The sequence below is a fragment of the Micromonospora sp. NPDC050187 genome (assembly GCF_044459745.1).
Lineage (GTDB): Bacteria > Actinomycetota > Actinomycetes > Mycobacteriales > Micromonosporaceae > Micromonospora.
In genome coordinates this window covers 335,640-393,310 of record NZ_JBITJH010000003.1, presented here as the reverse complement: position 1 = coordinate 393,310, position 57,671 = coordinate 335,640, and the positions used below count along the sequence as shown (strand labels likewise).

General features: G+C 73.0%; 48 protein-coding genes and 2 pseudogenes (1 of these 50 only partly in view). 32 read left to right on the top strand and 18 right to left on the bottom strand.

Annotated elements, in window-relative coordinates:
• Positions 1-34, top strand: partial view of a cysteine desulfurase family protein gene (locus ACIBJE_RS07575; RefSeq protein WP_396744397.1) — the final stretch only. Its footprint begins 1,118 nt before the window's first position; only the last 34 of its 1,152 coding nucleotides appear in the window; the start codon falls outside the window, past its left edge; it ends in the stop codon at positions 32-34.
• A gap of 257 nt (positions 35-291) precedes the next feature.
• Entirely contained in the window at positions 292-498 is a 207-nt protein-coding gene (locus ACIBJE_RS07570; protein ID WP_396744394.1) for a sulfurtransferase TusA family protein, read from the top strand.
• Positions 499-992: 494 nt separating this feature from the next.
• On the opposite strand, the gene ACIBJE_RS07565 is transcribed toward ACIBJE_RS07570, so the two are convergent.
• From ACIBJE_RS07565 to ACIBJE_RS07555, 3 genes are all read right to left on the bottom strand, one after another.
• Positions 993-1,970 carry a carbohydrate kinase family protein gene (locus tag ACIBJE_RS07565; protein ID WP_396744391.1) on the bottom strand — a complete coding sequence of 326 codons (978 nt, stop codon included), beginning with the start codon at positions 1,968-1,970 and terminating at the stop codon, positions 993-995.
• 279 nt (positions 1,971-2,249) lie between these two features.
• Complete coding sequence (erpA, locus tag ACIBJE_RS07560; RefSeq protein ID WP_396744388.1) at positions 2,250-2,618, bottom strand: iron-sulfur cluster insertion protein ErpA; 369 nt, start codon at positions 2,616-2,618, stop codon at positions 2,250-2,252.
• Positions 2,619-2,881: 263 nt separating this feature from the next.
• Positions 2,882-4,042, bottom strand: coding sequence for a glycerate kinase (locus ACIBJE_RS07555; protein ID WP_396744386.1), 1,161 nt, complete (start codon positions 4,040-4,042; stop codon positions 2,882-2,884).
• Positions 4,043-4,085: 43 nt separating this feature from the next.
• On the opposite strand from ACIBJE_RS07555, the gene nadA reads away from it, so the two are divergent.
• The 3 genes from nadA (at position 4,086) to ACIBJE_RS07540 (ending at position 7,542) form a co-directional block, all read left to right on the top strand.
• The gene (nadA, locus tag ACIBJE_RS07550) at positions 4,086-5,261 is read left to right on the top strand and encodes a quinolinate synthase NadA (RefSeq protein WP_396744383.1); all 1,176 of its coding nucleotides are present in this window, start codon (positions 4,086-4,088) and stop codon (positions 5,259-5,261) included.
• A 213-nt stretch (positions 5,262-5,474) separates the two neighbouring features.
• The gene (murA, locus tag ACIBJE_RS07545) at positions 5,475-6,830 is read left to right on the top strand and encodes a UDP-N-acetylglucosamine 1-carboxyvinyltransferase (protein ID WP_088982810.1); all 1,356 of its coding nucleotides are present in this window, start codon (positions 5,475-5,477) and stop codon (positions 6,828-6,830) included.
• 73 nt (positions 6,831-6,903) lie between these two features.
• Positions 6,904-7,542 (top strand): DUF3043 domain-containing protein, encoded by a 639-nt coding sequence (locus ACIBJE_RS07540; protein WP_396744593.1) that lies wholly within the window; start codon positions 6,904-6,906, stop codon positions 7,540-7,542.
• Between the two features lie 22 nt (positions 7,543-7,564).
• Here ACIBJE_RS07540 and ACIBJE_RS07535 read toward each other — a convergent pair whose 3' ends face one another.
• From ACIBJE_RS07535 to ACIBJE_RS07525, 3 genes are read right to left on the bottom strand one after another with little or no spacing between them, the layout of a single operon-like run.
• The gene (locus tag ACIBJE_RS07535) at positions 7,565-8,536 is read right to left on the bottom strand and encodes an ATP-binding cassette domain-containing protein (RefSeq protein ID WP_396744380.1); all 972 of its coding nucleotides are present in this window, start codon (positions 8,534-8,536) and stop codon (positions 7,565-7,567) included.
• The gene (locus ACIBJE_RS07530) at positions 8,533-9,381 is read right to left on the bottom strand and encodes an ABC transporter permease (RefSeq protein ID WP_396744377.1); all 849 of its coding nucleotides are present in this window, start codon (positions 9,379-9,381) and stop codon (positions 8,533-8,535) included. The genes ACIBJE_RS07535 and ACIBJE_RS07530 overlap by 4 nt, the downstream gene beginning before the upstream one ends.
• Positions 9,374-10,225, bottom strand: coding sequence for an ABC transporter permease (locus ACIBJE_RS07525; protein WP_396744374.1), 852 nt, complete (start codon positions 10,223-10,225; stop codon positions 9,374-9,376). Before ACIBJE_RS07525 ends, ACIBJE_RS07530 begins: the two co-directional genes overlap by 8 nt.
• Before the next feature lie 163 nt (positions 10,226-10,388).
• Between ACIBJE_RS07525 and ACIBJE_RS07520 the strand changes: the two genes are divergently transcribed.
• Positions 10,389-15,380 (top strand): WG repeat-containing protein, encoded by a 4,992-nt coding sequence (locus ACIBJE_RS07520; protein WP_396744371.1) that lies wholly within the window; start codon positions 10,389-10,391, stop codon positions 15,378-15,380.
• Positions 15,381-15,441: 61 nt separating this feature from the next.
• Positions 15,442-16,440 (top strand): aldo/keto reductase family protein, encoded by a 999-nt coding sequence (locus ACIBJE_RS07515; RefSeq protein ID WP_396744368.1) that lies wholly within the window; start codon positions 15,442-15,444, stop codon positions 16,438-16,440.
• 109 nt (positions 16,441-16,549) lie between these two features.
• Here the strand turns inward: ACIBJE_RS07515 and ACIBJE_RS07510 are convergent, their stop codons facing one another.
• The 3 genes from ACIBJE_RS07510 to ACIBJE_RS07500 all read right to left on the bottom strand — a co-directional run bounded on the left by ACIBJE_RS07510 (position 16,550) and on the right by ACIBJE_RS07500 (position 18,613).
• Positions 16,550-17,347 carry a site-2 protease family protein gene (locus ACIBJE_RS07510; protein ID WP_396744365.1) on the bottom strand — a complete coding sequence of 266 codons (798 nt, stop codon included), beginning with the start codon at positions 17,345-17,347 and terminating at the stop codon, positions 16,550-16,552.
• The gene (locus tag ACIBJE_RS07505) at positions 17,344-17,544 is read right to left on the bottom strand and encodes a hypothetical protein (protein WP_396744362.1); all 201 of its coding nucleotides are present in this window, start codon (positions 17,542-17,544) and stop codon (positions 17,344-17,346) included. Before ACIBJE_RS07505 ends, ACIBJE_RS07510 begins: the two co-directional genes overlap by 4 nt.
• A gap of 106 nt (positions 17,545-17,650) precedes the next feature.
• Entirely contained in the window at positions 17,651-18,613 is a 963-nt protein-coding gene (locus tag ACIBJE_RS07500) for an NAD(P)-dependent alcohol dehydrogenase (protein WP_396744360.1), read from the bottom strand.
• A 107-nt stretch (positions 18,614-18,720) separates the two neighbouring features.
• Here ACIBJE_RS07500 and ACIBJE_RS07495 point away from each other — a divergent pair, with 107 nt between their 5' ends.
• From ACIBJE_RS07495 to ACIBJE_RS07475, 5 genes are all read left to right on the top strand, one after another.
• Positions 18,721-19,401, top strand: a complete 681-nt coding sequence (locus tag ACIBJE_RS07495) for a TetR/AcrR family transcriptional regulator (protein ID WP_396744358.1) — start codon at positions 18,721-18,723, stop codon at positions 19,399-19,401.
• Positions 19,402-19,555: 154 nt separating this feature from the next.
• Entirely contained in the window at positions 19,556-21,406 is a 1,851-nt protein-coding gene (locus tag ACIBJE_RS07490) for an AMP-dependent synthetase/ligase (protein WP_396744590.1), read from the top strand.
• A 52-nt stretch (positions 21,407-21,458) separates the two neighbouring features.
• Positions 21,459-23,426: a bifunctional adenosylcobinamide kinase/adenosylcobinamide-phosphate guanylyltransferase gene (locus tag ACIBJE_RS07485; protein WP_396744356.1), complete on the top strand. Its 1,968-nt coding sequence runs from the start codon at positions 21,459-21,461 to the stop codon at positions 23,424-23,426.
• A 248-nt stretch (positions 23,427-23,674) separates the two neighbouring features.
• Positions 23,675-24,448, top strand: a complete 774-nt coding sequence (gene cobS / locus ACIBJE_RS07480; protein ID WP_396744354.1) for an adenosylcobinamide-GDP ribazoletransferase — start codon at positions 23,675-23,677, stop codon at positions 24,446-24,448.
• Between the two features lie 64 nt (positions 24,449-24,512).
• A complete protein-coding gene (locus tag ACIBJE_RS07475) occupies positions 24,513-25,790 on the top strand; it encodes a DUF2314 domain-containing protein (protein ID WP_396744587.1) in 1,278 nt (425 codons plus the stop codon).
• A gap of 80 nt (positions 25,791-25,870) precedes the next feature.
• Here ACIBJE_RS07475 and gcvT read toward each other — a convergent pair whose 3' ends face one another.
• A complete protein-coding gene (gcvT, locus tag ACIBJE_RS07470; RefSeq protein WP_396744351.1) occupies positions 25,871-27,001 on the bottom strand; it encodes a glycine cleavage system aminomethyltransferase GcvT in 1,131 nt (376 codons plus the stop codon).
• Positions 27,002-27,160: 159 nt separating this feature from the next.
• On the opposite strand from gcvT, the gene ACIBJE_RS07465 reads away from it, so the two are divergent.
• Positions 27,161-28,732 carry a leucyl aminopeptidase gene (locus ACIBJE_RS07465; RefSeq protein ID WP_396744348.1) on the top strand — a complete coding sequence of 524 codons (1,572 nt, stop codon included), beginning with the start codon at positions 27,161-27,163 and terminating at the stop codon, positions 28,730-28,732.
• Between the two features lie 98 nt (positions 28,733-28,830).
• Here the strand turns inward: ACIBJE_RS07465 and ACIBJE_RS07460 are convergent, their stop codons facing one another.
• Positions 28,831-29,163, bottom strand: coding sequence for a hypothetical protein (locus ACIBJE_RS07460; protein ID WP_396744345.1), 333 nt, complete (start codon positions 29,161-29,163; stop codon positions 28,831-28,833).
• A 121-nt stretch (positions 29,164-29,284) separates the two neighbouring features.
• Here ACIBJE_RS07460 and lpdA point away from each other — a divergent pair, with 121 nt between their 5' ends.
• The 5 genes and pseudogenes from lpdA (at position 29,285) to ACIBJE_RS07435 (ending at position 34,616) form a co-directional block, all read left to right on the top strand.
• On the top strand, positions 29,285-30,730 hold the full coding sequence (lpdA, locus tag ACIBJE_RS07455; protein WP_396744584.1) for a dihydrolipoyl dehydrogenase: 1,446 nt from the start codon (positions 29,285-29,287) through the stop codon (positions 30,728-30,730).
• Between the two features lie 74 nt (positions 30,731-30,804).
• A complete protein-coding gene (gene sucB / locus ACIBJE_RS07450; RefSeq protein ID WP_396744342.1) occupies positions 30,805-32,655 on the top strand; it encodes a 2-oxoglutarate dehydrogenase, E2 component, dihydrolipoamide succinyltransferase in 1,851 nt (616 codons plus the stop codon).
• A gap of 227 nt (positions 32,656-32,882) precedes the next feature.
• Positions 32,883-33,182, top strand: a pseudogene (locus ACIBJE_RS07445) (hemerythrin domain-containing protein); the annotation flags it as partial.
• 12 nt (positions 33,183-33,194) lie between these two features.
• Positions 33,195-33,539: an antibiotic biosynthesis monooxygenase family protein gene (locus tag ACIBJE_RS07440; protein ID WP_396744339.1), complete on the top strand. Its 345-nt coding sequence runs from the start codon at positions 33,195-33,197 to the stop codon at positions 33,537-33,539.
• A gap of 159 nt (positions 33,540-33,698) precedes the next feature.
• Complete coding sequence (locus ACIBJE_RS07435; protein WP_396744336.1) at positions 33,699-34,616, top strand: TIGR01777 family oxidoreductase; 918 nt, start codon at positions 33,699-33,701, stop codon at positions 34,614-34,616.
• A 139-nt stretch (positions 34,617-34,755) separates the two neighbouring features.
• Here ACIBJE_RS07435 and ACIBJE_RS07430 read toward each other — a convergent pair whose 3' ends face one another.
• On the bottom strand, positions 34,756-35,976 hold the full coding sequence (locus ACIBJE_RS07430; protein WP_396744333.1) for a PHB depolymerase family esterase: 1,221 nt from the start codon (positions 35,974-35,976) through the stop codon (positions 34,756-34,758).
• A 168-nt stretch (positions 35,977-36,144) separates the two neighbouring features.
• Between ACIBJE_RS07430 and ACIBJE_RS07425 the strand changes: the two genes are divergently transcribed.
• On the top strand, positions 36,145-37,971 hold the full coding sequence (locus ACIBJE_RS07425) for a DUF2079 domain-containing protein (RefSeq protein ID WP_396744330.1): 1,827 nt from the start codon (positions 36,145-36,147) through the stop codon (positions 37,969-37,971).
• 140 nt (positions 37,972-38,111) lie between these two features.
• Positions 38,112-38,750, top strand: coding sequence for a lipoyl(octanoyl) transferase LipB (gene lipB / locus ACIBJE_RS07420; protein ID WP_396744327.1), 639 nt, complete (start codon positions 38,112-38,114; stop codon positions 38,748-38,750).
• Between the two features lie 175 nt (positions 38,751-38,925).
• Here the strand turns inward: lipB and aspS are convergent, their stop codons facing one another.
• A complete protein-coding gene (gene aspS / locus ACIBJE_RS07415) occupies positions 38,926-40,212 on the bottom strand; it encodes an aspartate--tRNA(Asn) ligase (RefSeq protein WP_396744324.1) in 1,287 nt (428 codons plus the stop codon).
• A 369-nt stretch (positions 40,213-40,581) separates the two neighbouring features.
• Here aspS and lipA point away from each other — a divergent pair, with 369 nt between their 5' ends.
• The 5 genes from lipA (at position 40,582) to ACIBJE_RS07390 (ending at position 45,973) form a co-directional block, all read left to right on the top strand.
• Entirely contained in the window at positions 40,582-41,625 is a 1,044-nt protein-coding gene (gene lipA, locus ACIBJE_RS07410) for a lipoyl synthase (protein ID WP_396744581.1), read from the top strand.
• Between the two features lie 148 nt (positions 41,626-41,773).
• The gene (locus tag ACIBJE_RS07405) at positions 41,774-43,264 is read left to right on the top strand and encodes an NAD(P)/FAD-dependent oxidoreductase (protein WP_396744321.1); all 1,491 of its coding nucleotides are present in this window, start codon (positions 41,774-41,776) and stop codon (positions 43,262-43,264) included.
• A 64-nt stretch (positions 43,265-43,328) separates the two neighbouring features.
• A complete protein-coding gene (locus ACIBJE_RS07400) occupies positions 43,329-44,018 on the top strand; it encodes a DUF4191 domain-containing protein (protein WP_396744318.1) in 690 nt (229 codons plus the stop codon).
• 78 nt (positions 44,019-44,096) lie between these two features.
• A complete protein-coding gene (locus ACIBJE_RS07395) occupies positions 44,097-44,639 on the top strand; it encodes a SigE family RNA polymerase sigma factor (RefSeq protein ID WP_396744315.1) in 543 nt (180 codons plus the stop codon).
• Positions 44,636-45,973: a hypothetical protein gene (locus ACIBJE_RS07390; RefSeq protein WP_396744313.1), complete on the top strand. Its 1,338-nt coding sequence runs from the start codon at positions 44,636-44,638 to the stop codon at positions 45,971-45,973. Before ACIBJE_RS07395 ends, ACIBJE_RS07390 begins: the two co-directional genes overlap by 4 nt.
• Here ACIBJE_RS07390 and ACIBJE_RS07385 read toward each other — a convergent pair.
• Positions 45,970-46,365, bottom strand: a complete 396-nt coding sequence (locus ACIBJE_RS07385) for an RDD family protein (RefSeq protein ID WP_396744578.1) — start codon at positions 46,363-46,365, stop codon at positions 45,970-45,972. The genes ACIBJE_RS07390 and ACIBJE_RS07385 overlap by 4 nt on opposite strands.
• A 259-nt stretch (positions 46,366-46,624) precedes the next feature.
• On the opposite strand from ACIBJE_RS07385, the gene glnA reads away from it, so the two are divergent.
• The gene (gene glnA / locus ACIBJE_RS07380; protein WP_396744311.1) at positions 46,625-48,049 is read left to right on the top strand and encodes a type I glutamate--ammonia ligase; all 1,425 of its coding nucleotides are present in this window, start codon (positions 46,625-46,627) and stop codon (positions 48,047-48,049) included.
• 69 nt (positions 48,050-48,118) lie between these two features.
• On the opposite strand, the gene ACIBJE_RS07375 is transcribed toward glnA, so the two are convergent.
• Positions 48,119-48,802, bottom strand: a complete 684-nt coding sequence (locus tag ACIBJE_RS07375; RefSeq protein WP_396744308.1) for a hypothetical protein — start codon at positions 48,800-48,802, stop codon at positions 48,119-48,121.
• Positions 48,803-48,930: 128 nt separating this feature from the next.
• The gene (locus ACIBJE_RS07370) at positions 48,931-49,404 is read right to left on the bottom strand and encodes a sigma factor (protein ID WP_396744305.1); all 474 of its coding nucleotides are present in this window, start codon (positions 49,402-49,404) and stop codon (positions 48,931-48,933) included.
• A gap of 164 nt (positions 49,405-49,568) precedes the next feature.
• On the opposite strand from ACIBJE_RS07370, the gene ACIBJE_RS07365 reads away from it, so the two are divergent.
• On the top strand, positions 49,569-49,931 hold the full coding sequence (locus tag ACIBJE_RS07365; RefSeq protein WP_145836355.1) for a PadR family transcriptional regulator: 363 nt from the start codon (positions 49,569-49,571) through the stop codon (positions 49,929-49,931).
• On the top strand, positions 49,928-50,866 hold the full coding sequence (locus tag ACIBJE_RS07360) for a hypothetical protein (protein ID WP_396744302.1): 939 nt from the start codon (positions 49,928-49,930) through the stop codon (positions 50,864-50,866). The genes ACIBJE_RS07365 and ACIBJE_RS07360 overlap by 4 nt, the downstream gene beginning before the upstream one ends.
• A 44-nt stretch (positions 50,867-50,910) precedes the next feature.
• Here ACIBJE_RS07360 and mptB (ACIBJE_RS07355) read toward each other — a convergent pair whose 3' ends face one another.
• Both mptB (ACIBJE_RS07355) and mptB (ACIBJE_RS07350) read right to left on the bottom strand, forming a co-directional pair.
• On the bottom strand, positions 50,911-52,410 hold the full coding sequence (gene mptB, locus ACIBJE_RS07355) for a polyprenol phosphomannose-dependent alpha 1,6 mannosyltransferase MptB (RefSeq protein WP_396744299.1): 1,500 nt from the start codon (positions 52,408-52,410) through the stop codon (positions 50,911-50,913).
• A gap of 11 nt (positions 52,411-52,421) precedes the next feature.
• On the bottom strand, positions 52,422-53,822 hold the full coding sequence (mptB, locus tag ACIBJE_RS07350) for a polyprenol phosphomannose-dependent alpha 1,6 mannosyltransferase MptB (RefSeq protein WP_396744296.1): 1,401 nt from the start codon (positions 53,820-53,822) through the stop codon (positions 52,422-52,424).
• A 45-nt stretch (positions 53,823-53,867) separates the two neighbouring features.
• Here mptB (ACIBJE_RS07350) and ACIBJE_RS07345 point away from each other — a divergent pair, with 45 nt between their 5' ends.
• The 4 genes and pseudogenes from ACIBJE_RS07345 to ACIBJE_RS07330 all read left to right on the top strand — a co-directional run.
• On the top strand, positions 53,868-55,496 hold the full coding sequence (locus ACIBJE_RS07345) for a hypothetical protein (protein ID WP_396744575.1): 1,629 nt from the start codon (positions 53,868-53,870) through the stop codon (positions 55,494-55,496).
• A 123-nt stretch (positions 55,497-55,619) separates the two neighbouring features.
• Positions 55,620-56,012 carry a hypothetical protein gene (locus ACIBJE_RS07340; protein WP_396744293.1) on the top strand — a complete coding sequence of 131 codons (393 nt, stop codon included), beginning with the start codon at positions 55,620-55,622 and terminating at the stop codon, positions 56,010-56,012.
• A 68-nt stretch (positions 56,013-56,080) separates the two neighbouring features.
• Positions 56,081-56,554: a hypothetical protein gene (locus tag ACIBJE_RS07335; RefSeq protein ID WP_396744290.1), complete on the top strand. Its 474-nt coding sequence runs from the start codon at positions 56,081-56,083 to the stop codon at positions 56,552-56,554.
• A 457-nt stretch (positions 56,555-57,011) separates the two neighbouring features.
• A pseudogene (locus tag ACIBJE_RS07330) lies at positions 57,012-57,320 on the top strand (transposase family protein); the annotation flags it as partial.
• Positions 57,321-57,671 lie beyond the last annotated feature (351 nt).

Sequence of the window (57,671 nt, the reverse complement as noted above, 5' to 3'; positions counted from 1 at the left end):
CCTGCGCACCGAGGCCGGGGTGGTGGGGCTGTGACCGCCGCACAGCCCGCCGGGGCCGGCCCACGACGAGCCAGGACCACCGGACCCGAACAGGCCCCCGCCGGTGAGCGGGAGTTGAGGGCGACGGTTGGGCCGGAGCCGGACACGACTCCCGAGCCGAACACGGCCCCCGGGCCAGACGCGACCCCCGGACCGGACACGACCGCCGAGCCTGACCCGGCCTCCGGACCGGACACGACCGCCGAGCCTGACGCGCCCCCCGGGCCAGAGACGACGGCCGGGCCGGGCGAGGTGCTGGACTGTCTCGGGCAGCGTTGCCCGCTGCCGGTCATCGCGCTCGCCCGCCGCCTGCCGGACCTGCCGGTCGGCGCGGTGCTGCGGGTGCTCGCCGACGACCCGGCGGCGGCGGTGGACATTCCGGCCTGGTGCCGGATGCGCGGGCAGGAGTTCCTGGCCGCCGTCGAGGGCCCGGGCTACGACGTACGCCGCGCCCACTAATCTCTCCGGCCCCGCGCCAGCGTCTCGCCACACCTCCCGCCGCCCGCTCCTCCCGCCGCCCATGTGGGGACCCACACCTTCCGCCGTCCACATCTCCCGCCGCCCACGCGGCGACCTCGCCGCGCTGCGCACTCGGCGCAATCTTGGACAGTTACCGATCCATGTGGTCGCTAACTGTCCAAGATCTGTTCCGTTACGCCTGTTCCGTCGATCCAGATCAGCCGTAACCGCCGTCCGCCCCGACTGAAGATCCGTATGGCAGATCCGTATGGCGCTGTCGGCGCTCGGAAAGCGCCCGGCGTGCGTCCGCTGGTCGCCACAGAGCAGGACCCCGTCCGGGAATGCCATGCCCCAGGCAAACACGGCCCCGTCGATCCGGTCGCCGGCCCTGAGCCGACCGCCGACGCTGAGCCCGCCCCGCCGGCAACAGCGATCGACACTGCTCCGCTCCGGGCGGCCGCCGGCACGCGACGGCTGCCCGGAGGGGTGCGCAGTCAGCCGAGCAGGTGAGGGCGAACCTCGTTGGCGACGGCGTCGCCGTACGCCTCGGCGAGGCGCTTGACGAAGGCGTCCCGGTGGATCTGGTACTCCTGCGCGCCGTGGTTCTCCAGCACCATCGCGGCGGAGAGGCAGCCGACCTGGGCCGCCTGCTCCAGGTTCAGCCCCCAGGAGAGGCCGGCGAAGAAGCCGCCGCGGAAGCCGTCGCCGACCCCGGTCGGGTCGACTTCGCGGACGTCCCGGACGGCCGGCACGTGCATGCGCGGGACGTCCCGCCCCTCGATCTCCACGCCGTCCTTGCCGAGCGTGGTGACCCGGATGGTCACCCGGTCGAGCAGCTGGGCGTCGGTGAGGCCGGCCTTGCTCTGCAGCAGCGACTTCTCGTACTCGTTGGTGAGCAGGTAGGTGGCGCCGTCGATCAGACCGGCGACGTCACTGCCCTCCATCCGGGCGAGCTGCTGGGACGGGTCGGCGGCGAAGTGGTAGCCGCGCTCCCGGCACTCGGCGGAGTGACGCAGCATCGCCTCGGGGTCGTTGGCACCTACCAGCACCAGGTCGAGGCGGCCGACCCGCTGCGCGACCGGGGCCAGCTCGATGTTGCGGGCCTCACTCATCGCCCCGGCGTAGAAGGAGGCGATCTGGCACATGTCGGTGTCGGTGGTGCAGACGAAACGGGCGGTGTGCGCGACCTCACTGATGTGCACCGAGTCGCAGTCGACCCCGTGCCGCTCCAGCCAGGAGCGGTAGTCGGCGAAGTCGGCGCCGACCGCGCCGACCAGCACCGGGGTCAACCCGAGCTGGGCCATCCCGAAGGCGATGTTCGCGGCCACGCCGCCGCGCCGGACGATGAGATCGTCGATGAGGAAGGACAGCGAGACCTTGTCCAGCTGGTCGGCGATGAGCTGGTCGGCGAACCGGCCGGGGAAGCTCATCAGGTGGTCGGTCGCGATCGAGCCGGTCACGGCGATCTTCATGTCAACCCTCGCGGTCGGGAGCAGAGCGCCGGTCAGCCTACCGGCCCGCTCATCTTTCCACCGGCCTGCCGATTGGGACATGGCCCTTCGAGTGGCGCTTGAGGTGCCGGGTGGTAGCAAGGGTCCCCTACAGGTGATTTTCGCCCTGCAAGGGGCCCCTGCTACCACCCAACGCACCCGGCTGCCAGCAAGGGCGGGAGAGCAGTGGCGGGCGGCACGAAAACGGCGGGGCCGCCCCGTTGAATAGGGGCGGCCCCGCCGTCGGGCCCGGGGGGCGACTCAGCTGAACGAGTCGCCGCAGGCGCAGGAGCTGCCCGCGTTCGGGTTGTCGATGGTGAAGCCCTGAGCGTCGATCCGGTCGGCGAAGTCGATCGTGGCGCCGGTCAGGTAGGGAGCGCTCATCCGGTCGACGACGACCTCGACACCACCGAAGTCAGTGACGACGTCCCCGTCGAGGGAACGCTCGTCGAAGAAGAGCTGGTACCGCAGGCCGGAGCAGCCACCCGGCTGCACCGCGACCCGGAGCCGCAGGTCGTTGCGGCCCTCCTGCTCGATCAGGGCCTTGACCTTCTGCGCCGCGACGTCGGTGAGGACGACGGTCGTGGGGGCCTTGGCCTCGGTCGAGTCGGTCTGCGCTGGCGTGGTCACGTGGAATTCTCCCTGCGCGCGTCGGTGTGGTCTCTCCTGGCCAACGTCCTCGCCGGTCCAGTGATTCCCACTGTGGTCCAGGTCTGATTGTAGGCCGCCCCGGGTCGGGGCGGCCCGGTCGGCGGCGACTCGACGGCTCGCACCGTCGGGCGGACCCGTCGGTCGACGGCCGCAGCGCCGGGCGGGGACCCAACGGTCGACGGCCCACCGCCGGGTGGGGAGCCGAGGATCACCAGCCCCACCGCCGGGCGGGAACGCGACGGTCAGCGGCTCCACTGCCCGGCCAGTCGGGCCCCCAACGCCCGGAGTCCCTCCGCCGGACGACTCATCGCCGCCTCGACCCCGCCGTGTTCCTCACCCCCGAAGTGTTCCACCAGGCTGTAGGTGTCGGTCACCCCGGCCGAGGCGGCCTCCCGCCGGCCGGTGCTGACCCGGCCGGCCACCACCACACAGGGCACGCCCCGGTCCCGGGCCGCGCCGGCCACCCCGGCGACCACCTTGCCGCGCAGCGACTGGTGGTCGAAGGAGCCCTCCCCGGTGATCACCAGGTCCACCGCGTCCAGCGCCGCCTCCAGGCCGATCGCCCGGGTGACCAGCCCGATGCCGGACTCGCACCGGCCGCCGAGGGCGAGCACCGCCGCGCCGAGCCCACCGGCCGCGCCGCCGCCGGGCAGCGCACCGAGCCCGGCCGGGCAGCCCGGCAGATCCTTCTCAAGTACGCCCGCGAAGCGCTCCAGCGCCGCGTCGAGCAGCAGCACGTCCTCGCGGCTCGCTCCCTTCTGCGGACCGTAGACGTTGCTCGCCCCGTGCAGCCCGAGCAGCGGGTTGTCCACGTCGCTGGCGGCGACCAGGGTGGCGTCACGCAGCCGCGGCACGCCGTCCAGGCCGGCCACGGCGACCAGTGCCGCCCCGCCGTACGGCAGCGCCCGGCCGACGTCGTCCAACGGGGTCGCGCCGAGCGCGGCGAACATCCCGGCGCCGGCGTCGTTGGTGCCGGAACCGCCCAGCCCGATGACCACGGTCCGCGCACCGTGCTCCACCGCCGCGGTGATCAGCAGCCCTAGCCCGTACGAGGTGGTGGTCTTCGGGTCGCGCTCGTCCGGGGCGAGCAGGTGCAGCCCGCACGCCTGGGCGCTCTCCAGGTACGCGGTCCCGTCGTCGGTGAGCAGGATCTCCCCGGCGGCCGGGCGGCCCAGCGGGTCGACCGTCGGCACCGGCACCCGTCGACCGCCGAGCGCGTCGGCGAGGACCGCGACGAACCCGGGCCCGCCGTCGGCGAGGGGCCGGATGAGGAGTTCGTCACCATGGGCGACCTCGCGCCAGCCGGTGGCCACCGCGTGGGCCACCTCCTGGGCCGGCAGGGTGCCGGCGAACTTGTCCGGACAGAGCAGCACACGCATGCCCAGCAGTGTGGCAGCCCACATCCGGGAAGGCTGCGCCACGGCCACGCTGTGGGACCATGGGGTCGTGACTTCGACCTGGGTGGAACCCTCCAACACCGCGACGGCGCTGCTCCTTCTCGGCCGGGGCAGTGATCCCGCCACCGAGCGTGGCGTGGAGTGTCCGGGCGAGCTGCCGGCGCCGAGCGACCCCGGCCTGGTGGCCCGCGCGGCGGCGGCCAAGGCGGAGCTGGGCGAGCGGGTCTTCGTGCTGGGCCACCACTACCAGCGCGACGAGGTGATCCAGTTCGCCGATGTGACGGGCGACTCGTTCAAGCTGGCCCGGGAGGCGGCGGCCCGCCCGGACGCCGAGTACATCGTCTTCTGCGGTGTGCACTTCATGGCCGAGAGCGCCGACATCCTCACCTCGGACGCGCAGAAGGTGATCCTGCCCGACCTGGCCGCCGGCTGCTCGATGGCCGACATGGCGGTGCTCTCCCAGGTGGAGACCGCCTGGGAGGTGCTGACCGAGCTGGGTGTCGCCGCCGACACCGTCCCGGTGACGTACATGAACTCCTCGGCCGACATCAAGGGTTTCGTTGGCCGCAACGGCGGGGTGGTCTGCACCTCGTCGAACGCCAAGCGGGCCCTGGACTGGGCGTACGAGCAGGGCTCGAAGGTGTTCTTCCTGCCCGACCAGCACCTCGGCCGGAACACCGCCGTGTTGGAGATGGGCTTCTCGCTGGACGACTGCGTGCTCTACGACCCGCACAAGCCGAACGGCGGGCTCACCCCGGAGCAGCTGCGCGACGCGCGGATGATCCTGTGGCGGGGGCACTGCTCGGTACACGGCCGGTTCACCCTGGACAGCGTCAACGACGTCCGGCAGCGGGTGCCGGGGGTCAACGTGCTGGTGCACCCGGAGTGCCGGCACGAGGTGGTCAACGCCGCCGACCTGGTCGGCTCGACCGAGTACATCATCCGGACCATCGAGGCGGCCCCGGCCGGCTCGGCCTGGGCGGTGGGCACCGAACTGAACCTGGTCCGCCGGCTCGCGCTGGCTCACCCGGACAAGCAGATCATGTTCCTCGACAAGGCGGTCTGCTACTGCTCGACGATGAACCGTATCGACCTTCCGCACCTGGTGTGGGCGCTGGAGGAGCTGGTCGCGGGCCGGGTGGTCAACCAGATCACCGTCGATGCGGACACCGCCCACCACGCCCGGGTGGCCCTGGACCAGATGCTGGCTCTCCCCGGGGCCTGACGACCGTCGGTGACGTGTGGGGTGCGGTTACGTACCCCCGTCACCCTTTCATGGCATCCGATGCGGTCTGCCCGAGTCATTCTCGTCACCGAGGGCTATGCTGCCCCTGCGACGACTGAGCGAGCCGTTTACCACCGGCCGCAGTCCGGGTAGCGACGAGTCGCCGGCCCCTCAATCACCCCACACGGCAGCACCGACGCGCTGGAGGTTGCGTTGACCAACGACGTCCTGGTCGTACACGGAGGAACTCCGCTGGAAGGGCGGATCCGCGTGCGCGGCGCGAAGAACCTGGTCTCCAAGGCGATGGTCGCCGCCCTGCTCGGCGACAGCCCGAGCCGGCTCTTCGACGTCCCGAAGATCCGGGACGTCGAGGTGGTCCGGGGTCTGCTCGGCCTGCACGGCGTGAAGGTCAGCGACGGCCAGGAGGATGGCGAGCTGGTCTTCGACCCCGCGAACGTGGAGAGCGCGAGCACCGACCAGATCAACGTGCACGCCGGGTCGAGCCGGATTCCGATCCTGTTCTGCGGCCCGCTGCTGCACCGCCTCGGTCACGCCTTCATCCCGGACCTGGGTGGCTGCCACATCGGTCCCCGTCCGATCGACTTCCACCTCCAGGCGCTGCGCGAGTTCGGCGCGACGGTCGAGAAGACCCCGGAGGGGCTGCACCTGTCCGCCCCGAACGGCCTGCACGGCACCAAGTTCGCGCTGCCGTACCCGAGCGTGGGCGCGACCGAGCAGGTGCTGCTGACCGCGGTGATGGCCGAAGGGGTCACCGAGCTGCGGAACGCGGCGGTGGAGCCGGAGATCATCGACCTGATCTGCGTGCTCCAGAAGATGGGCGCGATCATCAAGGTGCACACCGACCGGGTGATCGAGATCCAGGGCGTGCCGAAGCTGCACGGCTACACCCACCGACCGATCCCGGACCGGATCGAGGCGGCGAGCTGGGCGGCGGCGGCGCTGGCCACCCGGGGGCACGTCGAGGTGCTCGGCGCGCAGCAGGCCGACATGATGACCTTCCTGAACGTCTTCCGCTCGGTCGGCGGCGAGTACGAGGTCACCGACACCCGTCCGCCCCGGTTGGGCGACCTCGGCCAGGAGGGCGGCATCCGGTTCTGGCACCCGGGCGGCGAGCTGCACGCCACCGCGCTGGAGACCGACGTGCACCCCGGCTTCATGACCGACTGGCAGCAGCCGCTGGTCGTCGCGCTGACCCAGGCCCGGGGCCTGTCGATCGTCCACGAGACGGTCTACGAGCAGCGGCTCGGCTACACCGAGGCGCTCAACTCGATGGGCGCGAACATCCAGGTCTACCGGGACTGCCTGGGCGGCACGCCGTGTCGCTTCGGCCGGCGCAACTTCAAGCACTCCGCGGTGATCGCCGGGCCGAGCAAGCTGCACGCCGCCGACCTGGTCATCCCGGACCTGCGCGCCGGGTTCAGCCACCTGATCGCCGCGCTCGCCGCCGAGGGCACCTCCCGGGTGTACGGCGTCGACCTGATCAACCGCGGCTACGAGGACTTCGAGGCGAAGCTCGCCGACCTCGGCGCGCACGTCGAGCGCCCGTGACGGCGCACGGAACGGCGCACCGCTCCACGTCGGCGTAACCTGCCTCACCCGACCGGCGGCCGGTGCACCCGTGATGTGCACCGGCCGCCGACGGTTGGCTACCCTTCACCACGTGCCCTCGCTGTTTCGCCGCAAGCCCACCGCCGTCGTCGACGAGGCCGTCACCGAGGTGACGGCGGACGAGACGTCCGATTCCGCCCGCCCGCGCGGCTACACGCCCGCCAAGGGTCGGGAGACGCCGAAGCGACCCACGGCCAACCGCCGGGTCGCCGCCGCCACCAAGCCGTTGAGCAAGGAGGAGGCCAAGGAGCGGCGTCGCCGTCTGCGGGCCGAGGCGGCAGAGGAGTTCCGCCGCGAGGGCGGCCCACGGGACCGGGGGCCGGAGCGGCTGCTGGCCCGCAACGTCGTCGACTCCCGGCGTACCATCGGCACCTGGTTCTTCGGTGGCGCGCTGGTCGTGCTGATCGGCTCGTCGGCGGCGATGCCGCCGACCGTGCGCCTGGTCTCGAACCTGCTCTGGGCAGCGCTGGCGATCGGTGTGGTGATCGACTCGATCCTGATCAGCCGCAAGATCAAGAAGCTGGTCCGCGAGCGCTACCCCGCCACCGGCCAGCGGATGGGCTCGCTCTACCTCTACGCGATCATGCGTTCGATCACGTTCCGCAAGATGCGCGCCCCAGCACCCCGGGTCAACCTCGGCGACCCGGTCTGACGTTCTCCCACGCATCCCCCGCTCAGACCTGGTTCGGGGTGCGGTAGAGGCGGGCCACGACGTCCTCGATGTCCGGTTCGACGATCGAGATGTCGCGGAGGGTGGCGAGACCGGCCAGGCCGGCGACCACCTCGGCCGCGCCCGCCGACTCCAGCGCGAAGACCAGCCGGTGCCCGTCCGCCTCCACCCGCTGCAACGGCGCGCCGGGCAGCGTCGGCGGCTCGGGCAGGGCGACGTCCAGTTCCGCGACCACCAGCCGACGGGAACCGTACCGGCTGTGCAGGGCGGCGATCGAGCCGTCGTGCACCACCCGGCCGTGGTCGATCACCACGAGACGGTGGCAGAGGCGCTCGATGTCGGCCAGGTCGTGGGTGGTCAGCACCAGGGTGGTGTCCCCGGCCCGGCCCAGCTCGGCGAGGAAACCGCGGACCGCCTGCCGGCTTACCACGTCCAGCCCGATGGTCGGCTCGTCGAGGAAGAGCACCTGCGGACCGTGCAGCAGGGCGGCGGTCAGCTCGCCGCGCATCCGCTGGCCGAGGGAGAGCTGGCGGACCGGGGTGTCGAGGAAGGCGTCCAGGTCGAGCAGGTCCCGGCAGCGGCGCAGCCGGGCCGCGTGCTCGGCGGCCGGCACCCGGTAGACGTGCCGCAGCAGGTCGAACGAGTCGCGCAGGGGAAGGTCCCACCAGAGCTGGGAGCGCTGCCCGAACACCACGCCGATGCGCAGGGCCAGCCGGGTCCGCCGGGCGACCGGCTCCAGGCCGCACACGCGCACCTTGCCGGCGGTGGGGGTGAGCACGCCGGTGAGCATCTTCAGGGTGGTGGACTTGCCGGCCCCGTTCGGTCCGATGTAGCCGACCATCTCGCCCCGTTCCACCCGCAGGTCGACCCCGTCGACAGCGGTGACGGTCCGTTTGTGCCGGCGAAGTCGCCCGGCCCGGACCCGTACGGTGAACTCCTTGCGCAGCGCGTGCGCCTCGATCACGGTCGCGCTCATGACCCCGTGCTCCGGTAGTGTCGGACACCGATCCGCCACGCCGTGACGGCGATCGCGGCGGCGACCACCGCGACGCCCGGCGAGGCCCAGCCCACCCAGGCCGGCAGGCCGAGCGGGTCGTCCCGGCCGAGCAGCGCCAGCGCCGGATGGTAGCTGACGAAGGCGAAGCCGAGACCGTACGCGAAGACCGCGCGGAACCAGCCACCGAAGACCGTGATCGGGTACGAGGTGAAGTCCCGACCGCCGTAGGTGACCGAGTTGGCCAGCTCCCCCGACTCGACCCAGTAGAACGAGACGGTCGCGGTGGTCACGAAGACCGAGCCGAAGAAGACCACCCCGGCCAGCGGGGCGACCACCACCAGCGCTGCCCGGGCCGGGTTCCACTCGATCCCGGCCGTACCGACCGCCACCACCAGCACGGCCAGTCCGAAGATCACCCGGGAGACCTTGCGCAGCGGCAGGTCCATCAGCAGCAGTTGCGGCAGCGCGCCGAGCGGGCGCAGCAGCACCGTGTCGAACAGGCCGGTGCGCACGTACCGGGGCAGCCGTTCGATGTTGCCGACCAGCAGGTCGGCGGTGGCGAAGGCGCAGGCGGAGAGGGCGACCATCACGAACGTCTCGCGCAGGGTGAAACCGCCCAGTTCCCGGGTCACGCCGAAGAGGACGAAGACGGTGAGCACGTCGAAGACGGTCGCCCCGACGTTGCCGACCAGGTCCACGGTGAACGACACCCGGTACGCGGTCTGCGACCTCGCCTGCGCGCCGAGCAGCGCCCGGTACGCGCCGCGCCTGCCACCGGCCGGCTCCCGGTACGCGTCGAGCGTCGCGCCGGGCGGGTCAGCCACCCTGCACCACCATCCGGCGCTCGGCCCGGCGCTGCACCGCCCGGCAGGCCGCCAGGATCGCCACCGCCCAGGCCACCTGGATCCCGACCAGGGCGAGCGAGATCGGCGGCGGGTCGACCTCGACCAGCACGTCGAGCGGGGTCTGGAAGAGACTCGGGAACGGCGTGACGATCCACAGCGTCCGGTAAAGCCCCTCCGGCAGGAAACGCAGCGGGAAGTAGAGCCCGGCCAGCAGCCCCGAGCTGAGCGTCCACAGGATCATCGAACCGCGGACGTCGTGCAGCCAGTAGGCGGTGGCGTTGACCAGGTACCGGCAGCCGAAGCAGGCCACCACCGCCAGCAGCACCGACAGCGGGAACAGCAGCGCGGTGGACCAGCGGGTCGGCAGGTAGACCTCGAAGAAGAGCGGGCCGACCAGCACCGGCGGCAGCATGCGGGCCAGCACGGCGTAACCGGCGCGGCCCAGGTCGGCGGCGAGGTGACTGGTCACCGGATCGACCGGGCGGAGCAGGTCGCTGACCACGTCCCCGGTGCGGATCCGGTCGGCCAGCTCGGTCCAGCCCCAGAGCAGGACGACGGTGAGCAGCCCCTGCCCCATCCAGACGAAGGTGGCGAGCCGGGCCGGGTCGTAACCGGCGACCGAGCCGGCCTGCCGGGCCACGGCGAGCAGAAGGTAGCAACGGAGGAAGCCGAAGACGGTGTTGGTGACCACCCCGGCCACCGCGGCTTGCCGATACGTGGAGTAGCGCCGGAATCCTGATCCGACTATCGCAGCAAATGTCCGAAACCATAGGATAACGTTTGAGTGCCGGGCCGGTCCCACAGTGGCGGTGACGGAGCCCACGCCGTTACCCTCCTTCCGCAGCCACCCAGTGCCGGACCGGGCGACTCTACCGACACGCCCCGGCTGCCAGCGCGACAATTTTCCGACGAGGTGACACCGCCGTGAGCGACCGACGCGATCCGGCCCCCGGGGCGCGGCGCGCGGGCGGGCAAAAGGTCACCGGATGAGCGGATACGACCGCTGGCGCGACCCGGCCGAACCGTCCTGGATGGTCGAGCCGACCACCGAGTGGCACCCCCAGTTCCCGGGGCAGCGCTATCCCGGTGACATCGGCATCCAGCAGGTCCCGCACCGCAGCGACCGGAACCGCGTCACCGCCACCGGCCGGGCCGAGGTCGTCCCACTGGTGCCGCTGGACCAGGACGGCCGGTACCGGCGCGGACCCGCCCGGGACGACCACGGCGGTCCCTACGGGCAGGGCTGGCACGGCCGGCGCGACGAGCACCGACCTCCGGTCGACGACCCGTACGCCCGGCCGCCGGTCGGATGGCCACCGCCACAGGACCGCCACCCGGTGGAGCCGCCCGCGAACGCGGGATGGCGGACCGGACCGCCGGCCGACCCGCCCCGCGCCGACCTCCGCCACCAGCCGCCCGGGTGGACGGTCGACCGCGACCGACCCCGGGAGCCGGACCGCCCCGGCGGCTGGCACGGCGACCGCCCGCACCACGGCCCCGACGGGTGGGGCGCGTCGCCCCACGACCTCCGGCCGTACCCGCCGGTCTCCCCCGCCCCCCGACAGGAGCCGGGTTGGCTGCCGGAGCCCGGGGAGCACCCGCCGCACGGCGGGCGCCGGCACGACGCGCCCGAGGAGCGACCGTACGGCGGACGTTGGCACGACCCGCCCGAACGTCGGGGTTACCCGGTGCCCCACCACACGACGCCCGGACATGACGCGTCCGGGCGTCCGGTGCCCCGGTACGACGCGCCCGAGCGCACCGGGCCCGGACACGACCGTCCGGACGGCGGGACGGACAGCCGGCGGGACAGCTGGACCGCACACCGCGCCCCGGAGCGGGAGACGTTCCGCCCACCGGCCGCCCCGCCCGAGCCGCCGGCCGACGTCACCTCCCCGTGGCCCGACCGCCCGGTCAGCGGACCCGACCGGCGCTGGTCCGGCGAACACCGCTCCGGAGACGACCGCCACGCCCGTCCGCAGTGGTCCCGGGACGACACCCGGGCCTATCCCCGGCAGCCCGTCGGCCGGGACGACGTGCCGGCACATCCACCGTGGTCGGACGGCCGGAGCGAACCCCCGCCCCGCGACTGGGACCGGTCCCCGACCGACAGCGAGACCACCCAGGCGTGGTCCTACCCGGGACGGCCGGGCATCCCCGAAACCGCCCGGCCGCAGCCGCAGCCGCAGGACGACCTCGGGCGCATACGACCGGGGAACGCGCCGGAGGATGCCGGATCCCGGGCGTGGGACGTGCCGGGCGACGCCGGAACCCGACGGTGGGAAACCCGGCCGGAGGAGCCGACCCCGACGCGGGCGCGGCAGGAGTGGTCCTCCGAGGTCGAGGACACCGCCCCGATCGGACCGGCCCCGTCGGCGGCCCGGGACGAGCAGCGCGCTGCGGACGAGCAACGCCTGACGGCGGAGGATCTGCGTCCGGTCACGGGGCCGCCGGTGGAACCACCCACCGCCGCGCCGACCGTGGCACCGACGCCGTACCGGGCCACCGACGGAATCGAGCCCGCGCCGGTGGTCGACGACGACGCCGTACCGGCCGGCGGTGGGCCGGCGTTCCCACCGGTCACCGCACCGCCCCTCGGTGGGCTGCGTCTGGAGTTCCTGCCCTCCCCCGGGGCCGTACGCGACCCCGGACAGACCACGGGCGACGGTCACCCCGCCCCGGACACGGCCCGCCCGACGCCGGCAGCGGACACCGACCGGGCCGAGGTGGTACCCGGTCACGACCGGGTTGCGCCAGAGACCGACCGGGCCGAGGCGGTGCCCGGTCACGACCGGGTTGCGCCGGAGACCGAGGACGTCGCCCCGGGCACCCCGACGGACCAGCCCACCGACAAAGTGGACAGCCGGGTCGACGCGACCACGACCGGGCACGCCGGACCAGCGACCGCCGCCCACCCGGACCCCGACACCCCGGCTACGGCGGACGACCGCCCCGGCACGCTGGTTCCGACCACCGACACCGACGAGCCGGCACCGGGGACGACCACGGTGGAGCCGCTGCCCGACGGCGTCCACGCCCGACCGGAGCCGGAGCCGGCCGACCCGGATCGGCCCGACTCCGTCGGCGCTGACGGGCTGCCAGTGCCGGACGGTGACGCTGACGAAACCGCGCGGGACGTCTCCAGCACCGGCCCCGACCACGGCGACCATGACGGGAACGGCGACGGCGGGCGCGAGATCGCAACCGGGGGTCTCGACCACGAAAACGTTCCGACCGCACCGGCCCCCACGTCGGAGGCCGATGCGGTCGCCACCGCACCGGAAACGGTCGGCACGCCGGAAACGGTCGACACGGTGGAGGCTGATGCGGTCGCCACCACGCCGGAGCCGGTCGGCGCGGCCGAACCGCTCACCGGCGTGACCGACGGCGTCGCGCCCGTGCCATCGGCCACGCCGGTGTCCGCGCCACCGAGTCCGGTCACGCCCGTTTCCGCCCCGCCGGCGGTCGACGCCCTCGTCTCCGCTCACTCGGTCCCCACCGTGCAGGCTCCCGCACGACCGGCGGTCGACGCGCCCCCGTCCCCGCCATCGGCGAACGATCCGCCCGTGCCGGCGCTACCGGCAGGTGCGCCGGCGACGCCCGCCGCGCCGCTGCCCGCCTTCCCTCTCGACGGTGCCGAGGTTCCACCCACGGATTCCGCCGCCGCGCCACCGCTCTCCGGCGCGCCCGTGGCGACTGCGGTGGTGTCGGCCCCGCCGGCCCCGCCGGCAGCTTCGGAGCCGCTGACGGGGGCCACTGTCGTCACGCCACCGCCACCGGACGCACCGGAGTTCGGAGCGTCCACCCCGGTCTCCGCGCCTCCGGCGACCGTGACGGCGGTCCCGGTCCTGTCGTCCCCGACTCCCGGGCCGGAAGATCGGGCGGCGGGGCAGACCGTCGGAGATCGGCAGGCCGGGCCGGGGATGCCCGCCGGTCGGAGTGCTCCGGCGAGCGCACCGTCCAGCACGGTCGCACCGTCCAGCGGTCCGGTGTCGACGCCGGTCGCCGCCGCGCCGCCGGACACGTCGCCGCGGGATTCGGCCGATCCGCAGGGGGCCGACGCCTGGTTCCGGCCGAAGCAGCCGGTGTCCCCCACACCGCCGGCCCCGCCGGAGCCGGAGCGGCGGCACACGGTGGCCGGTGCCCCGCCGGGCCCCGCTCCCGCCCCGGTCCGACCGCCTGTCACGCCCCCGGCATCCCCGGTATCGGCACCCCCGGCCTTCCGTCCCGTCGTCGCGCCCGGCGGCTCCCCCGTACCCGCCCCACCGGTGCCGCCGAACCCCGTGCCGGCGAACCCACCGCCGACGGACTCGCCGTCAGCGGACGCGGTGCCGACGGACTCGGTACCGGCAAACCCGGTGCCGCCGGCCCGACCGGTCTCCGCGCCACCGGCCTTCCGGCCCGTCTCCGCGCCACCGGCCCGACCGGCCTCCGCGCCACCGGGACGGCCCGTTTCACCGGCACCGGGACGGCCGGTCTCCGGACCACCGGGACAGCCCGTCTCCGGAGCGCCACACCGACCCGTCTCCGGACCACCGGGACAGCCCGTCTCCGGACCACCGCACCGGCCGCTCTCCGCGCCGTTCGGCCAGTCTCCGTTCCCGCCGCCCGTCGGACGGGCACGGGACGGCGACGGCCCGGCATCCGGTTGGGCGGGGCCGTCCCACCCGCCCCGGTCGGATCCGGAGCAGTGGCTGGCCGGACGCCGCTGGCGGCTCCACCCGGAGACCCTGCGGGAGGTGGTCGACGCGCCGGACACCCTCCGGGAGGCCCGGCACGGCCTGACCGAGAAGCTGGGCAACGCCACCGACAACCGTTCACGGGCCCGGCTGCTCAGCCTCCGCGCCGTGACCAACCGGTTGCTGGGTGACCTCGACGACGCGCTCGACGACGGCCGGCTCGCGCTGACCTACGCCGAAGCCACCGGCGAGCTGCGGCGCACCGCGCTGGTGCGGGCCCGGCTGGCCCGGGTGCTCCAGTGGCGGGGCGAGTTCGCCGAGGCCGACCGTCTCCTCACCGAGGCGAACTCCCCGGAGCTGCCCGACCGGCTCCGGGCCACGCTGCACGAGCACCTCGCCCGCTCCGGCTACGAACAGGGCCGGCACGTCGAGGCCTGCCAGCACTTCGAACGGGCCCTGGACCTGCGGCGGGGCGAGGACCGCGAGCTGATCGCGCGAACCGAGGTGGCGCTGGACGCGATCCTCGCGAGAGCCGCCACGGAGGGCTTCGGACCGCTGCCCCGGGCCCGCGAGGAGATCCTCCTGACGCGCCGGCCACCGGTGCCGAGCCTCGACGAGGAGCGGCAGCTCTGGGGGTACGCCGACGTCGAGGGCGAACTGGTCGTGGCCGCCGGGTACGCCGAGGTGCAGCCGTTCCGCGAGGGGGTCGCCTGGGTACGCCGCCCGGACGTCGACGGCTGGGAGCTGATCGACGACACCGGGGCGACCCTGATCGATCCGTCCTACCTCGCCGTCCGGTCGTTCTCCGACGGGCTGGCCTGGGTGTCCCGGGACGGGTCCGGCGGCTGGCAGGCGGTCGACACGGCCGACCGGGTGGTCGTCCCGTCACACTTCGACGACGTACGGCCGTTCCGGAGCGGGGTGGCGGCGGTCCGGGTCGACGGCGCCTGGGGCGCGGTCGACCGGTCCGGGCGGATGGTGGTGCCCCCGCGGTACGACGGCTTCACCACCCCCCTCGCCGACGGGCGGTACGTCGACGGCTTCACCGACGAGGGGCTGGCCGTGGTGGATCTCGGCGGCCGGCGCGGGGTGCTGGACCGGTCCGGTCGGGCGGTCGTCACGCCGGAGCACGCCGCGGTGGTCGTCCACCCGGTCGCCTTCCTGGTCCGGGACCCGGCCGGCCGGTGGGGCGCGCTGGACCGACGGGGCGAGCCGCTGATCGAGCCGGTACACGGCAGCCGGGACCGGCTGATGGCGGAGATCGACCACCTGCTGGCGGACACCGAACCGCTGCTCTGACGGGCCCCGGCACGCCGGGGCGTCCCCCTGGACGGGGCCGGTTCCGGGCTAGGGTCGGAGCATGAAATTCCGTCACCTGGGCCGTTCAGGCCTGATGGTCAGCGAAATCTCGTACGGCAACTGGATCACCCACGGATCGCAGGTCGAGGAGGAGGCCGCTCTGGCCTGCGTCCGGGCCGCCCTCGACGTCGGCATCACCACCTTCGACACCGCCGACGTCTACGCCGGCACCCGGGCCGAGGAGGTCCTCGGACGGGCCCTGCACGGCGAGCGCCGCGAGGGGCTGGAGATCTTCACCAAGGTCTTCTGGCCGACGGGTCCGGGGCGCAACGACCGGGGACTGTCCCGCAAGCACATCATGGAGTCGATCAACGGCTCGCTGCGTCGGCTGGGCACCGACTACGTGGACCTCTACCAGGCCCACCGGTACGACTACAGCACCCCGCTGGAGGAGACGATGGAGGCGTTCGCCGACATCGTGCATTCCGGCAAGGCGCACTACATCGGCGTCTCGGAGTGGAAGGCGTCGCAGATCCGCGAGGCCCACCAGCTCGCCCGTGAGCTGCGCTTCCCGCTGGTCTCCAACCAGCCGCAGTACTCGATGTTGTGGCGGGTGATCGAGGCCGAGGTGGTCCCCACCAGCGAGGAGCTGGGTGTCGGTCAGATCGTCTGGTCGCCGATGGCGCAGGGCGTCCTCTCCGGCAAGTACCTGCCGGGGCAGCCGCCGCCGGCCGGTTCCCGGGCGACCGACGAGAAGTCCGGCGCGGCGTTCGTGGCGAGGTTCCTCACCGACGAGGTGCTCACCGCCGTGCAGCGGCTCCGGCCGCTCGCGGAGCAGGCCGGGCTGAACATGGCTCAGCTCGCCATCGCCTGGGTGCTCCAGAACCAGAACGTCTCCTCCGCGATCATCGGCGCCTCCCGCCCGGAGCAGGTGCACGACAACGTCAAGGCGAGCGGCGTGAAGCTCGACGCGGACCTGCTCAAGGCGATCGACGAGATCGTCGGCCCGATCACCGAGCGGGACCCGGCCAAGACGGAGAGCCCCGCCAAGCGGCCCTGACCCGCCGCACCGGTCCGAGCCGTCAGTCGACCACGACGGCGGCCCGGACCGGACCGGCCGGCTGGCTCGGATCAGGTCGGACCGGCCGGCGGGATCCGGACCGGTCGGGTCAGGACTGCCAGAAGCGGATCAGGTCGAGCCCGTGTGCGTAGAGCGGCGCGGGCAGGCCGAGGACGTCGCCGACGGCGAAGACCGCGCCGAAGAACCATCCGGCGATGCGCGGGTTCCACAGCAGCGCGAAGAGCAGGATGAACCCGTACGGAGCGAACAGGTCGTACATCCGGCGCCACTGCGGGTTGAGCCACGGCTGAATCATGTTGCCGCCGTCCAGGCCCGGCACCGGGAGCAGGTTGAGCGCGCTCGCGGTGAGCTGGAGGAAGGCCAGCAGCGCCAGGGCGGCGAGGAACTCCAGCGGGGCGGGACCGGTCAGCCGCAGGGCCAGGATCAGCACCAGCGTGAACAGCACGTTGGTGGCCGGGCCGGCGAGGCTGACCAGGGTGTGCCGCAGCCGGCCCGGGATCCGGTGCCGGTCCACCCAGACCGCTCCCCCGGGCAGCCCGATGCCGCCGAGCAGCACCACCACCACCGGCAGCACGATCGACAGCAGCGGGTGGCTGTACTTCAGCGGGTTGAGGGTCAGGTAGCCCCGGTGCGCCACGCTCCGGTCGCCGGCCCGGAAGGCCACGATCGCGTGGGCGTACTCGTGCAGGCAGAGCGAGACCAGCCACCCGGAGACGACGAACAGGAACACGTCCAGCTGAACGTTGCCGACCCGGTGCCAGGTGAGGACGGCGCTGGTGACGAAGAGCGCGACCAGGGCCAGGAAGACCGGGCTGGGCCGGAACGCCGCCCGGGGCACGCCGAGCACCAGCCGCTCGCCGCCACCCGGGCGGTCGTACCCGGTCACTCGGCCGCGGGCGCGAGGCTCATCCGGTACTCGACCCGGTCGTCCTCGACCAGGTCGACCGCGGTGACACCGGACGAGGCGAGCTGCCGCCAGGTCTGCCCGATCCAGGACTCGGCGTCCGCCTGGCTGGTGAACGTCTCGGTGGGCCCGTCCACCGACTCGCCCTTCGCGTCCTCGTACCGCCAGCTCCACGGCATGCCGTGTCTCCCCTCGCTGATGCGTCCCGCCCAAGACGGCCGTTGCCAGCCTAGTCGGCGTACCGGCTGCGGGACATGGACGGCCGTCGCCGCTGGCGACGCTCAGCTAGTCGACCCTGACCACGTACTTGCCCCGCACCCCGCCCGCCTCCAGCGCCCGGTGTGCCGCCGCTGTCTCCTCCAACGAGAAGTACCTGTCCACCGCAGGGCGCAGTCCACCCTCCGCTACCTGGCGGGCGAGGTCGTCGAAGAGTGCCCGCGTGGGGTTGCCGCTGAAGAAGCGCACCCGGCCGCCTCCGTGTACGGCGCTGGCGGCGATGTAGCCGAGTGAGGCGGCGGGCCGTGCCGGGTCCAAGGCGATAGTTACCATGCGTCCGCCGGGTGTCAGCAGGCGCCGGAAGGCCCGCAGGTCGGTGCCCGCAGTGTCGAGGACCACGTCGAACAGGCCCAGTTCCCTCGGCGGGACGGTCCGGTGGTCGATGGCGTGGTGGGCGCCGAGCGTGCGGACGAAGTCAAGGTTGGCGGCGCGGGCCAGAGCCGTCACCTCGGCACGATATGCCTGTCCGAGCTGGACGGCGGCGTTGCCGACGCCGCCCGCAGCGCCGCGTACGAGCAGTCGTTCGCCGGGGCGCAGCCTGGCCTTGTCGCGCAGCGCCGTGACGGCCGTGGTTGCCACCGGCAGTGCGGCGGCTGCCGCCAGATCCAGTCCGTCCGGGACCCGGCCGAGCCGCTCGACGCGGACTGTCACGTACTCGGCGGCGCTGCCGAATCCGGTGCGGCCCACGATGCCCCACACACGGTCGCCGACCGCGAAGTCCGTCACGCCGACGCCGAGTGCGGCGACCTCGCCGGTGAGGTCCAACCCGACGCGCTGCGGGAACTTGCGTCCGGTGAAGAGACGGAGGCGGCCGGAACGGGCCGCCAGTTCGCTGCCGTTGATGCTGAACGCGCGCACCCGCACGAGCACCTCGCCGGGCGCAGGTTCGGGGCGTGGCACCCGGCCCACGTACAGCACCTCGGGGCCGCCGAAGCGGTCGAAAAGTACTGCTCTCATCATGCGGTCGTTCATCGTTCTCACCTTCGCCACCAGTGGCCGTGCGGGGGACGGACCTGGCGCCGAGCGTAGGCTGTTAAGTGGACGACATCGTCCGGTTGGAGCGGAGGTGAGAAACAGTAGTGGAGGAATCCTCTCGGATCGCGGGCCCGGGCAGGCTGCGGGCCGACGCCCGGCGCAACCAGGAGCGGATCCTCGTCTCCGCCCGCGCGGTCTTCGCCGAGCACGGGATCGACGCGCCCATGGCGACCGTGGCCCGACGGGCCGGGGTCGGCGTAGCGACGCTGTACCGGCGTTTTCCGACCCGGGATGCCCTGGTGCGGGCCGCGTTCGCGCAGCAGATGGAGACCTGCGCCCGAGCGCTCACCGAGGCGCTGGCCGACCCCGACCCCTGGCGGGGCTTCCAGCGCTTGGTCGAGACGGCCTGCGAGCTTCAGCGGGAGGAACAGGGGTTCTCGGCCGCGTTCGTCGCGGCCTTTCCGGACAGCACGGTGGAACACGCGCAGGCCCGGGAACGGGCCGAGCGGGATTTCCTGACCCTGGTCCGCAGAGCCCAGGCAGCGGGCGCGTTGCGGGCCGACTTCCACCCTTCCGACCTCGCCGTGGCCCTGTTGTCCCACTGCGGTCTGGTCACGGCGCTTCCGCGTGACAGTGCTGCGTCCCGGCGCCTGGTGGCGTACCTGCTCCAGTCGTTCCGCGCTGAGACGGCTCACCGGGCCCTACCTCCGCCGAGCACTCTGTCGCTGCGCAGTCTTCCGCTCGCGGCCGACAGATCCCCGAGACAGCGGCCCTGCAGAGCCTGACGCAAAGCGGCGCATGGCACGGCACACTCCACGTTCGCGACAGGCCTAGCACCCCGGGCGGCGCGGCGGGGCGGTTCACGCGTTCCCCGCCGGCACCGCCCTGTGCCGCGACATGATCGGCCGGGACGGGTCGGGTGGCGCGGGAGGTGCGGTGGTGCGGGACGTGGCGGTGGCGCCGGTGGTCACCGGCGTCGGGGTCGGCGGCGTGGCCGGCATGCTGTGGGAGAACGCCCGCCGGGACCCGGAGGCGGTGCTGTTCCTCCGCCCGGACCCGGACCACCGGGCCTGGCCGTTCCCGCACCGGGTGACCGACGGCGTCGCGCCGGTGACCTGCCGGCAGTTCCGCGACGAGGTGGTCGCCCTGGCACGGGGATTCGTGGCGGTCGGCGTGGCGGCCGGTGACCGGGTGGGCCTGATGAGTCGGACCCGGTACGAGTGGACCCTGGTCGACTACGCCCTCTGGTCGATCGGCGCGGTGCCGGTGCCGGTGTACGACACGTCGAGTCCGGACCAGGTGGCCTGGATCCTCGCCGACTCGGGGGCCGTGGCGTGTGTGGTGGAGACCGCCGGCCACGCCCGGACGCTGGCCGGTCTGCGGCCCGACCTGCCGGCGCTGCGGCGCGTCTGGCAGATCGACGCCGGCGCCCTGGTGGACCTGGTGGAGCGGGGACACGCCGTCGACCCGGAGACCGTGGCCGCCCGGCGGTGCGCGGTCAGCGGCGACGACATCGCGACGATCGTCTACACCAGTGGCACCACCGGCCGCCCCAAGGGCTGCGTGCTGACGCACCGCAACATCCTGCTCGACGTCGGCAACGCGACCGCCGTCCTGCCGGAGCTGTTCCGCGCGGAGGCGTCCACGGTGCTGTTCCTGCCCCTGGCGCACGCGTTCGCCCGGCTGGTGCAGGTCGGGGCGGTGCGGGCCCGCGCGACCCTGGTGCACGTCGCCGACCCGTCCGGCCTGGTCGACCAGCTCCAGCGGTTCCGGCCCACGTTCGTGCTGGCCGTGCCGAGGGTGTTCGAGAAGCTGCACGACCGGATCCGGCAGCGGCCCGACGAGGGTTGGCGGGTCACGACCGCGATCCGGGGCTGGGCGACCGAAGCCGCGTACCGGGTGGCGGTGACGTACAGCCGGCGGCTGGACACCCCCGCCGGGCCGGGGGCCGCGCTGCGCCTGGCCCGCCTGCTGTGCGACGTGGTCGCGTACCGACGGGTGCGGCGGGTGCTGGGCGGCCGGTGCCGGGTGGCCATCGTCGGCGGCGCGCCGGTGGGCGAGCGGATGACGCACTTCTTCCGGGGGGCCGGGATCCTCCTGCTGGAGGGGTACGGGCTGACCGAGACCTCGCCCGCGCTGACGGCGAACCGCCCCTCGGCGCTGCGGATCGGCACGGTCGGCCGGCCCCTGCCGGGCGTACGGCTGGCGATCGCCGGGGACGGTGAGGTCCTCGTCCGGGGCGACGTGGTGTTCCAGGGGTACTGGCACAACCCGGAGGCGACCCGGGAGGCGTTCACCGCCGACGGGTGGCTGCAGACCGGTGACCTCGGCAGCGTCGACGCCGACGGCTACCTGCGGATCACCGGTCGGAAGAAGGAGATCATCGTCACCGCGTCCGGCAAGAACGTGGCGCCCGCGCCGATCGAGGCCCGCATCCGCGCGCATCCCCTGGTCAGTCAGTGCATGCTGGTCGGCGACGGCCGGCCGTACGTGGCCGCGCTGGTCACCGTCGACCCTCGGCGGTTCTCCCGGTGGCGGGATGCGCACGGGCGGCCGGACGCCTCGGTGGCCGAACTGCGCGAGGACCCCGCGCTGCGCCGGGAGATCCAGACCGCGATCGACCTCGCCAACCGGTCCGTCTCGCACGCGGAGGCGGTGAAGACCTTCCGGATCCTGCCCGGGGATCTCACCGAGGCCGCCGGGGAACTCACCCCCACCCTCAAGATCCGGCGGGACGTGGTGCGCGAGCGGTACGCCGCCGACGTCGCCGCCCTCTACCCCGACCGCTGAGGTACCCCGCACCTGCGGGGTCGGAACACGAACGGTGGCCTAAGGTACGGGCATGTCCGTAGACGGGTGCAACACGGTCCTGGTGCTCGGCGGTATCCGGTCCGGCAAGTCCGAGTTCGCCGAATCGCTGGTGGCCGACGCGGTCGCGGTCCGCTACGTGGCGACCGCAACCGGCGGGGACCCCGACGACGCCGAGTGGGCGGCCCGCCTGGAGGCCCACCGCAGCCGGCGTCCGGAGACCTGGACCACCGAGGAGACCGGCGACGACCCGCGCCGGCTGGCCGACGTGCTCGCCTCGGCGAAACCGCACGAGACGCTGCTCGTGGACGACCTCGGTGGCTGGGTGACCGTGCTGCTCGACCCGGTCCACCAGCCGGCCGACGACACGGTCACCATCACCGAACTGGCCGAGGCGGTCCGGGCCTGCCCGGCGCGGTTGGTGCTGGTGAGCCCGGAGGTGGGGCTGTCGCTGGTGCCGACCACCCCGCTCGGGCGGGCCTTCGCCGACGCGCTCGGGTCGGCCAACCGGGCCGTCGCCGACGCCTGCGACGCGGTGGCGCTGGTGGTGGCCGGTCAGCCCTGCTGGCTGAGGAAGCCCGGCACCCCGTCGACCGGCACCGCCGGGTCGCCGTCCGTCCCGTTCCCGGTCGAGCCGTCGCCGGTTGACGCGTCCCCGTCCGTCCCGGCCCCGGTCGAGCGGGACGGGCACCGGGCGAGCATCCCGGCGCAGGCGGGCCCGTCGGAGCCGGACGTGCTGCTCACCACCCCCGACCCGGGCACCGGCTCTCCGGCGGCGGAACCCGCCCTGCCCGAGGTGCTCACCCCGACTGTCCCGCCCGCTGGGCAGCCGACGGACGGCACCGCCTGGGCCGCGCCGACCATGGCACTGCCGATGGTCGCCACCGGTCTGGTCATCCAGAACGGCATGGAGCTGCCCCTGCCGGACGAGTACGCCGGCCCGCAGGCCGTGGAACGCCTCGCCACCCGGGACGTGCCCGGGGCGGGGCTCGGGGTCCTGGAACGGGTGGTCGGCTTCGCCGCCGCCACCCAGGGCACGCCCACCCCGCAGCCGTGGGGCCCGGTGCGCGTGCTGCTGCTGCACGGTGACCACGAGGGCGGGGCCTCCGCCGGGTCGACTGCCGACGAGTCGTCCCGCCGGGCCACGCAGGCACGCAGCGGCGTCGGGGTACTGGCCCGCCTCGCCGCCGAGAACGACGCGACCCTCCAGGTGGTGGACGCCCCCACGGCCGCCCCGATCGAGGTCGGGGCGGCGCTGACCATCGAGGCGGTCGAGTCGGCGCTGCGGCACGGCTGGCGCCTCGCCGAGGAGGCCGCCGACGCGGGCGTACACCTGCTGGTGCTGGCCGCCTGCGGCGCCGGCACCGAGGCCGCCGCAGCGGCGGTGCTGGCCGCCACGGCCGGGGCGGAACCGCCGGCCGTGCTCGGCCGGGTGGTGCGCGACGGCACGGTCGACGACACCGCGTGGATGACCCGCTGCGCGACGGTCCGCGACGCCCTGCACCGGACCCGCCACGCGTCCCGCGACGCGAAGACGGTCCTGGCCGAACTGGGCGGCGGTGACATCGCCGTGGCCACCGGGATCCTGCTCGGCGCGACCGCCCGCCGCCTGCCGGTGCTGCTGGACGGTCCGGTGGGCGTGGCGGCCGGCATGGTCAGCCGCGACCTGGCCGGGCAGGCCCGACACTGGTGCCTGCTGCCCGACCACGGCGGCCACCCGGCCGTCCGGCTCGCCGCCGACGTGCTCGGCCTGTCCCCCCTGCTCGACCTGCGGCTCGACCTCGGTGAGGGCGCGAACGCCCTGGCCGCGCTGCCGCTGCTGCGCTCGGTGCTGGCGCTGTCCGCCGCGCTCCCCGCCCGGGACGACGACGCCCCCGCCGGCGAGCCGGCCGACGACGAGGCGCCCGAGTTCGCCGAGCCGGAGCCGGCCGGCCCCGGACCGGCCACCACCGGCTCGGACGACGAGGAGCGGACGGACGCTCCCGGCCGGCATGCCGGCTGAGCCGCCCACCCGCCCGCCCGGCACGCCGTCACCGACCCGGCCGGCCGGTGCGCCGCCACCGTCCCGCCCGACCGGCACGCCGCCGCCGACCCGGCCCGCCGGTCGTGCCCGGTTCCACCCGGGCGGGCCGACACCGTCTGCACGGCCGGGCCGGCCCGCCGGTCGTGCCCGGTTCCACCCGGGCGAGGTGACACCGTCCGCGCCGCCGGGCCGGCCGGTCGGGGTGCGGGTCGCACCCGGTGTCGGCCGTGCCGGCTGAGTCCCGGCTCGGTGCCGGCCTGCGGCTGGCGGTCACCACGTTCACCACCGCGCCGGTGCGTGCCGGCCGGGTCGACCGGGCCACCGCCGGCACGGCGATGACGGTCGCGCCGCTGGTCGGGGCCGCACTCGGGGTGGTCCTGGGCGGGGTGCTGCTCGGCCTGGCCGCGGTGGCCCCGCCCCTGGTCGCCGCCGTGGTGACGGTCGGCTGCGGTGCGCTGCTCACCCGGGGCCTGCACCTGGACGGGCTGGCCGACACGGTCGACGCGCTCGGCTCGTACCGGCGGGGCCCCGCCGCGTTGGAGATCATGAAGAAGCCGGACGTGGGGCCGTTCGGGGTGGCCACGCTGGTGCTCGTCCTTCTGGCACAGAGCGCGGTGCTCGCGGAGCTGGCCGCCCGGTCGTGGTCGGCGGCGCTCGCGGCGGTGGTCACGGCGACCGCCACCGGCCGGCTCGGGGTCACCCTGGCCTGCCGGCGTGGGGTCCCTGCGGCCCGCCCGGAGGGGCTCGGCGCACTGGTGGCCGGCACGGTCGGGCCGGTCGCGGTGGCCGCCGGAGCGGTCGCCGTCGCGCTGCCGGCGCTCGCCGCGGTGCCGGGCCGCCCGTGGCAGGGGCCGCTCGCCGTCGCCGTCGCGCTCACCGCCGTGCTGCTGCTCCTACGCCACCTGGTACGCCGTCTCGGCGGGATCACCGGCGACGTGCTCGGCGCGAGCGTGGAGGTCGCCACGACCCTGGTCTACCTGGGAGTCGTGCTGTCCGGCTGAGGACGACTCACCATGCCGGGTAGCGTTCTTCCCCGACAGCACCGGCGCGGCGATGGGGGACGAATTGCTCATCACGGACGACTTCCTGCCCGTTCCGGTGCCGGAGACACTGACCGCGACGTATCTGGTGCCGATGCGCGGCCTGCCGAGGGTCACCACACGGACGGCGGTGACGGCGCTGGCCGGCCGGTTGGCCGAGCCGGTGTACGGGCTGGCCCGGCAGATGCTGGGGAGCCCGCTGATGAGCGTGGACACCCGACCGATCGACGAGTTCCCCGCGCTCCCGCCGGATCTGCTGACCGCGTTCGGGGCGACCCGCGAGCAGTTGGCGCGGCTGGCCGAGGCGACGCACGTGGTGGTGGTCCGGGCCGAGTACCGGCCGGGGTGGCCGCCGGCCCACGAGTGGGCGGCCCGGGCGGTGGCCGCAGCCGTCGCCGAGACAGTCGACGGGGACGTGGTGGACGTCTTCGGGTTGCAGTTCCTCGACCCGGCGACCGCGCTGCGCTCGCTCCCCGACGAGCAGGGCCGGGTACGCCTGGTCGACTGGGTGCTGGTGCCGTACTCCTCGGACGCCGAGGGGCTCTGGTTCACCACGAAGGGGCTGCGCCGGTTCGGGCTGCTGGAGTTGCAGACCCAGGGCGTGCCGGACCACCTGACCCGGGCCTGGGGGGCGGTGCTGACCGGGGTGGCCCGCCGGCTGCTGCGCACCTGGACCGACGGGCTGGCCGGCGAGGAGGTGCCGGCGTTCGTCCAACTGCCGGTGCTCACCACGGTGACCGGGCACGACATCGCCGTGGCGTACGGCAACCCGGAACAGCACGGGGCGACCGCGCCGGTACTGCTCCGGCTGGAGCTGGACCCGGCGACGGACCCGGAGGCGGACTCGTTCCTCAGCCTGCACCCGCCGGCCGGAAATCCCGGACCGCCCGGCCGCTACTTCGCCTCGGCGTGCGCCACGCTGTTCTCCGGCATCCAGCCCGACGTGCGGTACGCCCGCCGGGGCGACGCCATGTCGAAGGCGGTGGCCACCGCCCGCGCCGCTCTGCCGGACGTCCGGGCCCGGTTCCTGGCCGGGGCGCTGCCCGCCGAGACGCAGCTCGTGGTGAAGTACGGCCTACCCGGCGACGACGGCCCGGAGTTCGTCTGGGCGGCGGTGACCTCCTGGGAGACCCCGGAGCGGCTCGGCGGCACCAGCGCCAGCGACGCCACGAACGACCCGGAGGTCCGCATCGGCACCCCGATCGTGGTGGAGTCGACCGACGTCGTCGACTGGGCCCTGCTCGGCCCCACCGGTGTCCTGGAGGGCGGCTGGACCCAGGCCGTCCTCGACTCCGGCGACTGACCGGATTCTTGCGCGTTGATCAAGAGGTTCGCGTCAGGTTCCGGTGTCCCGGGTGACGCGAACCTCTTGATCAACCCGGTCTACTTCACCGAGGGCTGGACGAAGGGGGGACGGGTGACGCGCATCCGGGCCCGGCGGCCCCGTACGTCGATCTCCACCTCGTCGCCGTCGGCCAGGTTCACCGCCGTGTCGAGCAGGGCCAGGGCGATGCCCTGCTTGAGGGTGGGCGAGAAGGTGCCGCTGGTCACCGTGCCGACCGTGGCGTCGCCGACGTACGCGGCCATGCCGGGGCGGGGGATCGCCCGGTCGACCGCCACCAGGCCCCGCAGGGTGCGGCGGGGACCGGCGGCCTTCTCGGCGAGCAGCGCGTCCCGCCCCCAGAAGGCCGGCTTGTTCCAGCCGACCGCCCAGCCGCACCGCGCCTGCACCGGAGTGATCTCCAGCGACAGGTCCTGCCCGTGCAACGGGTACCCCATCTCGGTGCGGAGGGTGTCCCGGGCGGCCAGGCCACAGGCGCGCAACCCGAACTCCGCCCCGGCGGCGAAGAGGGCGTCCCAGACGGCGACCGCGTGCGCGGCGGGCACCACCAGCTCGTAGCCGAGTTCGCCGGTGTAGCCGGTGCGGCAGACGGTCAGCTCCACCCCGTCGAGGGTGGCGGTGGAGAAGCTCATGTAGTCGTGCCCGGTGGGCAGGCCGAGGGCGTCCAGCAGCGCGACGGAACGCGGGCCCTGCACGGCCAGCACGGCGTACGCCTCGTGCTCGTCGGTGACGGTGACCGACGGCGGCGCGGCGGCGCGCAGCCGGCGCGTCACCTCGGCGGTGTTCGCGGCGTTCGGGATGAGGAAGACGTGCTCGTCGTCGTGCAGGTAGGCGATGATGTCGTCGACCACGCCGCCGGTCGCGTCGTCGCAGCAGAGGGTGTACTGCGCCCGGCCGGGGCCGATCCGGTCCAGGTCGTTGCTGAGGCACGCGTTGACGAACCCGGCCGCGCCGGATCCCGTCACCCGCACCTTGCCGAGATGGGACACGTCGAACACGCCGACGGCCTCCCGGACCGCCGTGTGCTCCTTGAGCACACCGCCTCCGGCGTACTCCAGGGGCATCTCCCAGCCCCCGAAGGGGGCGAACTTCGCGCCCGCGTCGGTGTGCCGCTCGTGCAGCGGGGAACGACGCGGCCGGGTCGCGGTCACGTCGGAGGTCACGTCGGTCATGGGTGGGAACTTACCGGGGGCCGCGCCGCTGGTTAGCATCGGCGGGACCCGCCGGATCCACGGGCGGGACAGCCCTGTCCCCGGCGGGTAGGTTGCCCCCGGAGACCCCCACCGCCGGACGCAACCCGCGACCGGCCCGGCCCGCCCGGAGTAGCTTCAGTGACATCGCCCAGCACCACCCTGAGCCTGGTCGACACCGACCCCGCCGAGCTTGCCGTCGACGCCATCGTGATCGGCGTGCACAGTCAGACCGGCGAGCAGGACGCCACCAGCGGCGCCGCCGGCTCCCTGCTCCTCGGCAGCGGCGCGGAGAGCATCGCCGCCGCCTTCGACGGCAAGCTGACCGAGACGCTGGCGCTGCTCGGCGCGACCGGCGCTCCCGGCGAGGTGATCAAGCTCGCCACCCTGGGCACGATCACCGCGCCGCTCGTCGCCGCGGTCGGGCTGGGACCGGAGCCCACCGGCGCCGCCCCGGCGCCGGAGACGCTGCGCCGGGCCGCCGGATCCGTGGTCCGGGCGCTGGCCGGCGCCCCCCGGGTGGCGCTGAGCCTGCCGTTGCCGGACGACGCGGACGCCCCGGCGGCGCTGCGCGCGGTCGCCGAGGGCGCGCTGCTCGGCGGCTACCGGTTCGCCGGCTACAAGACCAAGCCGCAGCCGACCCGGCGGGAGCCGGTGGCCGAGGTGCTGGTGTCGGTGCCGGACGCCGGGGACGCGACCGCGCAGGCGGAGATCGCCCGCGCGACCACGGTGGCCGGCGCGGTCCGGCTCAGCCGGGACTGGGTGAACACCGCCCCCAACGACAAGCGTCCGCCGGCCTTCGCGGACACGGTGGCCGAGGCCGCCCGGGCGGCCGGCCTGACCGTCGAGGTGCTCGACGAGGCGGCCCTGGCCGAGGGCGGCTACGGCGGCATCGTCGCCGTCGGGCAGGGCTCGGAGGCACCGCCGCGCCTGGTCAAGATCACATACACCCCGGAGGGCGGCGCCACCGGCAAGCGGGTCGCGCTGGTCGGCAAGGGCATCACCTTCGACACCGGCGGCATCTCCATCAAGCCGTCGCAGGGCATGTGGGAGATGAAGTCCGACATGGCCGGCGCGGCGGCGGTGGCGGCGACCATGCTGGCCGTCGCGGCGCTGAAGCCGTCGGTGGCGGTGAACGCGTACGTGCCGATGGCGGAGAACATGCCGTCCGGTACGGCGTACCGGCCGGGCGACGTCGTCACCATGTTCAACGGCAAGCGGGTCGAGGTGCTCAACACCGACGCCGAGGGCCGGATGGTCCTGGGCGACGCGATGGCGCGGGCCTGCGCGGACGGCTGCGACTACCTCTTCGAGACCTCCACGCTGACCGGCGGGCAGGTCATCTCGCTGGGCAAGCGGGTCGCCGGGGTGATGGGCACGCCGGAACTCTGCGAGCGGGTGAAGACGGTCGGCGACGCGGTCGGCGAGCCGGCCTGGCCGATGCCGCTGCCGGACGACGTGCGCAAGGGCATGGACTCCGAGGTGGCCGACATCTCCCAGGTCAACGCCGGGATGGACCGGGCCGGGCACATGCTCCAGGGCGGCACGTTCCTGCGCGAGTTCGTCACCGACGACGTGGCCTGGGCGCACATCGACATCGCCGGTCCGAGCTACCACTCGGGCGAGCCGACCGGACACTGGACCAAGGGCGGCACCGGCGTGCCGGTCCGGACCCTCGTCCAGCTCGTCGAGGACATCGCCGCCGAGGGCTGAGGTGGTAGCAGGGGTCCCCTGTTACCGCTTCTTAGGTAACAGGGGACCCCTGCAAACATCCGGGGCGCCGCCCGACCACCCCCCGACGACAGCTCCGGTCAGTAGAGCTCGGGACGGCGCTTCCGGCGCTCGTTGAAGTCGCGCATCCGCTGCGGGTAGCCGACCAGGCGCACGTCGTAGATGGGGATGGCGAGCCGGTGGGCGAAGCGGCGGGCGTTCTCCGGCGAGTCGATGCGGCGGCGGGTCCACTCCCCGTCGTCGGCGATCAGCATCACCGTGGTCTCGGTGACGGTGGTCTGCGGTTCGATGAACGCCTCGACCCCGCGTCTGGTCCGTACGAAGTTCTCCAGGTGCTCGAGGTCGGCGCGACTGGCCGCCCGCCCCGGACCCGGGTCACCGCTGGGCTTGCGTCGTCGTCGGAACAGGGCCACCGGCCATCCCCTCCACCCGCCGTCTCGAAAAGCTTCCGCCAAGCGTACGTGTCCTCGACGTGTCGTTGAGCACCTCAGTACGCGGCCTGCGAGGGCAGGTGACAAGATGACCGAGGCGAGTATGCCCTTTTCCTGGCATGACCCTCGTAGCAGCGACGCGACCTGGGAGTTGAGTGTGAGCGAGCCGAACGACGCGACCTTCGACGTTGTCATCCTCGGAGGAGGCAGCGGCGGCTATGCGGCGGCACTGCGCGCCGCCCAGCTGGACCTCAAGGTCGCCCTGATCGAGAAGGGCAAGCTCGGCGGGACCTGCCTGCACAACGGCTGCATCCCGACCAAGGCCCTGCTGCACGCGGCGGAGATCGCCGACAGCACCCGCGAGTCGGAGCAGTTCGGCGTCAAGGCCGAGCTGGTCGGCATCGACATCGCCGGCGTCAACTCGTACAAGGACGGTGTGGTCGCCCGCCTGTACAAGGGCCTCCAGGGTCTGGTCGGCGGCTCGAAGAACATCACCTTCGTGTCGGGTGCCGGCCGGCTGGTCGGCCCGAACGTCGTCGAGGTCGACGGCAAGCGCTACACCGGCCGTAACGTCGTGCTGGCCACCGGCTCGTACGCCCGCAGCCTGCCCGGCCTGGAGGTCGACGGCGAGCGGGTGATCACCAGCGACCACGCGCTGACCCTGGACCGGGTGCCCGCGTCGGCGATCGTGCTCGGCGGCGGCGTCATCGGCGTCGAGTTCGCCAGCGTCTGGAAGTCCTTCGGGGTGGACGTCACGATCATCGAGGCGCTGCCCCGACTGGTCGCCGCCGAGGACGAGGAGTCGTCCAAGGCGCTGGAGCGGGCGTTCCGCAAGCGGAAGATCAACTTCAAGGTCGGCAAGCCCTTCGAGAAGGTCGAGAAGACCGAGAAGGGCGTCAAGGTCACCATCGCCGGCGGCGAGACCGTCGAGGCCGAGCTGCTGCTCGTCGCCGTCGGCCGCGGCCCGGTCACCGCCGACCTCGGGTACGAGGAGCAGGGCGTCAAGATCGACCGCGGGTACGTGCTGACCGACGAGCGGCTGCGCACCGGTGTGCCGAACGTCTACGCGGTCGGCGACATCGTCCCCGGTCTCCAGCTCGCGCACCGCGGTTTCCAGCAGGGCATCTTCGTCGCCGAGGAGATCGCCGGCCGGAACCCCACCGTGATCGACGAGGCGGGCATCCCCCGGGTCACCTACTGCGACCCGGAGCTGGCGTCGGTCGGCCTCACCGAGGCCAAGGCCAAGGAGCAGTACGGGGCCGACAAGGTCAAGACTTACAACTACAACCTGGGTGGCAACGGCAAGAGCCAGATCCTCAAGACCACGGGCTTCGTCAAGCTGGTCCGGGTCGAGGACGGACCGGTGGTCGGCGTGCACATGGTCGGCGCCCGGGTCGGTGAGCTGATCGGCGAGGCGCAGCTCATCTACAACTGGGAGGCCTACCCGGCCGAGGTGGCGCAGCTCGTGCACGCCCACCCGACGCAGAACGAGGCCCTCGGCGAGGCGCACCTCGCCCTGGCGGGCAAGCCGCTGCACGCGCACGCCTGACCACACCCACATCCGCGACGTCCGGCGGCAAGCGGGCGAGGATCCGTACCCAGGCTACGAAGGAGTCTTGAAAGATGCCGGTATCGGTCACCATGCCCCGGCTCGGCGAGAGCGTCACCGAGGGCACCGTCACGCGCTGGCTCAAGCAGGAGGGCGACACGGTCGAGGTCGACGAGCCGCTGCTCGAGGTCTCGACCGACAAGGTCGACACCGAGATCCCGTCCCCGGCGGCGGGCGTGCTGAGCCGGATCGTGGTGGGCGAGGACGAGACCGCCGAGGTCGGTAGCGAACTCGCCGTCATCGCCGGCGAGGGCGAGCAGGCCGGCGGCGGCGCGGGCGCGCCGCAGGAGGAGCAGGAGGCCCCGGCGGAGAAGGCCGAGCCGACCGCCGCGGCCGAGGGCACCGGTCCCGAGCCTGAGCAGCCGAAGGAGCAGGAGCAGCCGAAGGCCGAGGCCGCCCCGGCGCCGTCGGGCGAGGGCACCCCGGTGAAGATGCCCGCGCTCGGCGAGAGCGTGACCGAGGGTACGGTCACCCGCTGGCTGAAGCAGGTCGGTGACAGCATCGAGGTCGACGAGCCGCTGCTGGAGGTCTCGACCGACAAGGTCGACACCGAGATCCCGTCTCCGGTCGCCGGCACCCTGCTGGAGATCAAGGTTCCCGAGGACGAGACCGCCGACGTGGGCGCCACCCTGGCGGTGGTCGGCGCGGCCGGCGCCGCCCCGGCCGAGGCCAAGCCCGAGCCGAAGCCCGAGCCCGAGGCCAAGCCGGAACCGAAGGCCGAGGCCAAGCCGGAACCGAAGCCGGAGCCGAAGGCCGAGCCGGCCGCCCAGGAGCCGACCCCGGGCCTGTCCTACAACGAGCCGTCCGCCGAGGCCGAGACGGCGGCGCAGCCCGCCAAGGCCGAGCAGCAGGCGACCCCGGCCGCCCCGACGGCCGCCCCGCAGCGTCCGTCCGCCCCGGCCCAGGGCGGCGGCGAGGAGGCCGCCGGTTACGTGACCCCGCTGGTGCGCAAGCTGGCCAGCGAGCACGGTGTCGACCTGGCCTCGGTCAGCGGCACCGGTGTCGGTGGCCGGATCCGCAAGCAGGACGTGCTGGACGCGGTGGAGAAGGCCAAGGCGGCCAAGGCCGCCCCGGCGCCCGCCGCCGCCCAGGCTCCCGCCGCGGCGGCCCCGGCCCAGCCGAAGGCGCAGCCCAGCGCCAAGCGCGGCACCACCGAGAAGATGCCCCGGATCCGCGCGGTCATCGCGAAGCGGATGCAGGAGTCGCTGCACGAGATGGCGCAGCTCACCACCGTGGTCGAGGTGGACGTCACCAAGGTCGCCAAGCTGCGGGCCCGGGCCAAGGACGCCTTCCTGGCGCGGCACGGCGTGAAGCTGTCCTTCCTGCCGTTCTTCGCGCTGGCGGCGGTCGAGGCGCTCCAGGCGTACCCGGTGGTCAACGCCAGCATGGATCTCGACGCCGGCACGATCACCTACCCGAAGTCCGAGAACCTGGGCATCGCGGTGGACACCGAGCGGGGCCTGATGGTGCCGGTCGTGCACGACGCCGGTGACCTCAACCTGGGTGGTCTGGCCAAGCGGATCGCCGACCTGGCCGACCGTACCCGGACCAACAAGATCAGCCCGGACGAGATCGCCGGGGCGACCTTCACCCTCACCAACACCGGCAGCCGGGGTGCCCTGTTCGACACCCCGATCGTGCCGTCGCCGCAGTCGGCGATGCTCGGCACCGGTGCGGTCGTCAAGCGCCCGGTCGTGGTGAACGACCCGGAGCTGGGCGAGGTGGTCGCCGTCCGGTCGATGGTCTACCTGGCCCTCTCCTACGACCACCGGCTGATCGACGGTGCCGACGCGGCCCGCTTCCTGGTCGCGGTCAAGGCGCGCCTGGAGGCCGGCAACTTCGAGGCGGAGCTCGGCCTGTCCTGACCCTGTCGACGCAGAAGGGGCGCCCCGGTGACCGGGGCGCCCCTTCGTCATGTTCTCCCACCGCCGATCGGGGTGGCGGATGGCCCTCCCGGAGGTCATCCGCCACCCCGATCCACACTCGAGGAGGGGTGGAGGGGCGAGCGGACGCTCAAGTGGCGCGGACGGGTGTCCGCTAGGGTGATCGTCAGCGTCGCGGTGCACCCGGCAAGGAGACCGTCGAGGACACCGGCGCGTTCCGCGTGCTGGCCGCCCAGGTGCCGCAGCTCGCGCCGGTCCTCGAGGAGTTGGCCTGGGACCACCAGCAGGTCGAGGCCATCCTGCGCCGGGTGACGGAGCTGGCCACCGCCGGTCCGCAACCGGACCCGGCCGCCGTACGGGCCGAACTGGACGGCCTGGCCGCCGTCCTGGAGTCGCACTTCACGTACGAGGAGAGAAAGCTCGTCGCCGCGCTCAACGCCCTCGACCCGGGCAGCGCCCGCACGGCGGACCCGCCGGGCATCCCCCTCCCGACCGACACCTCCAACTGACGAGGACGAACGATGTCGACCACCCCGCAGACCGTGATCAGCACCGACGCCGACCTGGTCACGTTGATCAACGTGTTCACCGTGGCACCCGGGCGACAGGCCGAACTGGTCGCCGCCCTCGATCGCACCACCCGGGTGTTCTTCGCCACCGTGCCCGGGTTCCGGTCGGCCAACGTGCACGCCAGCCAGGACGGCACCCGCGTGGTCAACTACGCCCAGTGGGCCAGCGCCGGGCACTTCGAGGCGATGCTCCGGATGCCCGAGGCCCGCCCGCACCTGGCCGAGATCGGCGCGATCGTCGAGCAGAGCGACCCGAAGCTGTACGAGGTCCGCAGCACGCACCACGGCGCGCCCTGACCGGCTCCGCCACTGCTCGGCCATGAACCCCGATTCCCCCGGTGCGGTCGTCCGACCGACCTGCCGGGAGTGGGCTGGTCGCCGACACCGGGGACGTCGTCAGGGGCGGGATGATCAGGGTGACCGCACCCCCGGCCCCGTTCCGGGGGAAGATAGGGCATGCGGATCCTCATGGCCGGCGCGTCCGGTTTCCTGGGCACCCGACTGGCCGACCGGCTCGCCGGCGCCGGACACGAGATCGTCCGGCTGGTACGTCGCCCGCCGCGCGGCCCCGGTGAGGTGCAGTGGGACCCGGGGACCGCCCAGCTCGACCCGGCGGTGGTCGCCGGGGTCGACGCGGTGGTCAACCTGGCCGGCGCGGGGGTCGGCGACAAGCGTTGGAACGACGCGTACCGGACACTGATCCGGTCGAGCCGGGTGGAGACCACGAGCACCCTCGCCATCACCATGGCCGGGCTGCCGACCGAGGACCGTCCGAAGGCACTGCTGAACGCCTCGGCGATCGGCTGGTACGGCAACACCGGCGACCGGATCGTCGAGGAGGACGCCCCGGCCGGTGAGGGGTTCCTCGCCGACGTCGCCCGGGCGTGGGAGGGGGCGACCCGCCCGGCCGAGGACGCCGGGGTACGGGTGGTACGACTGCGTACCGGTCTGCCACTGCACCGCGACGGCGGCCTGCTCAAGCCACAGCTCCTCCCGTTCCGGCTGGGCGTCGGCGGGAAGCTCGGCAACGGCCGGCAGTGGGTGCCGTGGATCTCGATGGTCGACTGGCTCGACGCGGTGGTCTTCCTGCTCGACCGGGACGACGTGGCCGGTCCGGTGAACGTCGTCGGCCCGAACCCGGTCCGGAACGCGGAGTTCGCCCGGGAGCTGGCCCGGCAACTGCACCGGCCGGCGGTCATGCCGGTCCCGGCGCTGGCGTTGAAGATCGCGCTGGGCGGTTTCGCCCAGGAGGCGTTGACCAGCACCCGGGTCCTGCCCGGGGTGCTGACCCGGGCAGGCCGCCCCTATCGCGCCGGCTTCTCCTACCGCCACCCGGACCTGCCGAGCGCCCTGCACGCCGCCCTGCACGAGTAGCCCCACCCCACCGCACCGCGCTCCGGTTGTGCGCGCCCGCCCGCCCGGTTTTGTGGTTGCAGGGGACCCCTCCTCGGCAAAAAGCGGTAGGAAGGGTCCCCTGCAACCACCTCAGCCGCCGGGAACCACGTCGGTCATCTCAGCAGCCGACGACCCAGTAGCTCGGGGCGGTCTGCTTCAGGGTGGCGCTGTTGAAGGTGTTGTAGAGGCCCATCCGCTGCCCGGAGCCGGTCGCGTAGGCGTACCCGGCGGAGTGGTAGGCCCGTCCGGCGGTGACGTGGGCGTAGTTGCTGGCGGTCACGCAGGTCGGCGCGGCCGTGGGGGTGGGGGTGGGGCTGGCGGTCGCGGTCGGACTCGGGACCGGGCCGCCGGAGCCGTTCAGGCCGAACCAGAGCGCGTCCCGGTACGCCGAGCAGATGGTGTCCAGGAAGTACGCGGCTGCGGTGCCGCACTGGTCGGCGCCGCTGCCCGGGTCGATCGGGGTGCCGTGGCCCATGCCGGAGACACGGTAGACGCGTACCCGGTCGTTGCCGTAGGTCTCCAGGGTGGTGCCGGCGGGCAGGGTGGTGGTGCTGCCCGGGGTCTGGGAGAGGCCGGCCACGTTGGTCCACTGGTCGCGGGACTCGGTGGCGTTGGCCGTGGCCACGGTGTAGTCGGCGGTGCCGTGCCAGATCGCCACCTTCGGCCGGGCGCCGGTGTAGCCGGGGTGGGCGTTGCGGACCAGGTCGCCCCACTGGGCGGGGGTCTTGTTGACGCCCGGGTTCATGCAGGAGAACGCGTTGATCATGCTGGTGGCGCAGCGGTACGGCACGCCGGCCACGATCGAGCCGCCGGCGAAGACGTCCGGGTACGTGGCGAGCATGGTGGCGGCCATCGCGCCGCCGGCGGAGAGGCCGCTGACGTACACCCGGTTGGCGGCGGTGCCGTAGTTGGCCTTCGCGTGGTCGACCATCTGCTTGACGGAGAGCGCCTCGCCCTGCCCCCGGGCGGTGTCGCCGGTCTCGAACCAGTTGAAGCAGGAGGTCGAGTTGTTGGCCGATTTCTGCTCGGCCAGGATCAGCGCGAACCGCCACTGGTCGGCGAACTTGCGCCAGCCCGAGTTGGTGAAGTAGCCGGTGGCGTTCTGCGCACAGCCGTGCAGCAGCACCACGGCGGGGGCGTTGGCGGGCAGGCCGTCCGGTCGGTAGGCGTACATGGCGAGGTTTCCGGGGTTGGAGCCGAAGCCGGTGACCGGGGTCAGGCTGGCGGCCTGTGCGGGCGCGGCGGCCACGGCGGCCGCCGTGACGGCGAGAACGGCTCCGGCCAGCGCGGCGGCCAACCGGGTGAGGACGGACGGGGGTCGACGCACGGCGGCCTCCATAAATGTGAACTGAGTCACTAGAATTGCCGCGACGTTACGCCGGGATGACGAAGATGTGACATGGCGGCCGTTCACACATTCACGATCGCCGAAGTGTGGACGTACGTCGACGTCCGGAGGTTCCGTGTCGGGCCGGTCTGCCATCACACGGTTGGTAACGTCCGCTCCGTGCCGACTTCCCCGTCCCTGCTCACCGGGCCGCCCGCGCCGTCGTCCGCCCCGACCCGGAGCCGCCGGGCAGACCTGGTGATGGCGCTGGTCGCGATCGCCCTGGCGGTCTGGGTGACCAGCGGGCTCTGGCGGGACCCGAACGGGCGGGCGATCACCGTCAACTCCAGCGACCAGGCGCTCTTCGAGTGGCTGCTGGCCTTCGGCGCGCACGCGCTCACCCACGGCGACAACCCGCTCTTCACGTACCTGCTCAACGTCCCGGACGGGGTCAACCTCGCGGTCAACACCTCGATCACTGTTTACGCGGCGGTGTTCGCGCCGCTGACGTATCTGATCGGCCCGCCCGCGACGTTCCTGGTGATCCTCACCCTCAACCTGGCCGCCACCGCGCTGGCCTGGTACTGGCTGCTCTCCCGGCATCTGGTGCGCAGCCGGCTGGCCGCCGGGATCGGCGCCCTGATGATCGCCTTCTCCCCCGGCATGGTGTCGCACGCCAACGCCCACCTGAACTGGTCCGCCGGGTGGCTGGTGCCGCTGCTGGTCTGGCGGCTGTTCGCGTTCCGGGAGCCGGGGCGCTGGCTGCGCAACGGGGTGATCTTCGGGGTGCTGGTCGCGGTCGCCTTCTCGATCGCGGCCGAGGGGCTGTTCTTCACCGCCCTCGCCCTCGTCGTGTTCCTGGCCGTCTGGGTGGCGCACCCGGCGAACCGGACCACCGTACGCGCCGCGCTGCCGGACTTCCTGCGCGGCACCGCGGTCACCGCCGTGGTCGCGGGGGTGCTGCTGGCGTACCCGCTCTGGCTGCACTTCGCCGGGCCGCAGCGGTTCCACGGCACGGGGTTCGACCCGGTGGTCCACTCCGAGGACATGGCGGCGTACCTGGCGTACCCGCGCCGGTCGCTGGCCGGTGAGGCCGGCCTCGGCACCTCGCTGGCCCCGAACCCGACCGAGGAGAACTCGTTCTTCGGCGTCCCGCTGCTGCTGCTCGCCGTGGCCTGCTTCGTCTTCCTCTGGCGGCACGCCGTCGCCACCCGCCGGGCCACCCTCCTCGCGCTCGGGGTGACCGCCGTGGTGTTCACCGTGCTCTCCTGGGGGCCGCAGGCCGTCGTCGACGGCGAACGGACCGGGTTCCCCCTGCCGTTCGAGTGGCTGGGCCGGCTTCCGGTGATCAACGCGGCACTGCCGGCCCGGCTGGCGCTGGTGGTCGCACCGGTGATCGGGCTGCTGCTGGCGTACACCGTCGACCGGCTCCGCACCGACCCGCCCCGGCACCGGTGGGCCGGGCCAGTCTGGGCGGTCGGGTACGCGCTGGCGCTGCTGCCGCTGCTGCCCACCCCGCTGCTGACCATCGCCCGGGAGCCGATCCCGGAGTTCGTCACCTCCGGCACGTGGCGCGAGCACGTCTCCCCCGGTGGAGTGCTGACCCCGATCCCGTTGACCGTGGACGTCACCCCGGACGGGCAGCGCTGGCAGGCGTACGCCCTCGCCCACCGGCAGGGTGAGTTCGCCCTGCCGGCTGGCTTCTTCCTCGGCCCCGGCGGACCGGACGGGCGGGGCCGGATCGGACCGGTGCCTCGCACGTTCGACTCGCTGATGGACCAGGCCGGGCGGACCGGACGGGTGCCGCTCATCACCGAGGGCACCCGGGAGCTGGTCCGGGAGGACCTGCGGCACTGGCGGGTCGAGGCGGTCGTCCTCGCCGACCGGGTGCACGGCGCGAAGTACGACCTCGACGAGGAGGCGCTGCGGCAGGCGGCCACCGAACTGCTCGGCCCCCCGCAGCGGGTCCGCGACGTCTGGCTCTGGAAGGTCCCGCCGGCCGCCTGACCCGGCCCGGTGCCGGACCGACAGCGTGAGCCGGATGCCGGCGGTGAGCCGGATACCGACCGACGGTCACCCGGTTGCCGGCCCGGCGGTGAGCCGGCTCACCGGGGTCGACGGGTCCGGCCGGTACTACGCTGGACGACGTGACCACGACGACGTCCGGCCTGACCACGGTCCGCGCCGGCCTCCTCGACTACCAGGCAGCCTGGGACGAGCAGCGCCGGCTACACGAGGCGGTGGTGGCCGGTGAGAGCCCCGACACCGTGCTGCTGCTGGAGCACCCGAGCGTCTACACCGCCGGCAAGCGCACCGAGCCGTGGGACCGTCCGATGGACGGCACCCCGGTGATCGACGTGGACCGGGGCGGCAAGATCACCTGGCACGGGCCGGGGCAGCTCGTCGGCTACCCGATCGTGCGGCTGCCCGACCCGGTGGACGTGGTCGCCTACGTCCGCCGGACCGAGCAGCTGCTGATCGACGTCTGCGCCGAGTTCGGGCTGGCCGCCGACCGGGTGGAGGGGCGCAGCGGGGTGTGGGTGCCGGCCGACGACCGGGGCCCGGCCCGCAAGGTCGCCGCGATCGGCATTCGGGTCTCCCGGGGCGTCACCCAGCACGGTTTCTCGATCAACTGCGACTGCGACCTGACGCACTTCGACCGGATCGTGCCGTGCGGCATCCGGGACGCGGGCGTCACCTCGCTGAGCGCGGAGCTGGGCCGCCCGGTCACCGTGGCCGACGCGCTCCCGGTGGTCGAGCGGCACCTGGACACCCTGCTCGCCTGAACTCCCGTTCTCCTTCCGCCGCGAACACCCGCCCTCTTTCCGCCGCGCTGCCGCGTCGCGCTGCTCTGCGCTGCGGCAGCCCGGGTGGTTGCAGGGGACCCTTCCTCATCAAAATCGGGTGACAAGGGTCCCCTGCTACCACCTCAGCCAGCCCGGGGCAGCCGGCAGAAGGGCGTCAGGGGGTCAGGCGGTGCAGGTCGCGCGGGAAGGCGGTCACCTCGCGCACGTTGGCCGCCCCGACCAGGCGGGCGACCAGACGTTCCAGGCCGATGGCGAAGCCGCCATGCGGGGGCATGCCGTGCCGGAACGCCGCGACGTAGTCCGCGTACGGCTCGACCGGCTCGCCCCGGGCGGCCAGCGCCGCCAGGTAGTCGTCGTGCCGGTGCAGCCGCTGCCCGCCGGTGACCAGCTCGACGCCCCGGAACAGCAGGTCGAACCCGTTCGAGTAGTCGGGGCGCGCCGGGTCGGGGTGGGTGTAGAAGGGGCGTTTCGCCATCGGATACCCGGTGACGAAGAGGAAGTCGGAACCGTGCTCGGACCGGGCCCACTCCCCCAGGGTCCGCTCGTGGGCCGGGGCGAGGTCCGGCTCGTCGGCCGGGGCACCCGCTATGGCCAGCGCCTCGGTGAAGTGCACGGCGGGGATCTCCGCCGGCACCTCCGGGACGCTCAGGTCGAGCAGTGCCAACGCCGGCCCGGCCCGGTCGGCGACGGTGTCGAGAAGCCCGGCGAGGGTGTCCCGGAGCACCGCCATGACGTCCCGGTGGTCGGTGACGAAGCCCAACTCGGCGTCGAGCGAGGTGTACTGCGCCAGGTGGCGGGCGGTGTCGTGCGGCTCGGCGCGGAACACCGGACCGACCTCGTAGACGCGTTCCAGGACGCCGACCAGGAGCTGCTTGTAGAACTGCGGCGACTGGGCCAGGTACGCCGGCCGGCCGAAGTAGTCCAGGGCGAAGACGTTCGCCCCGCTCTCGGTCGACGAGCCGACGATCTTCGGGGTGTGGATCTCCACGAAGCCCCGGGCGTCCAGGGCGGCCCGGAACCCGGCGACCGCCGCCGCCGAGACGCGCAGCGCCGCCGACCGGCGCGGGTGGCGCAGCGCCACCGGAGCGTGGTCGAGCTGCGTCGGCAGGCTGGCGGTCAGGGTCGGCCGGAACAGGTCGAACCCCGGCGGTACGGCCGGCGGGCCGAGTGGTCGTACCGTCGGGTCGGTCAGCTCGATCCCGGCGGGAGCGGCCGGGTTGGCGGTGACCGTGCCGACCACCTCGACGACGGTCTCCTCGGTCAACGCCTCGACGGCCGCGCGGGCGGCCGGGTCGGTGACCACCACCTGGGCCGTTCCGGTGGCGTCCCGGATGATCAGGAAGGCCACCGACTTGAGCAGCCGGCGGCGGTGGGTCCAGCCGGCGATCCGGACGGTCGTACCGACGTGGGCGGGAAGTTGGGCGGAAAGGATGCGTTGCACGCTGGTTACCTCCTCGATCAATCGCAACGCGATCCCCAGGGAGGTGTGGGCGAGCGGGAACCTCGCGGTGCCACCACACCTTCGCCCCCGCTGTGGGCGGGAGCCTCGTTCGTCGCCTTTTCACCGGGGCCAGCCGGGCGGGGTCTACTGGGCGCGGGTCTTCCCGCCGCCGTTCTTCCCGCAGCTCGGGAGGGTCTTCACGCGCCGCCGCCAGACCGCCTCGCAGCACTTCGGCGGCTCTCTGCACTGACGTCGTCGGCGCGCTACTCGGCTCCGTCGTCGCTCGTGGGGCACGTTACCGCCACACCGCCGGCACGGACAGGCGTTTTACGGCAGTAGCCGGGTGAGTGGCCTCACGTGTCCGGAGGCGTGACGCCGGTCGCCCGAAGTGCATCGACAGGCGCCAGCGGGCGTAGGCTCGATCGCGTGACCATCGAGCAGTCCGCGCCGACCACCGCCCAGGCTCCGCGCTCCGCCACCGTCGCCCCGGAAGGGCGACGCCTCCTGCGGATCGAGGCACGCAACGCGGAGACGCCGATCGAGCGCAAGCCACCGTGGATCAAGGTCAAGGCCAAGATGGGGCCGGAGTACACGTCGCTGCGGGGACTGGTCTCCCGGGAGGGGTTGCACACCGTCTGCCAGGAGGCCGGCTGCCCCAACATCTACGAGTGCTGGGAGGACCGGGAGGCGACCTTCCTCATCGGCGGTGACCAGTGCACCCGGCGCTGCGACTTCTGCCAGATCGACACCGGCAAGCCGGCCGAGTTCGACGCCGACGAACCGCGCCGGGTCGCCGAGTCGGTGGCCACGATGGGGCTGCGGTACGCGACCATCACCGGCGTCGCCCGGGACGACCTGCCCGACGGCGGCGCGTGGCTCTACGCCGAGACGGTCCGGCAGATCCACGCCCTCCAGGCCGACTGCGGTGTCGAGTTGCTGATCCCGGACTTCAACGCGGTGCCCGACCAGCTCGCCGAGGTCTTCGGGTCCGGGCCGGAGGTGCTCGCGCACAACGTCGAGACGGTGCCCCGGATCTTCAAGCGGATCCGGCCGGCGTTCCGCTACGAGCGCTCCCTGGACGTGATCCGGCAGGCGCGTGCCGCCAACCTGGTCACCAAGAGCAACCTGATCCTCGGCATGGGCGAGGAGCGCGCCGAGGTCTCCCAGGCGTTGCGCGACCTGCACGAGGCGGGCTGTGAGCTGATCACCATCACGCAGTACCTCCGCCCCACCCCGCGCCACCACCCGGTCGAGCGCTGGGTCAAGCCGGAGGAGTTCGTCGAGCTGCGCGAGGAGGCCGAGGAGATCGGGTTCGCCGGGGTGATGAGCGGACCGCTGGTGCGCTCGTCGTACCGGGCCGGCCGCCTCTACCGGCAGGCTCTCGAGGCGCGCGCGGGCAGCCCGGTCGGCTGATCCCGCCCCCGGACCGCCACGCCACCGTGTCGGTACGGACACGCTCCGCGACGGCGTGCTAGATTCCGCGCGTCCCGTCCGCGGCCGCGCCGTCCCACCCTTCGATTTGACGGTTGCCGACGCACGTCGAAGGTGATGAATTTATCTCATGGCCACGCCGCCGCACACCGTCGTCATCGGAGCCGGTCCCGCCGGCCTCACCGCCGCCTACGAGCTGACCCGGCGCAACGCGCCGGTGGAGGTCTTCGAGGCCGACGACGTGGTGGGTGGGATCAGTCGCACCGTGGAGCGCGACGGCTGGCGGTTCGACATCGGCGGGCACCGGTTCTTCACCAAGGTGCTCCGGGTCGAGGAGTTCTGGCACGAGATCCTGCCGGACAGCGACTTCCTGCTCCGGCCCCGGATGAGCCGGATCCACTACCGGGGCCGGCTCTTCGACTACCCGCTGCGCGCCGGCAACGCCCTGGGCAACCTGGGCGTGGTCGAGGCGGTGCGCTGCGTCGGGTCGTACGTCTGGACCCGGGTGCGACCGCCGAGGGACCAGAGCCACTTCGAGGGGTGGGTCTCCGCCCGCTTCGGCACCCGGCTGTACCGGATGTTCTTCAAGACGTACACCGAGAAGGTCTGGGGGATGCCGGCCACCGAGTTGCAGGCCGACTGGGCCGCCCAGCGGATCCGGAACCTCTCGCTGGCCGGCGCGGTGCGCAACGCGCTGCTGCCCCGGCGCAACCAGAAGGACATCACCAGCCTGATCGAGGAGTTCCAGTACCCGAAGTACGGACCGGGCATGATGTGGGAACGCTGCGCCGAGCTGGTCGCCAAGGCCGGCGGAACGGTCACCCTGAACACCTGGGCACGGACGGTGCACCGGGCCGACGGGCGTGCGGTCGCGGTGACCGTCGCCGACCCGGAGGGGCAGCGCCGGATCGAGGTCGACCACGTCGTCTCCAGCATGCCGATCTCCGACCTGGTCCGGACGATGGACCCGCCGGCCCCGGAGCCGGTGCGGGCCGCCGCCGACGCGCTGCGCCACCGGGACTTCCTCACCGTGGCCCTGGTGGTGCCGGCCGAGGCCGGCTTCCCGGACAACTGGATCTACGTGCACACCCCGGGGGTACGGGTCGGCCGGATCCAGAACTTCGGCTCCTGGTCGCCGTACCTGGTGCAGGACGGGACGACGTGCCTGGGCCTGGAGTACTTCGTCAACGCCGGTGACGACCTGTGGACCTCGACCGACGAGGATCTCGTCGCACTCGGCACCGCCGAGCTGGAACGGCTCGGTCTGGTCCCGCCGGGCGCGGTCCGCACCGGGTACGTGGTCCGGATGCCGAAGGCGTACCCGGTCTACGACGAGGGGTACGAGCAGGCCGTCGACACGATCCGCCAGTGGCTGGCCGAGGCGGTGCCGAACGTGCACCCGGTCGGACGCAACGGCATGCACCGCTACAACAACCAGGACCACTCCATGCTCACCGCGATGCTCACCGCGGAGAACATCCTCGACGACGCCGGCCACGACATCTGGGCGGTCAACGTCGAGGAGGAGTACCACGAGGAGAAGGCGAACGGCAGCCACCGCAGCGGTGAGCACGGCACCGGGCGGGCCGCGCCGGTCCTCCCCCGCCGCCCCGTCGACTGAGCCGTACGGGGCGGGCTGCCGGCCGTGGTGATCGGCCCGTGCGGCGACCACTACACTTTGCGCCATGGCGAAGCCCCAGGAGAAGGTCTCGTTCGGCCAGCGGCTGAAGCAGATCGGGATGGTGTTCAAGTTCACCGCCAAGCAGGACCGGTGGTTCGCCCCGCTGGTCACCGGCGCGGTGCTGATCCCGCTCGCGCTGACCGTGGTCGCGGTGATCGCCTGGGGCTGGCTCTGGCTGCCGCTGGGCATCCTGCTCACCCTGCTCGCCGTGCTGATCGTGCTCAACCTGCGGTCCAACCGGGCGATGATGAACGCCGCCGAGGGGCAGCCCGGCGCGGCGGCCTCGATCATGGAGAACATGCGCGGTGACTGGCGGGTCACCCCGGCGGTCAGCTCCACCACCCAGATGGACATGGTGCACCTGGTCATCGGTCGCCCGGGGGTGATCCTGCTCGCCGAGGGCAACCCGCAGCGGGTGCGCGGCCTGCTCGGCCAGGAGAAGCGCCGGCTGTCCAAGGTGATCGGCACCGCCCCGCTCTACGACTACATGATCGGCAACGAGGAGGGCGAGCTGCCGATCCGCAAGCTGCGCATGACGCTGATGCGGCTGCCCCGCAACCTCAGCGGCAAGGACGTCAACTCGCTGGACAAGCGACTCAAGGCGCTCACCGCCCGTCCGCAGCTGCCGAAGGGCGCCATCCCCAAGAACATGCGCCCCAGCAAGGGCCAGTTCCGCCAGATGCGCGGTCGCTGAGCCCGCCCCGGCCCGATCCACCGACGGCGCCCCGCCACGAGGTAAACCCTCGGCGGGGCGCCGTCGTCATTACCGGTGATGGAGAACCACGACGCTGTCACCCGGGCTGACACCGACTCGTTCGACGAGTTCGTCCGGACCCGCTCGCCCGCGCTGCTGCGCTCGGCGTACCTGCTGACCACCGACCGGCACGCCGCCGAGGACCTGCTCCAGGAGGTGTTGGAGCGGCTCTACGCCCGATGGCGGCGGGCCCGGGACGCGCCGGACGCGTACGCCCGCCGGATCCTGGTCAACCGGGCCGTCGACCGGTGGCGGTGGCGTGGCCGCCGCCGGGAGGCGGCGCTGGCCGACCTGGAGGTGCCGGCGACCGGCGACCACGCCGAGGAGGTCGTCGTCCGGCAGTTCGTGCTCGCCGCGCTGCGCACGCTGCCGCCCCGGCAACGTGCCGCCGTCGTACTGCGGTACCTCGACGACCTATCCGAAGCCGAAACCGCCGCCATCATGCGCTGCTCGGTGGGCACGGTGAAGAGCCACACCGCACGAGGGCTGGCCAAGCTGCGGGCCGCGCTGCCGGGCACCGATCCCCTCTCCACCCAGACGATGATCAGGAGTACGCGATGACGAACGACCCTGACCGGGAGGTCGTACGACAGGCCCTGGCCCTGACCGCCGGGGCGGTCCGTCCTCCCGCCGACCTGCTGGACCGGGCGCGCCGCGCCGGTCGACGCCGGGTCCGCCGGCACCGGGCGCTGGCCGGGGCGCTGGCGGTCGTGCTCCTGGCCGGTGGCCTCTCCGCCGCCGGGTACGCGAGCCGACCGCCCACGGTGACCACGACGCCTGCGGCGGCCATCGGCGAACGGCTGTTGGACGGCCCCACCCGGGGCGACCTCGCCGGCCACCCCGACTACCTGCGTGCGGTGGTCGATCTGCACGAACGGGCCCGGGACGACTCGCCGTTGCGCGGGCTGGGGGTCACCCGGAATCCCGCCGGCCCGGCACACGTCACCTGGGCTGGGTCGACCATGTCCGGGCGGGCGGCGGTGGTCGCCCAGCGGATGCGGCTGGCGGGCGGTGACCGGGTGGTGCTGGTGACCTTCGTCGGCACCGGCGTCGACGGCCGGCCGGAGAAGGTGGGAGCCGACTTCTACGGCTCCGGTGACCGGACCGGCTGGCAGAGCGTGGCGTTCCTGGTCGGGCCGGAACGGTCGACGCTGGTGGTGCTCGACGTGGGGATCGAGGTGGAGTTCTCGCTGAACCGCACGTACACCGCCGGCGCGGTGACCCGCGAAGACTGGCAGTCGGTGCAGTTCATCGACGGGGTGGCGCTGATCACCCTCGGGCCGCAACGGGACCGCTGGACGGTGGCGGTCCGGCAGCGCGCCGGGGCGTACCTGGGCATCGGGAACCTGACCGACCCCCAGGAGAGCACGCCGGAGCGGGGCTGGCTGGATTGGCACCGACCGGCGGACGCCGACCATCCGGCCGCCCAGCCGGTGTACCTCGTGCTCGGTGGCAGCGCGGGGGCGGTCGACCTGCCGGACGTCGCCGAAAGTCGCCGGGCGCTGGCGGAGACGGCCCCGTTCGGTGCGCTCGAACCGCAGATCCCGCCCTCGTTGGGTCGGGACTGGATCGCGGTGGGCCGGACCCCGGCCGGTGCGGAGGTCGTCGCCGGTGACCTGCGGATCGGCACCGATCAGGTGCGTACCCTGGTGCGCCTGCACCGGCCCGGTCAAGCTCCGCTGGCGGTAGTGGGTCCGGTGGTGGATCCGGCGGCCTACCTGCCGGTGGTCGTCCGGCTCCCGGACGGGCGGGGGTGGCTGGTCGCGCGGCCGGGAGCCACGCTGAGCTGGTCCGACGGGCGCGGCGACTGGCAACCGGCCGGCCGGGACGCGGCGGTGCTGCCCGCCGGGGCGACGCAGGCCCGGGTGGGCACGGTCGCCGTCCGGCTCGGCTAGGCCGACCGGAGGGCCGGGGCGATCACCGAGCCGGCCAGGCGGTCGTGGACGCCCCGGCGCTTGTCGTCCATGATCAGGGCCGGCACGACCAGGGCGAGCAGCACACCGCGCAGCAGCGCGTGGGGGATGCCGACCCGGCCGCCGTCGGCCCAGGACAGGCAGCGGATCCGGGTGACGTACATGCCTGGGGTCTGGGTGAAGAGGCCGAGGAAGAAGGCGTACTCGACGATCAGCACCAGCACCGGGGCCCAGCCGTCGGTCAGCGGGTCGGCGAAGAAGTTCGACACCAGCAGGCAGAGCACCCAGTCGATCACCAGCGCGCCGAAGCGGCGGCCCAGACCGGGCGGGGTGAAGTCGGGGTCGGTGGCGGGCGGCACCGGGCGTTGGGACATGCTCACAGCGACCAAGGCTAGTCGGGGCGGAGATCCGGGCGACGGGGACGTCGATCGGCGTTACCGGACGGTCCGGGCGGGTATCGTCCGAACGGGGGACAGGGACGGCTCGACGGCGCGCCATGACGACCCTCACCGGCACAAAAGAGCAGCCAGGGCGGGTCGTAACACGGCAGAAACAGCAAGGACATGGCCGAGCAACCCCCCGGCCATAGCGTCGCCAAGCAGCCAGCCACCCGTGGACGTGCCAGGAGGACGTGTGTTCGCCAATCCCGAGGAACTCCTGCGATACCTCAAGAACGAGGACGTGAAGTTCGTCGACGTACGGTTCTGTGACCTGCCCGGCGTGATGCAGCACTTCAACCTGCCGGTCGAGTCCGTGGACGACGCCTTCTTCACCGAGGGCCTCGCCTTCGACGGGTCGTCGATCCGGGGCTTCCAGGCGATCCACGAGTCGGACATGCTCCTGCTCCCGGACGTCGCGACCGCCTTCATCGACCCCTTCCGCGTGCAGAAGACCCTCGCGCTGAACTTCTTCATCCACGACCCGTTCACCCGGGAGGCGTACTCCCGGGACCCGCGTAACGTGGCGAAGAAGGCCGAGGCGTACCTGGCGGCGAGCGGCATCGCCGACACCGCGTACTTCGGCGCCGAGGCGGAGTTCTACATCTTCGACTCGATCCGCCACGAGACCTCCGCGCACCAGTCGTTCTACTACATCGACTCGATCGAGGGCGCGTGGAACAGCGGCCGCGAGGAGGCCGGTGGCAACCGCGGCTACAAGACCCCGTACAAGGGTGGCTACTTCCCGGTGCCGCCGGTCGACCACTACGCCGACCTGCGGGACAGCATCGTGCGCCGGCTGGTCGACACCGGCTTCACCGTGGAGCGCTCGCACCACGAGGTGGGCACCGCCGGCCAGTCGGAGATCAACTACCGGTTCTCCACCCTGCTGCACGCCGCCGACCAGCTTCAGCTCTTCAAGTACATCGTGAAGAACGAGGTCTGGGCCAACGGCAAGACCGCGACCTTCATGCCGAAGCCGCTCTTCGGCGACAACGGCTCCGGCATGCACACCCACCAGAGCCTCTGGCTGAACGGCGAGCCGCTGTTCCACGACGAGACCGGCTACGCCGGCCTGTCGGACACCGCCCGCTGGTACATCGGCGGTCTGCTGCACCACGCGCCGTCGCTGCTGGCCTTCACCAACCCGACGGTCAACTCGTTCCGCCGGCTGGTGCCGGGCTTCGAGGCGCCGGTCAACCTGGTCTACTCGCAGCGCAACCGCTCCGCGTGCACCCGGATCCCGGTCACCGGCAACAACCCGAAGGCCAAGCGGGTCGAGTTCCGCGTGCCGGACCCGTCGGCCAACGTCTACCTCGCCTTCTCGGCGATGATGATGGCCGGCCTGGACGGCATCAAGAGCAAGATCGAGCCGCCGGCGCCGATCGACAAGGACCTGTACGACCTGCCGCCGGAGGAGTGGGGCGACGTCAAGCAGGTCCCGGGCTCGCTGCCCGAGGTGCTCGACGCGCTCGAGGCCGACCACGACTACCTGCTCGACGGCGGGGTCTTCACCCCGGACCTGATCTCCACCTGGGTGGAGTGGAAGCGGGCCAACGAGGTCGACCCGGTGCGCCTGCGCCCGACCCCGCACGAGTTCGCCATGTACTTCGACTGCTGACGCGGTCGACAACTCGTCGTGGAAGCCCCCGGGAGTGCTCCCGGGGGCTTCCCCGTACCCCGGGGCGCGTCACGACGGGAACGGCGGCGTGGCCGGTCGGGCCCGCAGGCGGCGCCGTCGCCGCCACCGCACCACCACGCCGATCACGGCCACCAGCACGACCAGCAGTTCGACGACCTGGCCCAGCGGCCAGTACAGGGCGAGGAGCCAGCGGAGGGCGCCCTCGATCCGCGACGGCGCGGGCCCACCGAAGCTGTCGAGCAGACCGGCCGGCACCTCGACGAACAACGCGCTCTCGGGCAGGTCGACCAGGCGGTGCCGGCTTCCGTCGGAGCGGAAGGCCGCCAGCTCGACCCCCCCGACGGCCCACCAGTCGAGGTCCGACCAGTTCGGGTCGTTCGCCGCCTTGACCAGTCCCTCTTCCGGCTCGTAGGTGGCGACCACCGCCGCGCCGTCGCGCTGCCACCCCAGCACCCGGGCGGCCAGCCCCCGCGCGGGAGCCAGCTTCGGTCCGTCGGTCGGCTGCCCGTCGTCGGCGTCGACGTACCGGAGGTGGAACAGCCTGTCCCGCAGGCTCCGCTCGTCACAGGCGGCGTCGCCCGCACAGCGGTCTACCGAGTAGACGGCGATCCGTCCGCCGTCGGGCAGCCACGCCCCGCGCCCGGCGAGGCGGTCGGCTCCGGTGAGATCGGCCAACTTCCGCAGCGAGTTGCCGGCGACGTCGATGACGTACAGGGCGTCCTCGGTCGCCACCGCGATCCGCGCCCCGTCCGGCGAGAAGGCTGCGAAGTCCCCACCCGCCTGAGGCCGGGAACGTCGGGCAGCGGGTGCGCCCGACCGGTGGCAGGTCGAGTAGTCGCAGCTCGCCGTTCACCCTCAGGTCACTGCCGGGGCCGGACGCGTACTGGAGGATCGATCGCCCGTCCGGGGACCAGAGCACCGGATCGCCTCCGTCGTACTGGACCAGCGCGCCGGTGGACAGGTCGACCACCACGGTCTGCTCCCGGCCGCCGTCCGGCCAGCGTGCGTCCTCCAGCCACGGCCGGTCGGCCAGGAACCGCCCGTCCGGGGAGAGCAGCAGGCCACGGTCGGTCGACGCCGGTCAACGACACGTGCGTGATCCGCCGTGCCCGCCGCCACCAGAAGACGTGCTGGTGGTAGAGGACCTTGCGGACGTACGCGTCGGGGTCGCCCTCGGCAACCAGCCGTTCCCATCGCCCGGCGACGCTGAGGAACGTCTGCTGTACCAGGTCCTCGGCCAGGTGGTGATCGCCGGTGAGCAGGTAGGCGATGCGTGGCAGGGCCATGGTGCGGGCCCGCACGTACGCCTCGAACGGCGGCCGATCGGCATCCACCCACGCCACCTCCTGCCTCCCTCCACGCCCTGGACGGCCCCGGCGGAGGGGACCGACTTTCCGGCGTGGAGGGAAACCGTCGCCGCCGACGGTGGGCGGTGCCCAGCCGGGCCACCCCGTTATAACGCCTCCCGTCATATCTTCGCGTCCGATATATTGCGGCGATGGACACGACGCTGCGGGAACCCACGTTCCTCATCCTCACCGCGTTGGCCGCCGGGCCGCTGCACGGCTACGCGATCATCCGCGAGGTCGCCGCGCTCTCCGACGGTCGGCTGTCGCTGCGCCCCGGAACGCTCTACGGCGCCCTGGACCGACTGACCGACACCGGCCTGGTCGACCTCGACCGGGAGGAGCAGGTCGACGGACGGCTGCGCCGCTACTACCGGCTCTCCCCCAGCGGGGAGCGCACACTGGCCGCCGAGACCGAACGGCTCCGGCGCAACGTCGAGGCGGCCACGGCCCGGCTGCGGGCGCGCGGTGCCCGACCGGCCACCGCGCCCCGCACCGCCGGAGGGTTGGCATGAACGACCTGGAGCGCCGCTACCGTCGCCTGCTGCGCGCGTACCCGCCGGAGTACCGCCGCACGCGCGGCGACGAGATCGTCGGTACGTACCTCGACCTGGCCGGTCCGGACGAGGAACGGCCCTCGCTGGCCGACGCCGTGGACCTGCTACGCGGCGGATTGCGCCAGCGGTTACGGGCCGTCGGGGCCACCGACGTGCTTCCCGGCGTACGGCTCGCCGCCACGCTCGCCCTCACCGCCGCGACCGTGCTGGCCACCGGATGGTTCGTCCGGGACCTGCACCCGCCACCCGCAGACCTGGGCTACCCGAGCTTCGGTCCGTTCGCCTCGGTCGGGGTGCTGGCCTGGGTGGCCTGGCTGCTGGCCGCCGTCGTCGCCGGTCTCGCCCCCGGCCGGCCGACCCGCGTCGCGGTGGCCGGGGCCGTCCTACTCACCGTCGCCGTGGTGCCGCTGGGCGCGGTGCCGGCGCTGCCCCGCCCGGCGCTGTCCGTGCTGGTCCCCCAGGTCGCGCTCGGCCTGCTGGCGCTCGCCCTGCCGGCCCACCCGCCGATCGGAATCCGCTGGTTGCCGGCCCTCGCCGGGCTGGCGACGGCGCTCGCCACGCACCACCTGGCCCCCGGGCTGAGCGACGGGTGGGGCTACTACGGCTGGGCCACCGTCACCCTCCTGTCGACGGTCGGCATCGGACTCATGGTCGTCGTGGTCCTGCTCGCCGCCGGTCTCGCCCTGGCCCGGGACAGCCGGGGTCTGTGGGCCGCGCTGACGCTGGTCGGCCCGGTGGGCCTGCTGACCCTGCACTCCATCGCCGGGGCCGTCCCGCTCTCCCCCAACCCCACCTGGGCGACGCTGGCCGGCACGGCGGCAGTGGTCAGCGCGGTGGGCGTCGGCGCGCTGCCCTCCGCCGTGGCGCTGCGCCGCCGCGTCACGAGGCGGTAGCTGCAAACCCTCGCCAGGAGGCGGTAGCCGGAGAGCCCGGCTCGTCAGGAGGCGGCAGCCGGAGTTCCCGTCTGCCGCCACCGGCCCCGGACGGCGGCCACCGCCAGCCAGAGCACCAGGGCGGTCATCAGGATCGCGCCGGGGGCCTTGGTGAAGCGGGCCAGGTTGGTGCCGTCGGGCAGGGTGAGGAAGGACGCCACCGCGCAGGGCAGCAGGAACCAGGTCGCCCGGGTGGCGGCCACCGCCAGCACCGCCAACGGCCAGACCGCGTACCAGGGGTGGAAGACCGGGGCGAGGGCGACCGTGGCGGCCAGGGCCAGTCCGGCGCCGGCGAGCGCCACTCGGGGCCGGGCGGCGGCCAGCCGGGCCACCCGCTGCCGGACGCCGCTGAGTCGGCGCAGGCTCCGCCAGGCGTGGAACCAGAGCACGACCAGCAGCACCGCGAGCAGCGCCACCGCGACCGCCCGGGTGACCGGCACCGCGTTCGGATCCCAACCGAGCAGCCGGCCGGCGTAGTCGACGGTGAACCCCACGGCGGTCGGTGGGGACGTCCACTGCTCGGAGTCGCCACTGCGGGTCAACCCGCCGATCCAGCCGAACCCGAGCCCGGAGGCCGCCGAGGTGGCCAGCAGGGCGGCCACCGCACCGGCGACCACCCAGAGCCCGTCGCGCAGCAGCGCCCGGAAGGTGACGATGCCCGCCACCGCGGCCAGGGCCGCGAACGGCAGCACCACCAACGCGGTGACCTTCACCGCCACGGCCAGCCCGAGCAGCGCCCCGCCGAACAGCAGGCGGGGCCGCTGCCCGGGATGCCGGACCACCAGCAGCAGCCCGGCCAGCAGCAGGCCGACCATCACCGCGTCGTTGTGTGCCCCGGCGACCAGGTGCACGCCGACCAGTGGGCAGGCCAGCACCAGCCAGACCGCCCGCCGCGCGGGCACCCCGGCGGCGCGGGCCAGCCCCGGCAGGCAGGCGGCGGCGAGGAGCACCCCGGCCACGGCGACCAGCCGCAGCAGCGCGACCGTGCCGAGCAGGGAGCCCCCGAGCGCGGCGGCGGCCCCGGCGAGCAGCACGAAGACCGGCCCGTACGGGGCGGGGGTGCCCCGCCAGATCGGCGAGACCGCCTCCGTCCACGGGCACCCCGCCGCTGCCACCCCGACCCGGTACGGGTCGACGCCCCGGAGCCAGGACCAGCCCTGGCAGGCGTACGAGTAGACGTCGCGGCTGCCCAGCGGCGGCGCGGCCAGCAGCGGCAGCAGCCAGAGCCCGGCGGTGACGTGGGCCCACCGCCCCGACGGCGCGCCCCGCCGCAGCGACCACCAGGCACCGACCAGCAGCAGCGTGCCGACCAGCCAGCAGCCCAAGGCCCACGGGCCGTGCGGGGCGGCCCAGACCGCGCCGAGCCGGGTGGTGATCGGGGCGTCGGTGCGGGCACCGCCCAGCCAACCGGCGACGCTCAGCAACACCGCACCGGTGAGCCCGGCGTACCGGGCCACCGTGGCGACGGCGGGCCGGGCCGGACCGACCGCGCCCGGCTCGCTCACCGTGTCTCTCCTCAGTCTGCGGGGACCGGTTCCCGGGCCGCCCGAGCCGACCGTACCAACCGGACTGCCACCACTATCACGAACAGCGTCATGAGGGGCGCACCGGGCATCTTGGTGTACCGGGGTAGACCGGTGCCGTCCGGCAGCACCGTAAACGCTGACACCAGGGCGACCACCAGGAACCAGCGAGCCTGGTATGCGGTAGCGGCGAGCACCGCCAGCGGCCAGATCCAGTACCAGGGGTGGAAGATCGGCGAGAGCGCCACCGTGGCAGTCAGGGCCAGACCGGCATGCCAGTACGGGTCCCGGTCCCGGGCCCGCCACCAGAGCCAGACCAGCACCACCAGGAGGACCGCCACGCCGATCGCCCGAGTTACCGGCAGCGCGTCGACGTGCACCCCGAACAGCCCCGTCACCTGGCCGATGGTCTGCCCGACGGCGGTGGGCGGCGAGGTCCAGGCGATGGCCAGGCCGCCCTGTTCCAGGCCGGCGACGAAGCCGAAGTCGAGTCCGGCGGCGAACGTCACCACGACCAGGGTTGCCGCGGCCGCGCCGACCACCCACCCGCCGTCGCGGACCAGGGCCCGGATCCGGTACGGCCCGACGATCGCGGCCAGCGCCGCGAACGGCACCACCACCAGTGCCGTGACCTTGATCGCGGCAGCCAGGCCGAGCAGCAGCCCGCCGCCGAGGAGCGGCAACGGGCGGCCCGGCCGGGCGGCCACCACCGCCAGTCCGGCGACGAGCAGGCCCACCATCAGCGCATCGTTGTGCGCGCCGGAGATGAGGTGGACCGGCACCAGCGGGCAGGCCAGGACCAGCCAGAGGGCCCGCTGTGGGGCCACCCCGCAGCGCCGCGCCAGAGCCGGCAGGGCCCATGCGATCAGCGCCACCCCGACCACCGCGAGCAGCCGGAACAGCACGACGCTGCCCTCCAGCGTCCCGACGGTCTTCACCACCGCCCCGGCCAGCGCCACGAAGAGCGGCCCGTACGGGGCCGGCGTGTCCCGCCAGATGTACGAGATGGTGTCCAGCCACGGGCAGGGCAGCGCCGAGACGCCCTGCTCGTACGGGTTGATCCCGGCGGCGTAACTGGCGCCCTGGCAGGCGTACGCGTACGCGTCCCGGCTGGCCAGCGGCGGGGTGACCAGCATCGGCAGCAGCCAGATCCCGATGGTGACCAGCGCCCACCGGGTCGACGGGACCCGGTCGCGGAGCGACCACCACGCCCACGCCAGCAGCCCGGTGCCGACCAGCCAGAGCGCGAGCACCTGGGGCCCGTTCGGCCCCTGCCAGATGCTGACCGGGGTGGGGCGCAGCGGGGAGGAGGGGAGCGCCCCGCCGAGGACGGCAGCGACGGCGAGCATGACCGAGCCCAGCAGGCCGGTCCAACGCAGGAGGTGGTGAGGCACGTCCGACATGCTGCCAGTACGGTGGTCGCCGTTACGGAGGTGGGGATGCGCGGGTTCCGGGTGACGATGTCGAGTGCGGTCTGCGCGGCCGTCCTCGGGGTGGCCCTGCTGCTGGCTCCCCCCATGGGCCCGGACCTCTCCGCCCAGGTGGCCCGGGCCGACTTCTTCGCCGCTCACGGCCCCGCCCTGGTGGACCTGCGCTGGTACGGCGGCATCCACCCGTTCGGCTACAGCCTGGTCTCTCCGCCGGTGATGGCCCTTCTCGGCGTCCGGGTGACCGGGGCGCTCGCGCTGCTCGTGGCGGCGACCGCGTTCAGCCTGCTGCTGGTGCGCACCAGGGTGCCCCGGCCGCTGCTGGGCAGCCTGGTCGGGGTGGTCTGCATCGCCGGCAACCTCGTCTCCGGTCGCGTGACGTACGCGCTCGGGGTGGCCTTCGGCCTGCTCGCACTCCTCGCCCTGGTCCCCCCGACGGAGATCACCCGACCCAACCGCCAGGTCCGGGCCGGCTTGGCGGTGCTCGCCGCCCTGCTCGCCTCGGCGACCAGTCCGGTGGCCGGGCTCTTCGTCGGCTTGGCCGGGGCAGCGTTGCTGATCAGCCGTCGGTATGCCGACGGTCTGCTGCTCGGAATCTCGGCCGCCGTGCCTCTTGGTGCCACCGCGCTCCTGTTCGGTGAGGGCGGGTGGATGAACATCAGCCGCACCGACACCGTGCACGCGGTGGTGACCAGCCTGCTGGTGGCGGCGCTGACCGGGTACCGGCCGGTGCGGGTAGGCGCTCTGCTGTCGGCTGCCGGGGTACTGACGGCAGCCCTTGTGCACACCCCGGTCGGGTTGAACGCGACCCGGCTGGTGGTGATGTTCGCGCTACCGGTGCTGGCCGCGACCGCCCGCTCGCCTCGTTGGCCCGCAGCGCTCCGGACGGGCCGGCACCTCCCCCGGGCGGCTGGTGTGGGCGCGCTCGCCGGGCTGCTCGGGCTGGTCTGCTGGTGGCAGCCGCCGGTGGTGGTCGCCGACCTGCACGGGGCTGGGCACCCCACCAGTGACCGGGCGTTCTTCGAGCCGCTCCGCACGGAACTGGACCGCCGTGGGCTCACCGGGCGGGTGGAGGTGCCCCCAACCCGCGACTACTGGGAGGCCGCCCACCTGAGCGACGTGTTGCTGGCCCGGGGCTGGCTGCGGCAGGCCGACATCGACCGTAACCCGCTGTTCTTCACCACGGTGCCGGGGGCGGTCGGTACGGGCGTGCCGCTGACCGCCGAGGGGTATCGGCGTTGGCTGGGGGAGAACGCGGTGCAGTACGTCGCCGTACCGGACACGGAACTCTCCTGGGTGGGCCGAGCCGAGGCGGCGCTTGTCGAGGGCGGGCTGCCGTATCTGACCGAGGTCTGGTCGGACGCCCGGTGGCGACTGTTCGCGGTCACCGACCCGGCCCCGCTCGTCGGCGCGCCCGCTGATCTGCTGGACCTGTCCGCCACGACTGTCGTGTTCCGGGCGTGCTCGGCCGGCGAGGTGCCCGTTCGAATCCGTTACTCCCCCTGGCTGTCGGTGACCGGCGGCGCGACCGCCGCCCCGGACGGGGGCTGGACCACGGTGACCGTTCCCCGGCCGGGCCTGTACCAGGTCGGAACTCCGCGCCCGCTGACCCCCGCAATGCGTTCGACCACCTGCCACTGACAACAACACCCATTAGCAACGTTTCATTTATGTTTGTCGAAATCCGTAATACTTCTTGACTCTTCTCGATGAATGAACATATGGTCACTTGGACCGATCCAAATATGCCACGAAAGAGGAAGAGTGAAGAAGAGTCTACGTCGAATCGCAGTGGCCGCCGCCGCAGCTACCTCGGTAGCCGTCCTGCTGCCGGGTACCGCCCAAGCCGCCCAATGGAACACCGTGTCACAAACCCTGAACGGCACGAACTGGACGACGGAGAATTACGTTCGCACCGTCACAACCCAGGGAATCACCATTCGTCTAGAACTCAACAACCTGCCTGGATGCTGCCTCGACCTCCGCCTCAAGCGCAGCAGCGACGGCCAGGTATTCGCCTCCAAGTTCAACATGAACACCCTGAACGTGGAGTACCCCATCGCTACCGACGTCCTCGCCGACACGCGCTTCATCATGGAAGGCCGGAACACGGTGAGCAACACCGACCGCTTCTGGTCGGGCAGCCTCTACTACTGATCCGCAGCAGGCGGCAGGGCCTCCACTCGGAGCCCCTGCCGCCTGACCACGCCGCCAAGGAAGGCATCATGCCCGCACGCGCCAAGGCACCTGCCGGGATCGCGGCCCTCGCCACCACCATGGTCCTCCTCCTGTCCGCCTGTGCCCACCCCACCGACGCTGGCGGCCAACCGAAGTACCAGGATTTCGCCGGCTACTCCGACGAATACCGGAAGGCAACGGAACGCCTGGACCTCCCCGCCCGCAGCACGTGGCCGGAACTCATGCCATCACCCGAGGATAACGCCCGGTACGCGATTGGCGTCGGCACCACGAAGGCGGAATTGGCATGGCTCTGCGAATGGGAAAAGGAGTGGCTTGAACACTCCTCGAACCCCAGGAAAGCTGCCACGATCCTCAACGAAATCAAAAGGATAGAAAGTTTCCAAGTATTCACAGTCGCGATGGACGACATCAGCCGAGACGAAGTCCGGGCCAACATCAAACGGGCTGAACGCGGTGACCAGAGCGGCATCCAACGCGATGTCCAAGCCAACTGTTAAACAGAGTCAAACCCCTCGCGGTGCGTGTGCGGATTTTGTGGCCGCCCACCATCGGCGAGAACCTCCTCGGGTGCGGTCAGGAGGTAGCGGGTCAGATGCCTGGACGACAGCGTTGGGCGGTCGACTTCGACGCGGCCCTTCCTGCTGCGGGCCGGCACGAGCTGTGCCGGTGACGTCCTTGCGGACGGCCTTGGCGAAGGCCGTGCCAACAGCCACGCAGCGGCCCGCGGCCTGCGCCGCCATGCCATGGCACGGCGGACCGCTTCGGCGTAGGCGCCGGAAGAGTCCCGGCACGCCACCTCGACACTGGGACGCTCAAGCAGCCACGTTTCCGGAGGTTGTTTGGCTGGCCCTGCACTGACGGCTTTCCGTCGCTGGAGACGCCCCGTTACCTCTCGGCATCGATGCCGATGGCAGTCACACCCTAAGGGATGTCTCGCAACTCGGTGGCCGGTCCATGGTGGCTCATGTCGGGGTGCAGGTGATCTCGGCAGCCCGCCAAGAGTGGATCTTCCCCTTCACCGGGCTGCAGCCCGCCCAGTTCCGCAGGCTGGTCAGGCTGGTCGCCGAGCGTGGTGGCGACGCGATCGTCGATGGTCGGCCGGGCCGGCAGTGGTCTCTCGACCTCGCCGACCGGGTGTTGCTGGTGGCCGCGTACTGGCGCACGAACCTAACGATGCGGCAGATCGGCCCGCTGTTCGGCGTGTCGCACTCCGCCGCGCATCGGGTCATCGACACCGTCGGCCCCCTGCTCGCCCTGGCGCCCGCATGAAGTGCTTCAAGATCCTGCGCGACTACCGGCGCGCCGCCAGCACATTGGTCGACACCGCTTCCGGCATCGCCCATCTCCACAACATCATCCTCGCTGGGTGACACCAGCACCGTTGCCAGGCAACGCCATCACCGAGTTACGAGACGTCCTTCAGAAGGCCGCAATCCGAGCCCTGGCGCCCACATCATGCCAAGCAGTCTGAATCGAGGCCGCAGGAGAAAAAGGACCACGCCGATCGTGTGGACGACCGGTGGGGGGGGGGGCCGGCGGGGCCCCCCCCCCCCCCCCCCCCCCCCCCCCCCCCCCAAAAAAAAAACAACACAAAAGGGTGAACAAGAAAGGTGG

What these genes read in the sequence shown, in the direction of transcription:
- ACIBJE_RS07565 (WP_396744391.1), bottom strand. Translation starts at nt 1,970, where the DNA reads ATGAAGATCGCCGTGACCGGCTCGATCGCGACCGACCACCTGATGAGC.
- ACIBJE_RS07555 (WP_396744386.1), bottom strand. Translation starts at nt 4,042, where the DNA reads ATGTGGGCTGCCACACTGCTGGGCATGCGTGTGCTGCTCTGTCCGGAC.
- ACIBJE_RS07540 (WP_396744593.1), top strand. Translation starts at nt 6,904, where the DNA reads ATGTGCACCGGCCGCCGACGGTTGGCTACCCTTCACCACGTGCCCTCG.
- ACIBJE_RS07535 (WP_396744380.1), bottom strand. Translation starts at nt 8,536, where the DNA reads ATGAGCGCGACCGTGATCGAGGCGCACGCGCTGCGCAAGGAGTTCACC.
- ACIBJE_RS07520 (WP_396744371.1), top strand. Translation starts at nt 10,389, where the DNA reads ATGAGCGGATACGACCGCTGGCGCGACCCGGCCGAACCGTCCTGGATG.
- ACIBJE_RS07515 (WP_396744368.1), top strand. Translation starts at nt 15,442, where the DNA reads ATGAAATTCCGTCACCTGGGCCGTTCAGGCCTGATGGTCAGCGAAATC.
- ACIBJE_RS07505 (WP_396744362.1), bottom strand. Translation starts at nt 17,544, where the DNA reads ATGCCGTGGAGCTGGCGGTACGAGGACGCGAAGGGCGAGTCGGTGGAC.
- ACIBJE_RS07500 (WP_396744360.1), bottom strand. Translation starts at nt 18,613, where the DNA reads ATGAACGACCGCATGATGAGAGCAGTACTTTTCGACCGCTTCGGCGGC.
- ACIBJE_RS07485 (WP_396744356.1), top strand. Translation starts at nt 21,459, where the DNA reads ATGTCCGTAGACGGGTGCAACACGGTCCTGGTGCTCGGCGGTATCCGG.
- gcvT (WP_396744351.1), bottom strand. Translation starts at nt 27,001, where the DNA reads ATGACCGACGTGACCTCCGACGTGACCGCGACCCGGCCGCGTCGTTCC.
- lpdA (WP_396744584.1), top strand. Translation starts at nt 29,285, where the DNA reads ATGCCCTTTTCCTGGCATGACCCTCGTAGCAGCGACGCGACCTGGGAG.
- sucB (WP_396744342.1), top strand. Translation starts at nt 30,805, where the DNA reads ATGCCGGTATCGGTCACCATGCCCCGGCTCGGCGAGAGCGTCACCGAG.
- ACIBJE_RS07440 (WP_396744339.1), top strand. Translation starts at nt 33,195, where the DNA reads ATGTCGACCACCCCGCAGACCGTGATCAGCACCGACGCCGACCTGGTC.
- ACIBJE_RS07435 (WP_396744336.1), top strand. Translation starts at nt 33,699, where the DNA reads ATGCGGATCCTCATGGCCGGCGCGTCCGGTTTCCTGGGCACCCGACTG.
- ACIBJE_RS07430 (WP_396744333.1), bottom strand. Translation starts at nt 35,976, where the DNA reads ATGGAGGCCGCCGTGCGTCGACCCCCGTCCGTCCTCACCCGGTTGGCC.
- ACIBJE_RS07405 (WP_396744321.1), top strand. Translation starts at nt 41,774, where the DNA reads ATGGCCACGCCGCCGCACACCGTCGTCATCGGAGCCGGTCCCGCCGGC.
- ACIBJE_RS07400 (WP_396744318.1), top strand. Translation starts at nt 43,329, where the DNA reads ATGGCGAAGCCCCAGGAGAAGGTCTCGTTCGGCCAGCGGCTGAAGCAG.
- ACIBJE_RS07395 (WP_396744315.1), top strand. Translation starts at nt 44,097, where the DNA reads ATGGAGAACCACGACGCTGTCACCCGGGCTGACACCGACTCGTTCGAC.
- ACIBJE_RS07390 (WP_396744313.1), top strand. Translation starts at nt 44,636, where the DNA reads ATGACGAACGACCCTGACCGGGAGGTCGTACGACAGGCCCTGGCCCTG.
- ACIBJE_RS07385 (WP_396744578.1), bottom strand. Translation starts at nt 46,365, where the DNA reads ATGTCCCAACGCCCGGTGCCGCCCGCCACCGACCCCGACTTCACCCCG.
- ACIBJE_RS07365 (WP_145836355.1), top strand. Translation starts at nt 49,569, where the DNA reads ATGGACACGACGCTGCGGGAACCCACGTTCCTCATCCTCACCGCGTTG.
- ACIBJE_RS07360 (WP_396744302.1), top strand. Translation starts at nt 49,928, where the DNA reads ATGAACGACCTGGAGCGCCGCTACCGTCGCCTGCTGCGCGCGTACCCG.
- ACIBJE_RS07345 (WP_396744575.1), top strand. Translation starts at nt 53,868, where the DNA reads ATGCGCGGGTTCCGGGTGACGATGTCGAGTGCGGTCTGCGCGGCCGTC.
- ACIBJE_RS07335 (WP_396744290.1), top strand. Translation starts at nt 56,081, where the DNA reads ATGCCCGCACGCGCCAAGGCACCTGCCGGGATCGCGGCCCTCGCCACC.